Origin of the sequence: Paucibacter sp. B51 (genome assembly GCF_027863535.1) — a bacterium.
In the GTDB taxonomy this organism is placed as follows: Bacteria; Pseudomonadota; Gammaproteobacteria; order Burkholderiales; family Burkholderiaceae_C; genus Paucibacter_A; species Paucibacter_A aquatilis.
The window spans coordinates 4544166-4599941 of record NZ_JAPIVN010000001.1; the positions used below are offsets into that span (position 1 = coordinate 4544166).

Here is a 55776-nt window from a genome sequence, read left to right on the forward strand (position 1 = left end):
CTGGCCTACCAGTACGCACCGCAAGGCGTGCCGCGCCTGGCCCTGCGCCGCACGCCGCCCGAGGAGCTGGTGATCGCGCCCTACGCCACCGCCCTGGCCGCGCAGTTGGAGCCGCGACTGGCCTGCCGCAACTTCGCCCTGCTGGAGGAGCTGTCCGCGCGCGGCCGCTACGGCTTCATCGAAGCGCTGGATTTCAGCCCGGCACGCCAGGGCCAGGAGCAAGGCCCGGGCCTGCCCGAGCGCCGCCTGGCCGGCTGCGTGCCGGTGGTGACCTTCATGGCCCACCACCAGGGCATGAGCATCGCCGCCCTGGCCAATGTGCTGCTGGACGGCCAGGTGCAGCGCTGGGGCATGGCCTATGCGCCGCTGGAGGCGGTGGCCTCCCTGCTGCACGAGCGTGCGCCACGCGAGCTGCCGCGCCTGAGCCTGCCGGTGGCCCTGCTGCCGGCGCCGGTGTTTGAGCGCCGCGTCAGCGGCCTGCTGCGCGAGGTGGACCCGGGCGAGGCCGCCATCGAGCCCAGCCAGCTGCTCTCCAACGGCCGCTACCACCTGAGCCTGCGGCCCAATGGGGCCGGCGCTTCGCAGCTGGGCAGCAGCGGCTTGAGCCGCCAGCGCGACGATGCCTTGCGCGATGAGTACGGCAGCTTTCTCTTTCTGCGCGGCCTGGACCCGGCCGAGCCGCAGCGCCTGGTCTCGCTGACCCAGCATCCCGCGCCCGATGCTCGGGCCGATTACCGCTGCAGCTTCCACCCCGACCGCGTCTGCCTGAGCGCGCACTGGCCGGGCCTGAGCAGCCAGCTGACCGTCTGGGTCAGCCCCGAGGACGACATCGAGTTCCGCCAGGTCGAGCTGCACAACCTCGGTGATCGGCCGCTGGAGCTGGAGCTGATCTCGGCCTTCGAGCCCACCCTGGCCGAAGCCGGCGCCGACGAAGCGCACCCGGCCTTCAGCAACCTGTTCCTGCGCGCCCAGTGGCAGGCGGCGCAGCAGGCCCTGCTGCTGCAGCGCAAGCCGCGCCTGCCGGGCGAGCCCGAGCTGCTGCTGGCGCATTTCCTGACCGAGCTCTGCCCCGAGAGCCCCGCCGCCGAGAGCGGCCTGCACGGCCTGGCCCTGCAAACCGACCGCCAGCTCTGGCGCGGCCGCCTGCAGCCGGCCTGCCGCCCGCGCGGCCAGCTGCGCGCCGTGCCGGCCGGGCCAGATGCGGTGGTGCTGGACACCGGCCTGGACCCGGTCTGCGTGCTGGCCGCGCGCCTGCGCATCCCGGCCCAGGGCAAGCTGATGCTGACCTTTGCCACCGCGGCCAGCCGCGAGGCCGGCACGCTGCATGCGGTGATCGACAAGTACCGGCAGGCCGCCCATGTGCAACGCGCCTCGCTGATGTCGGCCACACTCTGCGGCATCCGCCTGCGCAGCCTGCGCATCAGCCCGGCCAATCTGGCGGCCGTGCAGACCCTGAGCAGCGCGCTGCTGCTGAGCCTGAGCCGCCCGCAGCTGCAAGAGGCGGCGGGCGTGCTGCTGGACGGCACGCCCGGCTGCGATCGCAGCCTGCTCTGGCGCTTCGGCATCTCGGGCGAGCGGCCGCTGATCGTCGTGCAAGCCGGGGTGATCGAAGGCCTGGGCCTGCTGCGCAGCCTGGCGCAGGCCCTGAGCCTCTGGGCCTGGGCTGGCGTGGCCTGCGATCTGGTGGTGATCAATGCCGAATCGGCCTCGTACCACATGGCCTTGCAGCGCGAGCTGGCGGCCCTGCGCGAACGCCATCTCGCCGAAGGCGCCGCCCAGGCGCAGATGCAGAACACGCACAACACCCAGGGCAAGGCCGCGGGCCCGAGCCGCACCCAGTTCCACCTGCTGCGCGCCGAGGATGTCAGCGCCGCCGAGCTGGACAGCATGCGCGCGCTGGCCAGCGTCTGCCTGGAGGCCGATGGCCGGCCCTTGCACCACCAGGTGCGGGTCTGGAGCGCCGCCTTCGAGGCCGCCTGCCAGCAGCGCCAGGACGGCGGCGCCGAGGTCGTGGCGCTGTGCCGCAGCGCGGCGCGGCAGCCGGCCGACCCGGGGCGCTTCAGCCCGGACGGCGCGCGCTTCGAGTTCGAGGTCAGCGCGCGCCAGCGGCCCGAGCGGCCCTGGATCAATGTGCTGGCCAACCCGGGCTTTGGCGCCCAGGTCTCGGACAGCGGCGCCGGCTACAGCTGGGCGCTGAACAGCCGCCTGCACCAGCTCAGCGCCTGGTCCAACGACCCCGTGGCCGACACCCCGGGCGAATGGTGGCTGCTGCAGGACGAGGCCAGCCAGGAGGTCTGGAGCCTGGCGCCCTCGGCCTGGGGCGAGGGCTCGCCGGCCCAGGTCTGTCACAGCCAGGGCTGGACCGAGATGCGCCAGCAGCGCGCAAGCCTGAGCTGGACCCTGCGCTGGTGTGTCGATGCCGAGCAGGCCATCAAGCAGGTGCAGCTGCGCCTGCACAACGCGGGTGAGCGCAGCCGGCGCCTGCGCCTGATCGGCCTGGTCGAATGGCTGATGGGCGCGCAGCGCAACGAGCGCATGAGCTGCGACAGCCGCATGCTGCAGCTGGATGGCGGCCTGGCCCTGCTGTGCACGCAGCGCGAGGGCTCGGCCGGCTTTGGCCAGAGCACCGCCTTCCTGACCCTGCTGCCTATGGCCCCCGGCACGGCCGGCCCCGAGGACAGCCTGGACTGGAGCTGCGACCGCCGCGAATGCTTCGACGCCCGCGGCCGCCTGCAGCTGCCGCAGCATGGCGGCGAGGCGCAGGGCGCCGGCCTGGACCCCTGCGCCCTGCTGAGCCGGCGCTGGACCCTGGCGGCCGGCGCGCGCTGCGAGCAGACCTTTCTGCTCGGCCATGCCGCCAGCCCGGCCGCGGCCCAGCGCCTGCTGACCCAGGCCGTGCGCCAGCCGCCGCTGCAGCGCCTGAGCCTGGTGCGGGCACGCTGGGACGCCCTGCTGGAGGCCAGCGAGGTGCAGACACCCGACCCGCTGTTCGACGCCCTGGTCAACCGCTGGCTGCTCTACCAGACCCTGGCCTGCCGCCTGTGGGCCAAGGCGGGCTTCTACCAGGCCGGGGGCGCCACCGGCTTTCGCGACCATCTGCAGGACGCCATGGCCCTGGCCTGGGTCGCGCCCGAGCTGCTGCGCGCGCAGATCCTGCTGCATGCCAGCCGCCAGTTCGCCGAGGGCGATGTGCAGCACTGGTGGCATGCGCCGCTGGGCGCGGGCGTGCGCACCCATTGCTCGGACGATCTGCTCTGGCTGCCCCTGGCCTGCCTGCAGCATCTGCGCATCAACGGCGATGCGGGCTTGCTGGACGAAAGCGTGCCCTTCCTGAACGGCGTGGAGCCGCCCGAGTTGGGCGAGGACCGCTACGCCCGACCCGGCATCAGCACCCAGCGGGCCAGCGTCTACGAGCACGCGGCGCTGAGCATCGACCGCAGCCTGCGCGTGGGCCGCCATGGCCTGCCCCTGATGGGCACGGGCGACTGGAACGATGGCATGAACCGCGTGGGCCAGGGCGGCCAGGGCGAATCGGTCTGGCTGGGCTGGCTGCTCTGGCGCCTGGTGATGGACTTTGCGCCGCTGGCACAGGCGCGCGGCCAGCATCTGCGGGCGCAGCGCTGGCTGGACGCGGCGCAGGGCTGGCAGCAGGCCTTGCTGGGCACGGCCTGGGGCGGGGCCTGGTTCACCCGCGCCTACTTCGACGACGGCCAGGCCCTGGGCGGCCAGGCACACAAGCCCGAGCCGGGCCCGGCCCGCATTGACCTGATTGCCCAGGCCTGGAGCGTGCTGTCCGGCGCTGCGCCGCTGGACCTGCAGGCACGCGCCCTGGCCTCGATGGATGGTTTGCTGGTGGACAGCAACGCCGGCCTGATCCGCCTGCTGGACCCGCCGCTGCAGGATGCTGCAGAAGCGGGGGCCGCCGGCACCGACCACGCCCACAACCCCGGCTACATCCAGGCCTACCCGCCCGGTGTGCGCGAGAACGGCGGCCAGTACACCCATGCCGGCGTGTGGGCGCTGATGGCCCAGGCCGGCCTGGCGCGCCAGCTGCTGGAGCTGGCCCAGGGCGAGCCCCAGCCTCTGGCGGCAGCAGCCCTGCAGGCCCAGGCCACACGCGCCAGCGAGAACGTCTACCGCTACTTCCGCTACCTGAGCCCGGCCCACCGCGCCAGCGACCCGCGCCAGAGCCGGGTCTACGGCGCCGAGCCCTATGCCGTGGCCGGCGACATCTACAGCGCCCCGCCCTACACCGGCCGCGGCGGCTGGAGCTGGTACACCGGCTCGGCCGCCTGGTTGCACCGGGCGGCGCTGGAATCCATCTTCGGCCTGGCGCTGGGCACAGACCACTTCAGCCTGCAACCCTGCCTGCCCCTGGCCTGGCCGCAAGCCCGCCTGATCCTGCGCCGCCAGGGCCGGCTGCTGCAGATCACCCTGCTGCGCGGCACGCCCGCGCAAGCCCAGGCCCTGGCGCAGGAACAAGCGGCGCAGCTGCTGCGACCAGGGCAGCGGCAGGCCCTCGCCGGGCTGCCACTCGAGGCGCGCTTTGTCTTGCAACTCTGAGGTCTGTCCGCCGGGGCATGCGCCCATGGAAAAGGGCGGCCGAGGCCGCCCTTCCCTTCTTCTTGACCGGCCGCGCGCTCAGCGCGAGGCCATCACCCCACTCTCATCCGAAAGCACGATCTCGACCCGTCGGTTCTGCTGGCGGCCGGCAGCGTTGTCATTGCTGGCGACCGGGTGGGTCTCACCCATGGCCTGGCTCACCACGCGGCCGGGTTCCACCCCCAGAGCCAGCAAGGCGCTGCGCACCGACTCGGCGCGGCGGCCGGACAGCGACTCGTTGCTGCTGGAACTGCCGACGCTGTCGGCATAACCTTCCACCCGCACGCGACGCTCGGGATAGGTCTTCAGAAAGACCGACAGACGCTCCAGGTCCCGCTGGGCACCGCTCTTGAGCTCGGCGCGGTTGTTGTCAAACAGCACATCACCGATGGTGATGACCAGACCGCGCTCGGTCTGCTTGGCATGCAACTCGCGGATCTGGGTCTCCAGCTGGTAGGTGCGAATGCGCGCCTGTTCGGCCTGGTTCTGCGCCTGCAGCTGGACGGCGGCCGTCTGCGCCTGGGCGTTCAGGCTGTCCTGCTGCGACTGCGCCGCCTGGGCCTGGGCGATGCCGGCGGCTTGACCCGCGCGATCGGCCTCTTGCGTGCGGGCCTGCAGGCGGATCTGGTCGCGCTGGGCATTGGCGCTGCTGACCGCCGCCTCGGCCAGCTTCTGGCGCGTGGTCTCCTGGGCGATGGCGACCTGCTGCTGGGCCAGGAAGGCCAGGTGATCGACCTTGGCGCTCGCGTCCTGCGCGGCCCAGGCGCTGTTGGCGCGGTCCAGGGCTTCGCGGGCCAGCTTCATCTCGCTGGCGGCATGGGCGGCCGTCTGCGGGTCGGCCTGGGCGCTGCGGTAATCGCTGCGCGCCCGGTCGAGCTGGAGGTTGTCGCTGGGCAGACTGCTGCAGCCCAGCAGGCTGGCCGAGACGGCCAGCAAGGCCGCACTGACCAGGGACAGGGAATGGATGCGACGGGGAGGCTTCATGGTGGGGGGTGTCCTTGTCGGAGAGATGGGTGGGATGCGCGGAACGGAATCGAGGCCGCTCAGGGCGTCTTGCGACGCAGCTCTTCGCTGAGCACACGGCTGGCCTCACGCAGCTCATCGGCGGCCTTGCCGGCCTTGCCGGCGCCGGCCTTCTTCTCGGCCAGCTGGGCCTGGACTTGTGCGTCCTGGGCCAGCCAGAGCGCCTGCTCGTAGTTCTTGTCGTTCATGGCCAGGCGGGCGCGGTCCAGCTTGTCCTGAGCGCTGCGCAGCTCCATCGGCGCCCACTGACCGGCGCCCGCAGCATTGGCGCTGGTCAAGGCCGCGGTGGACACCGCCATCTGCTCCGTAGGTGGCGGCATGCTGGCGCAGGCCGCCAACAGGCCGGCGCTGCAGAGGGTGGCGTAGGTCCACAGGCGTCGGGCGGTGCTCATGGGGATCGGGGGCGTGGTGGGGGTCGGGGGGGTCGGGGGGATGCTCATCAAGGGCTCCAAGGTGTTGACACGGATGAGCGAGCCTGAGGCGCGGGGCTGAGCGCGTCGGTTCGCTGGCGAACGCTGGCGGCCGATTCGGGCTCAAGGCCTCTTGTCCTACAGCGGATTGCGCTGTTGCCCTAGGCGGCCGCCCCCGGCGCCGCCGGATAGTGACGGTAGCCCGCTGCGGCGCATCCCGCGCCGGCGGCCTTTCAAGCAAGGAATCATCATGAATCAAGTCAGGCCACAGCTCACCCGCCCGCCACTCCGAACCCTGATCCTCGGCGGCATCTACACCGGGCTTTGCGCAAGCCTGCTGCTGATGGGCAGCGGCTGCGCCGTCACCCGCGGCCAGGAGACCGTCGGCGCCTATCTGGACGACAGCGCCATCACCACGGCCGTCAAGGGCCGCTTCATTGACAACAAAGATGTCGACGCCTCGGCCATCAGCGTCGAGACCCTGCAAGGCACGGTGATGCTCTCAGGCTTTGCCAAGAGCAGCCGCGAGAAGACCACGGCTGAAGCGCTGACCTGGAAGGTGGTGGGCGTGAAAGCGGTGAAGAACGAGATTGCCGTGCGGCCTTGAGCGGCCCGGCATCCCTCGCACTTTTTCAATCACAGACACTCACACTCGAAGGAAACCCACCATGAACTGGGATCGCATACAAGGCAATTGGAAGCAGGCGGCCGGCAAGGCCAAGGAGCAGTGGGGCAAGCTCAGCGACGACGATCTGGACGTGGTGGCCGGGCGCCGCGACCAGCTGGCCGGCCTGATCCAGGAACGCTATGGCCTGATCAAGGAAGAAGCAGAAAAGCAGCTGGCCGCCTGGGAACGCCGCGCCAGCGAAGGCTGGTTCAGCAGCCCGGCGCCCCCGCATGACGGCAAGGTTCCGAAAAAGTAAACGACCTCATCAGCCTGCGCATCACGAAGGACTGCCGCGGCGCCGGATCAGAGACCCTGGTCAGGCGCCGCTGTGCTTGATGCGGCCGTGGCGCCAGCGGCCGGGCGGGCTGTCCACATCTGCACCAGGTTCAAGCCCACGGCCAGCATGGGCGGGCCGATGAAGATGCCGATGAAACCGAAGGCCGCGATGCCACCGAACACGCCGAGCACGATCAGCAGCATGGGCAAGGCGCTGTGGCGGCTGATCAGCAAGGGCTTGACCACGTTGTCGATGCTGCTGATGGCCAGCAGGCCCCAGAGCAGCATGAACACCCCCCAGCCGGGCTGCTCCTGCTGGAACAGCCAGATGGTGGCGCCGCCCCAGATCAGCGGCGGGCCGACCGGAATCATGGACAGGAAAAATGTGGCCGCCGCCAGCACCAGGGCGCCGGGCACACCGGCCACCCAGAAGCCGGCCAGGGCCACCAGGCCCTGGGCCAAGGCAGTACCGAAGATGCCGTGCACCACGCCAGTGACGGTGTGGTGCACGGTGTCGAGAATCTCATCGCCATGCCCCCCGGCCAAGGTACCCAGCATGGCACGTGCGCTCGCGACCAGCTTCTCGCCATCGCGGTAGAAAAAGAACAGCACAAAGGCGGCGAACAGCATCTGGATCAAGCTGCCGGCCACGGCACGGCCGGCCACCAGCAACACGGTCTTGGTGGGCTCGATCAGGCTTTTGAGCAGGGCCACGAACTCCTCGCGGCTGTCGGCGATGCGGTGCCAGTAGTTGTCCAGCGGCACGCCAACAAGGGGCAGCTCGCGCAACCAGGCCGGTGGCGGCATGGGCCCGGCGTCCAGCAGCAAACGCACACGCTCGACGGCATGGGTCACATCATCAGCCAGACTCATGGCCAGCAAGCTGCTGGGACCGATGACCAGCACGACCAAGAGCAAGGTCATCACCGCGGCAGACACGGTGGCACGCCCGTTCAAGCGACTCCGCAGGCGCAGATGCAAGGGCCAGCTGGCCGAGCAGGCCACGGCGGCAAACAAAAGGGCCGGAATGAAGGGCTGCAGGATCTGGAAGCAGCCGATCACGACGACGGACAGGGCGGCGAGCTGGATGTAGTGCTGCAGCTTGGAATTCACGGGACACAAGACTCCATGCGGGGCCCGCACAGGCGGGCCGGGTGGCGAACCACGAGACCCGCCGAGCATAGCCGCTGCATTGCCCCGGTGCCGTCAGGCACGGGCTTCAGCGATTCATGCTGTCGGCATAGGGCTTGCTGCCATAGTAGGCATGGACACCCCGCGCCCACTCGGCATCGGCCATATCGGGCCACTGCGATTTGTCGAAACCGGGCGCGCCCTGCAGGCGCTCACGCTCGACATTGAGCACAAAGCGCTTGTGCAAGGTATCCAGGCGCAGGGCGCTGAAGGGCACGGCAAACAGCTTCTCACCCATGCCGAGAAAGCCGCCAAAGGCGAGCACGGCGTAGGCGACTTGGCCGGTCTTCATGTCCAGCATCAGCTCCTTGATGTCGCCCAGATCGTCCTCGCTGAGGCTGACCACATCGTTGCCGATCAAGGTGTCGGCGCCCATCAGCTGCGGGCCGGGGCCGGTGCCCGTGCTGTTGCTGCTCTTGCGCTGCGCATTGCTCTTGTAAATGCCGTAGGGATCGCGGTCTTCGTAGCTCATGGTGTGGGTCCTCCAGGGCCGCCGGGATGGCAGCTCAGAACTCCAGCCTAGGGCGGGTGCCTGGCCCCGGTCTGTGCCCTAGCGCACCAGGCAGGCGCGGCAGGGCGGCGCAGCAAGGCGGCACGGCAAGCGCGGTGCGCTGGCGAACCGACTCCGGGCCTCGGCGCCGCTACAACCGCGTCACCGGCTTCGCCTCCTCCACGACCAAGGACGTCATGAAAACACGCAGCACCCTGCACCTGCCCGTACGCCCCGGCACGGCCCCGACGCCGACGCCGGCTCGCGAGTTCATCTTCCCCCTGCCACAGCCGCGCGCACGTCGGCCGCGGCAGGCCGAGCTCGGTGTGGAAGACGAGCGGCAGCCCAGCCTTGAGCCAACTGGCACACCACCCACGACCTCGCTCCGGACGCCCGGATGAACGCGGGCCTGTACCTGCTGGCCCTCTTGCTCTTGCTGCCATCGGTGGCACTGGCTGGCTGGATGTGGTGGACGCTGGCGGCCTTCCATCTCGAGGATCTGCAACTCGCGGAAATCGGCACGGCCGACTGGGAGGCATGATCCATTCGGACCCAGGAGCGGGCCCGGGCTTGATATAAAGCGCAGCTTGATGATTCCCCACGCCTGTTTGCGCAGGCGCCGCTGCGATGTCTGGCTCCCACTCCGGCCCTTCGGGCTCCGCCCTCCTCCCTCACCCCCGCGCAGCGACGCGCCCCGCTCGCTTCAAGCAGCAGCTGCGCGCATGGCCTCTGGCCATCAGCCTGGCCAGTGCCGGCCTGGGGCTGCTGAGCCTCCCTCTGCATGCCGCCGAAACCGCGCCCGTGGGTGCGAGTGCGCCCGCGGCCAGCGCCAAGCGAGCCATCGACCACGCCGCGTACGCCGGCTGGCGCAGCATCCAGGGCACGGCCCTGAGCCGCGACGGCCAGTGGGCGGCTTACGCCCTGGTTGGCCAGGAAAGCGATGGTGAGCTGGTGCTGCGCCGCCTGGCCGATGGCCAGGAATGGCGCGTGCCGCGCGGCACGGCGCCGGTCTTCAGCGCCGACGGTCGCTTTGTCGCCTATGCCCTGCAGCCCAGCCGCGCCGAGCTGGACAAGGCCAAGAAAGACAAGAAAAAAGGCGATGACGCGCCCAAGCCCGGCGCCGGCTGGCTGGACCTGAGCAGCGGCAAGCCCGAGAGCCAGGAGCGCGTCAAGCGCTTCGCCTGGGCCGAGGACGGCGGCAGCCATCTGGCCCTCTTGCTGGAGCCGGTCAAGGAAGCCGCCAAGAAAGACGAGGCCGCCAAGGCCAAGACCGATGAGGGCAAGGAGGCCGAGCAGGCCGATGACCAGACCGCCGCCGCTTCGGCCACGAACAGCGCCGCCGGAAAAAAGAAAGACAGCGGCAGCGAGCTGCTGCTGATCAACGCTGCCACCGGCCAGCGGCAGAGCCTGGACAAAGAGGCCAGTGATTTCGTCTGGGCGCGCAACGGCCAGCGCATCGCCTATGCGGTCAGTGTGAAAGAACCGTCAGGCAAAGCCGATGCCGCCACCACCGCCAAGGCGCGAGCGCGCGAAGGCGTCTACCTGCTGGAGCTGGGCGCGGAGAACGCCACGCCGCAAGCGCTGCTGGCCGGTGCGGGCAGCTACAGGCAGCTGGCTTTTGACCGCAGCGGCCAGCAACTGGCCTGGCTGAGCAACCGTGACCATCTGGCAGCGCAGGCGGCTAAGACGGAAGACAAGTCCGAATCCAAAGCCGAGGACAAAAAAGACAAGGCCGAAGAGCCGACACCGTTCAAGCTCTTCTTCTGGCGCGCCGATCAGAAAACCGCACTGGCCGTGGTCAGCGCCGAAACCGCCGGCCTGCCCGCCGGTTGGGCCCCGAGCGAGCATGGGGCCTTGAGCTTCAGCAAGGACGGCCAGCGCCTGTTCCTGGGCACCGCGCCCCTGCCCAAGGCCGAGCCCAAGGACGCGCCCGAGCCGATCAAGGTGGACCTCTGGCACTGGAAAGACCCCGAGCTGCAATCGGTGCAGAAGGTCAAGGCCGACAAGGAACGCCAGCGCAACTACCGCGCCGTGCTGCATCTGCCCGCGACGGGCAGCGAAGCGGCGCCGCGCCTGGTGCAGCTGGCCCGCACCGAGCTGCCCACGGTGGTGATCAACGACAACGCCGAGATGGGCCTCGGTCTGTCCGAGCTGCCCTACCAGATCGAAGCCTCCTGGCAGGGGCAGAAGCAGGATGCCTACGCCGTCAACCTGCAAACCGGCGAGGCCAAGCTGCTGGCCCGCAAGCTCAAGTTCGCACCCAAGCTCTCGCCGACCGGCCGCTATGTGCTGGGCTATCAGGTCGAGGACCGCGGCTGGTGGGCCTGGGACACGCGCAGCGGCCAGGCGCAGGCACTGACCGCCAAGCTCAGCAAGCGCAGCGGCCTGCGCTTCGACAACGAGGAGCGCGACACGCCCGGACCGGCTGAACCCTATGGCTCGGCGGGCTGGACCGAGGGAGATGCCAGTGTTGTGCTCTACGACCGCTACGACCTTTGGGCCGTGCAGCTCAGTGACCTGAGCACCCGCAACCTCAGCCAGGGCTGGGGTCGCAAGAACGGCCTGCAGCTGCGCCAGATCGTGCTGGACATCGAAGAGCCCGAGCACAAACCCCTGCCTGCCGCGGGCCTGATGCTGGGCGCCACCCATCTGCTCAAGCGCGACACCGGCTTCTACCGGCTGCCCCTGTCCGGCGGCCAGCCGCAGCGTCTGCTGCATGCCGACAAGCTGCTGGGCACGGTGATCAAGGCCAAGCAGGCCGACACCCTGCTCTACACGCAGCAAAGCTTCAGCGAGTTCCCCGACCTCTGGGCCAGCAACACCGCCCTGGCCGCGCCGAAGAAGATCAGCCAGGCCAACCCACAGCAGGCTGGCTACCTCTGGGGCACCCAGGAGCTGATGGATTACACCAGCGCCGACGGCAAGAAGCTGCAAGCCCTGCTGACCAAGCCCGAGACCTTCGACCCGGCCAAGAAGTACCCGGTGATGGTCTACATCTACGAAAAGATGACGGACAAGCTGCACAACCATGTGGCGCCGGCGCCGGGCCAGAACATCAACCCGACGCGCTATGCCAGCCAGGGCTATCTGGTGCTGCGCCCCGACGTGGTGTTCAGCGTCGGCCACCCGGGCCAGAGCGCCATGAACACGGTGCTGCCGGCGGTGCGCGAGTTGCTCAAGAAAGGCTATGCCGATCCCAAGCGCGTGGGCATCCAGGGCCACAGCTGGGGCGCCTACCAGATCAATCACATGCTGACGCGCACGACGATGTTCCGCGCGGCGGAAGCTGGCGCCTCGATGGCCAATATGGTCAGCGGCTACGGCGGCATCCGCTGGGGCACCGGCATCAGCCGCGCGGTGCAGTACGAACAAGGCCAAAGCCGCATCGGCGCCACGCCCTGGGACAAGCCGCAGCTCTATCTGGAGAACTCGCCCATCTTCCAGATCCACAAGGTGCAAACGCCCTACCTCACCGTGCACAACGATGAGGACGATGCCGTGCCTTTCTACCAGGCCATCGAGTTCTTCACCGCCCTGCGCCGCCTGGGCAAGGAAGCCTACTGGTTCAACTACAACGGCGAGAAGCACGGCCTGCGCGAGCGCGACAACATCAAGCACTTCAGCCTGCATATGGCCGAGTTCTTCGACCACTACCTGCTGAACGCGCCACGCCCGGCTTGGATGGACCAGCCCGTGCCCTGGCTGGAACGCGGCAAGCGCGATGTGTCGGATGCCTACAAGCCAAAGGCTGCTGAAGCAGCGGGCAACAAAGCAGGCTCAGCAAGCGCTGCGGCCGCCACGTCTCCGTAAACCGTTAGCCCATCAGCACAGCCCGGCACCACAAGGTGACCGGGCTTTTCTTTTGCGCCCACTGCTCAGATGAATAAGAAAATCGAGCGCACAAAGCAAAAACCCCTGATCAGCTTTCGCTCATCAGGGGTTTCGCATTTTTGCAGCGTCTGTTTTCGACTTTGCAGTCTGCCAACTTCAGCTGGCGGAGTCGGAGAGATTCGAACTCTCGATGCAGGTTTTGCCCACATACTCCCTTAGCAGGGGAGCACCTTCGGCCACTCGGTCACGACTCCAGCGTAGCCTTGCATTCTATACGAAGAATTTCAGGCTTCGCAAGAACTTCTTCAAGATTTTTCGTCTTGGTCCAGATCGAAGGCCTTGTGCAGCGCGCGCACGGCCAGCTCCATGTACTTCTCGTCGATCACGACCGAGGTCTTGATCTCGCTGGTGGAGATCATCTGGATGTTGATGCCCTCTTCGCTCAGCGCGCGGAACATCTTGGAGGCCACGCCGACATGCGAGCGCATGCCGATGCCGACGATGCTGACCTTGCAAATGCGCGGATCACCGACCACCTTGGAGGCATTGGTGGCGGGGCCAACCTTGGTCTCCAGCAGCTCCAGCGTGCGGGCGTAATCGTTGCGCGGCACGGTGAAGCTGAAGTCGGTCTTGCCGTCATGCGAGACGTTCTGGATGATGACGTCGATGTCGATATTGGCATCGGCCACCGGGCCCAGGATCTGGAAGGCAATGCCCGGCTTGTCCGGCACGCCCAGCAGGGTCACCTTGGCTTCGTCACGGTTGAAGGCAATGCCCGACACGACGGCTTGTTCCATTTTCTCGTCCTCTTCAAAACTGATCAGGGTGCCGGACTTGGCTTCCTCGTTGATATCGATGTCCCAGGGCGTGAAGCTGGACAGCACGCGCAGCGGCACGCGGTACTTGCCCGCGAACTCGACCGAGCGGATCTGCAGGATCTTGGAGCCCAGCGAGGCCATCTCCAGCATCTCTTCGAAGCTAATAGTGTGCAGGCGGCGGGCCTCCGGCACGATGCGCGGGTCGGTGGTGTAGACGCCGTCCACATCGGTGTAGATCAGGCACTCATCGGCCTTCATGGCCGCAGCGATCGCCACGGCCGAAGTGTCCGAACCGCCACGGCCCAGGGTGGTGATGTTGTTCTCTTCGTCGATGCCCTGGAAGCCAGCGATCACGACCACCTTGCCGGCGGCCAGGTCGGCACGCACGCGGGTGTCGTCAATGCTTTCGATGCGGGCCTTGGTGTAGGACGAATCGGTGGCCACAGGCACTTGCCAGCCGGTGTAGCTGACCGACTCCAGGCCCTCGGACTGCAGGGCAATGGCCAGCAGGCCCACCGAGACCTGCTCGCCGGTCGAGGCAATCATGTCCAGTTCACGGTTCAGCGCGGCGCTGCTGCCGGCGGGCGCCAGCTCTTTGGCCAGGCCCAGAAGACGGTTGGTTTCACCGCTCATCGCCGAAGGCACGACCACCATCTGATGCCCGGCACGGGCCCATTTGGCGACACGTTTGGCGACATTGCGGATGCGCTCGGTCGACCCCATCGAGGTGCCGCCGTACTTGTGAACAATCAATGCCATAAGGGTCAGTTCGTCACGCGCGGAAAGGGTGGGAAACCCGGTCGGGTGGGGTGCGCCGCGGTCGCAGCCGAAGATTCTAGCTGCTGCATTGCAGCAATATGACGCCCTCCCCCGGGCCTGCGGGAGCCGGCTTACGCATCCGGCGCAGGCTCACTCTCACCCAGACGAAGCCAGCGAAGCTGCAGCTGCGGCACGCCCGGCGGGGCCCAGCTGCGGGCATCCAAACCCAGGCCTGGCGCGAACAGGACTTGCTGGGTATCGGCCTTCAGCAAGAGCGGCCCCTCGCGATGCCAGGCCGGCAGCGCCGCGCTCTGGTAGGCCTTCTTGAGACCGCGCGCCACCCCGCGCGGCTGGCGTTGAAACTGCTCGCCGCCCTGCCGGGCCCGCATGCAGACCTGGGCCAAGCTTTCGGCCAGCACCCCGCCATCACTCGCCGCCACGACCTCCCAGGCGCCGCCCCAATCGGGCTGCGGATAGACGCCCGGCCGGCTCAAATCGAGCAGCTTCGCCTCACCGACCAGCGCTCCCGCCTGCAGCGCAGGCTGCCAGCTCAGATGCTCACGGTAAAGGTGCAAGACACCGGGGCCGCAGGGCCAGCTGAGGGTCGATTCCACGTCTTCACGCGCCAGCAGCTCGGTGACCCGACGGGCCGACGCGACCTGCCCCGTTTGCTGATGCAGCCAGGCCCGCAAGGCATTGCTGGCACGCGCCGGGCTGAGCGTTCGCAAGGCCGGCAGATGCAGGCCTTGCGGACTCAGCAAAGCCGGCAGGTCCTGCTCGGCCATCTCGCGCTGCAAGGCCAGCGCCTGCTGGGCCCACTGCGCACCCAGGGCCAGGCTGCGTTCGGCCGCAGGAAAGGCCTGGGCCAGCGCCGGCCAGACCTGCAAGCGCAGGCGATTGCGGCTGTAACGTGGGTCGCTGTTGCTCTCGTCCTCGACAAAGCTCAGGCCCTGCACTTCGACGTAGGCCTCGATGGCTTCGCGGCCCTGTTGCAACCAGGGTCGGGCCCAAACCAGATCGGCGTTGCCGCCGCGCTGCTGCAAGCGGGGCATGCCCGCCAAGCCAGCCACACCGCCGCCGCGCAGGGCTTGCAGCAGCAGGGTTTCGGCCTGATCGCGCCGGTGGTGGGCCATGAGGATGAGCGTGGCGCCGGCCTCGATCGCCATCTCGGCCAAGGCCGCGTAGCGCCCCTCACGAGCCCAGGCCTCGATGCTCTGCCCCGCAGCGGGCTCGCCCGCCAAGCGCCGGTGACGAAACTCGACCGGCAGGCCTTGTGCCGCCCATTCCCGGCACAGCGTTTGCCCGTGCTGCAGCCAGACATCGGCTTGCGAGCTCAGGCCGTGGTGGACATGGAGGGCCAGCACCTGCACAGGCGCCTCCAGCGTGCGATTCAACGCCTGGGCCTGGCGCGCCACGCAGTAGAGCAAGGCCGTCGAATCCCGGCCGCCGCTGAAGGCCACGGCCACGAGCCGGGGCTGGGCCAGATCGACATTCAGCTTGAGATTCGGCACGGCAAGACATCGCCCATGAAAAACGGGCCCCTCGGGGCCCGGTGTTCGCGATCCGCGGAGGGATCAGCGGCTCTTGGTGTCGCCAAAGCGACCATAGGCCTGCAGACGCTCGTAACGGCGGTCCAGCAGCTCCTTGGGCTTGAGGTCGCTGACCTGGCGCAGGGCGTCGCTGAGAGCGCGCTTGAGGTTGGAGGCCATCTGCTTGTTGTCGCGATGGGCGCCACCGACCGGCTCGTTGACGATCTTGTCCACCAGGCCCATGGCCTTCAGGCGGTGGGCGGTGATGCCCAGGGCGCTGGCGGCTTCCGAGGCACGCTCGGCGGACTTCCACAGGATGGAGGCACAACCTTCCGGCGAGATCACCGAGTAGGCCGAGAACTGCAACATCAGCACCTGGTCGGCCACGCCGATGGCCAGGGCGCCGCCCGAACCACCTTCGCCGATCACGGTGGCGATGATGGGCACTTCCAGCTGGGCCATCTCGAAGATGTTGCGGCCGATCGCTTCCGACTGACCGCGCTCCTCAGCACCGATGCCAGGATAGGCGCCCATTGTGTCGATCATGGTGAAGACCGGCAGGCCGAACTTCTCGGCCAGCTTCATCAAACGCAGGGCCTTGCGATAGCCCTCGGGGCGCGGCATGCCGAAGTTGCGCAGTGCGCGCTCTTTCGAATCGGCGCCACGCTGGTGGCCGATCACCATGCAGGCCTGGCCATTGAAACGGGCCAAGCCGCCGACGATGGCCGCGTCATCGGCGAAATGACGATCGCCGTGCAGTTCCTGGAATTCGGTGAAGACCTCGGCGCAGTAGTCCAGGGTCTGGGGGCGCTGCGGGTGCCGGGCGATCTGGTAGACCTGCCAGGGCTCGACGTTGGCATAAACGTCCTTGGTCAGCTGCAGGCTCTTCTTGGAGAGCCGGTCGATCTCTTCGGAGATGTCCACCGCCGATTCGCTTTGCACATAGCGCAGCTCTTCGATCTTGGTTTCCAGCTCCGCAATGGGCTGCTCGAACTCGAGAAAATGTTTTTTGCTCATCCTGCGATTTCGTGTCAGTGAGGAGGGTCCGGAGACGACTCAAGCCGCCATTTTACGGGAGGCGGGAGACGGGCGAATCAGGGCTGCACCGGGGCCGGATCGAGGCTGCGCCAAATGTACCATGTGGCCACCGAGCGGTAAGGCGCCCAGGCGTCGCCCAGCTCGCGCGCCTCGGCCCGCGACACCGGCTCGCCGGAAAAGTACAGATCGCTGATGCCCTTGATCAAGCGCGGATCGTCCAGCGGCAGCACATTGGGCCGCGTCAGGTGGAAGATCAGGAACATCTCGGCCGTCCAGCGGCCGATGCCACGGATGGCCACCAGCTCGTCGATGATGGCTTCGTCGTCCATCTGCGTCCATTGCTTGACATGGACCTGGCCGTCTTCGAAATGCTGGGCCAGATCGCGCAGGTACTCGATCTTGCGGGCCGACAGACCCGCGCCGCGCAGCGACTCGGTGGGCTGCGCCAGCAAGGCAGCCGGCTGAATCTTGGCGGCATTGCCGGGCAGCAAGGCCACGAACTTCTCCCAGGACGCCTGGGCCGACTTGGCCGAAATTTGCTGGCCGATGATGGAGCGGGCCAGGGTGGTGAAGGCATCGGCCCGGCTTTGCAGGCGGGCCTCACCCCACTGAGGGATCAGCTTCTTCAGCACCCGATCGCGCTTGACGAGATGGCGGCAAGCCTCATCCCAGTAGTCCGGGGTCACCCCGGCTGCATTGGCGCGCACCACGCTCAGGCTCGCGACCAGGTGGTGCCAGCGGCGGAGTCCTGCAAGACGATGCCTGCGGCCAGGAGTTCGGCGCGGATGCGATCCGCACCGACGAAATCACGCGCGGCCTTGGCGGCGGCGCGGGCTTCGATCTGCGCCTGAATGGCGGCTTCGTCCAAGCTGGCGCCGGCCTGCAAGTACTGGCGAGGCGGTTGCTGCAACACACCGAGGGTGCCAGCCAGCTTCTTCAACAAGGCCGCATCCGCCAACGAACGCGTGCGGTTCACTTCGCTGGCCAGCTCGAACAACACAGCCAGGGCGCCCGGGGTGTTGAAGTCATCGTCCATGGCCGCACGGAACGCCGCGGCACGCGGCTCGCTCCAGTCCAGCTCAGCCAGCTCCGGCACCTCCAGCCCATCGAGCGCGGTGTAGAGACGGCGCAGCGCGGCGCGCGCGTCGTCCAAGTTGGCATCGCTGAAATTGAAGGGGCTGCGGTAATGGGTGCGCAGCATGAAGTAGCGCAGGGTTTCGCCGTCGTAGGTCTTCAGCACATCCTGGATGGTGAAGAAGTTGCCCAGGCTCTTGGACATCTTCTCGTTGTCCACATTCAGGAAGCCGTTGTGCATCCAGACGTTGACGAAAGAATGGCCCAGCGCGCCCTCGCTCTGAGCGATTTCATTCTCGTGGTGCGGGAACTGCAGATCCATGCCGCCGCCGTGGATGTCGAAACGCTCACCCAGCAAGGCGCAGGACATGGCCGAGCATTCGATGTGCCAGCCGGGGCGGCCCGGGCCGTAGGTGCTGGCCCATTTGGCGTCCTCGGGCTCGCTCTCCTTGGCGGATTTCCACAGCACGAAGTCCAGGGCGTCGAGCTTGCCGTCGTCTACGGCCACGCGCTCGCCGGCGCGCAGATCGTCCAACGACTTGCCGCTGAGCTTGCCGTAGCCGGGGAATTTGCGCACGGCGTAGTTCACATCGCCGTTGCTGGCCCGGTAGGCCAGGCCCTTGTTTTCGAGCGTGCCGATCAGGTCCAGCATTTGGCCCACGTAATCGGTGGCGCGCGGCTCATGGGTCGGGCGCTCGACGCCCAAGGCGCCGATGTCGCGGTGCATGGCGGCGATCATCTCGTCGGTCAGCTCGCGGATGCTGATGCCGCGCTCGACCGCGCGCTTGATGATCTTGTCCTCGATGTCGGTGATGTTGCGCACATAGGTCACGCGGTAGCCCGAGGCCTTGAGCCAGCGCTGCACCACATCGAAGGCCATCATCATGCGGGCATGGCCCACATGGCAGAGGTCGTAAATCGTCATGCCGCAGACGTACATGCGCACATGGCCGGGTTCGATGGGAGCGAAAGGCTGGACCGAGCGGGTCAGCGTGTTGTAAATGCGAAGAGACGACATGGGTGCTTGAGCCAGGATTTACGCGCCGAGCCGACAAAAGACGTCAAAGTGGCTGGCGAGCCTGCGAAGCGCGCGGAGGCATGGGCTGCGGCCGGTTCGGCTTCAAGCGATGCTCACACTGCTTCGAAGGCCGGCCGGACGACTGTGGGCGGGCGCCGTAGAATGAGCCTCAGTATACCGGCAGGGTTCTGCAGCCAAGTCCTGGCACTTACCCGCCAAGCTGCCCCACTTGCGCCCCATGCCCGACCAAACTCTGCCCTCCCCCCTGCTTCCAACACCCCGCCGGCAGCCTCGGCTGCGGGCACGGCGGCCGTTCCTCACCGCACTGCTGACCCTCGGCCTGCTGGCACCGGCTTGGAGCCAGGCCAGCGAGCTGGACATCGCCCAGCGCCAGTGGCTGGCCGGCCAGCGCCAGCAGGCCGTAGGCACGCTGGAAGCGGCCCTGAAGCAAACCCCTGACGAGCTGAAGCTGCGCTTCGCCCTGGGCGTGATGCGCATGGAGATGGGTCAGCTGTCCAGCGCCCAGCAGATCTTCATCCAGCTGACGGAAGACTTTCCCGACCTGGCCGACCCCTACAACAATCTGGCCGTCATCCATGCCGGCCAAGGCGACCTGGACCGGGCCCGCAACGAGCTGGAACAGGCCCTGCGCCTGCAACCCAGCCACGCCCAGGCCCAGGAAAACCTCGGCGATGTGCTGTTGCGCCAGGCACTGCGGGCCTACCAACGCGCGCAAGAGGCCATGGCCGCCCCGTCGACCAGCCTGGCGCTCAAACTCAAGCGCACCCACGATCTCTTGCAGGAAGCGTCAAGCCGCAGCCGCTGAGCGGCCAGAGAGACAAGACCTTTCACGAGCGAAGGCGTTGCCGGCCTGAAGCCGGCGGCGCACCGACAATCGCGCCGCTTCAATCCAATTCACAGACCCCAAGATCCCCGGAGGAATGCGTCCCATGCCAAGGAATTTCGTGCAGTCCCTGAGCCGCCGCCTGGCCCTGTTCTCGCTGGCCGCCCTGGCCGTCTGCAGCGCCGAGGCCCAAGCCCCGCTGGCCACGCCAGCCTCGGCCGCGGCCGTGCCGCAAATCAACCCGACCGTGTTCGTGCGCCTGAGCACCAGCGAAGGCGAGATCCGCATCGGCCTGGATGCCGACAAGGCACCCAAGACCGTGGCCAATTTCCTGCAGTACGTGAAGGCCGGCCACTACAACGGCCTGATCTTCCACCGCGTGATCGAGAATTTCATGATCCAGGGCGGCGGCTTCACCAAAGACCTGCAGCAGCGCCCGACCAAGCCGCCGATTCCGCTGGAATCGCGCAACGGCCTGAAGAACCTGCGCGGCACCCTGGCCATGGCCCGCACCAGCGATCCGAACTCGGCCACCTCGCAGTTCTTCATCAACACGGTGGACAACGCCTTCCTGGACGCTGACAACTCGCGCGACGGCAATGGCTACGCCGTCTTCGGCCAGGTGCTCGAAGGCATGGACGTGGTCGACAAGATCCGCGCCACGCCCACCACGGCCCAAGGCCCGCACCAGAACCTGCCGCAAACCCCCATCACCATCACCAAAGCCCTTGTGGAGCCCAAGAAATGAGCAAGATTGTTGAACTGCACACCAACCACGGCCTGATCCGCGTCGAACTCGACGACGTCAAGGCCCCGATCTCGGTCGCCAACTTCCTGTCCTATGTGAACAACGGCCATTACAACGGCACCGTGTTCCACCGCGTGATCAAGGGTTTCATGATCCAGGGCGGCGGCTTTGAAGTCGGCATGAAGCAAAAGCCGACGGCGGGCGAGATCCAGAACGAAGCCAACAACGGCCTGAAGAACGACCACTACACCCTGGCCATGGCCCGCACCAACGCGCCGCACTCGGCCACCGCCCAGTTCTTCATCAACACCACCAACAACGGCTTCCTGAACTTCAAGTCCGAGTCTTCGCAAGGCTGGGGTTATGCCGTGTTCGGCCGCGTGATCGAAGGCAAGGAAGTCGTTGACGCCATCGAGAAAGTCAAGACCGGCCGCTCGGGCTTCCATGACGATGTGCCGCTGGAAAACGTGGTCATCGAGCGCGCGGTCGAAGTTGCGGCCTGAGACGCCTTCTGCGGCGTCAGCGCCGGCCGTAGCAGCAGCGGAGGCTGAACCCCGCCCTGCCCTGCCGGCTTTTGCCGAGCTGAACGTGCCCGCCGAGTGGCGCCGGCTGGACTTTCTGTCCGACCTGCACCTCTCGCCGGACACGCCAGCCACCCTGGCCGCCCTGGCCGCCCATCTGCAGGACAGCAGCGCCGAGGCGATCTTCCTGCTGGGCGATATCTTCGAAGTCTGGATCGGTGACGACGCCCGGCACCAGGACTTCGAAGCCTCGTGTGTGGAACTGTTGCACGCCGCCAGCCAGCGCCACACCCTGTTCTTCATGGCCGGCAACCGCGACTTCCTCGTCGGCCCAGACATGCTGGTCGCTTGCGGCATGCAAGCCCTGGCCGACCCCACGGTGCTGAATGCCTTCGACCAACGCTGGCTGCTCAGCCATGGCGATGCCTTGTGCCTGGACGACAAGCCCTACCAGGCCTTCCGCGCCCAGGTGCGCAGCGCCGCCTGGCAGGCGCAGTTCCTGGCTCGCCCCCTTGAAGAACGCCGCGCCCTGGCCCGCCAGATGCGCGAGGCCAGCCAGGCCGGCCAAGCCGAGATGAGCGTGTACGCCGATCTGGACAGCGCCGCCTGCGTGCAATGGCTGCAAGCCTCCGGCTGTGGCGACCTGATCCACGGCCACACCCACCGGCCAGCCCGGCATGAGCTGGCGCCGGGTCTGCGCCGCCATGTGCTGTCGGACTGGGATTTCGAAGGCGCACAGCCGCGCGGCGACCTGCTGCGTTTGCGGCACGCCGGCCTGCGCCGCATCGACCTGGCCTGATGGGCTGGCTGGGCCACGTTCTCTCGCGTTTGCAAGCGCTGCCCGGCGCCTGGCGCCGGCAGCGCGAGCAACGCACCGTGGAGCGCCTGGCGATCCCCGAGCCGCTGTGGCAGCTGACCCTGCTGCGCTACCCCTTTCTCGCCCAGCGCTCCGCCGAAGACCTGAAGGAGTTGCGCCGCCTGTGCTCGCTGTTTCTCGACAGCAAGGAGTTCCACGGCACGGCCGGCTTTGAAGTCAGTGATGAAGTCGCCCTGGCCGTCGCGGCCCAGGCCTGCCTGCCGGTGCTGCACCTGGGGCTTGCCTGGTACGACGGCTTCGTCGGCATCGTCATGCATGAGAGCGAAGTGCTGGCACGCCGCGAGATGATGGACGAAGACGGCATCGTCCACGCTTTTGACGAAGAGCTGGCCGGCGAAGCCATGGAAGGCGGGCCCTTGATGCTGAGCTGGCAAGCCATGGCAGCACACCCCGATCCCGCCCTGGACCCCGGCGACAGCATCTTCAACGTCGTCATCCACGAGTTCGCCCATGTGATCGACATGCGCGACGGCTGGGCCGATGGCGTGCCACCCCTGCCCAGCCTGGCTGAGCGCGAGCGCTGGCTGGATGTGATCGAGCCCGAGTGGCAAGCCTTCTGCGCCCGCGTGGACGCAGGTGAAGCCACCTTGATCGACCCCTACGGCGCCGAGAGCCTGGAAGAGTTCTTCGCCGTGGCGGTGGAGGCCTTTTTTGTGGCGCCCACCGAGCTGCGCCAGGAGCAGCCTTCGCTGTACCGGCTGCTGGCCGGCTTCTTCCGGCAAGACCCGGCGGCCTGACGCTTCGAAACAGCGGCACCCCCAATAAAAAGAAAAAGCCCCGAGACAGGCTCGGGGCTTGGGTGATTCGGGCGCCCGGCTCAGGGCGCCTCATCATCAAGCTCAGCTGGCCGTGGCCGGCTCCGCCTTGGGCTTGTTGTCCTTGGGCTTGCTCAGAGGCTGGATGTCCAGCTGGACCTCGCCAGCGCCATCGACATCCACACCCAGGCGACCGCCATCGACCAGGCGACCGAACAACAACTCGTCGGCCAAAGCGCGACGGATGGTGTCCTGGATCAGGCGCTGCATGGGGCGGGCACCCATCAGCGGATCGAAGCCCTTCTTGGCCAGCTGCTTGCGCAGCGCGTCGCTGAAGGTGACCTCGACCTTCTTCTCCTGCAGCTGGCTTTCCAGCTGCAACAGGAACTTGTCGACCACGCGCATGATGATTTCCTCATCAAGCGCACGGAAGGACACGATGGCGTCCAGGCGGTTGCGGAACTCCGGCGTGAACAGGCGCTTGATGTCGGCCATTTCATCGCCCTGCTGGCGCGAGTTCATGAAGCCGATGCTGCTCTTGTTCATCACTTCGGCGCCGGCATTGGTCGTCATGATGATGATGATGTTGCGGAAATCGGCCTTGCGCCCGTTGTTGTCGGTCAGCGAGCCATGGTCCATGACCTGAAGCAGAACATTGAAGACATCCGGGTGCGCCTTCTCGATTTCATCGAGCAGCAGCACCGCATGCGGCTTCTTGGTCACGGCCTCGGTCAGCAGACCGCCTTGGTCGAAACCGACATAACCCGGAGGCGCGCCGATCAGGCGGCTGACCGCATGGCGCTCCATGTACTCGGACATGTCGAAGCGAATCAGTTCGATGCCCAGGATGTAGGCGAGCTGCTTGGCCACCTCGGTCTTACCCACGCCGGTCGGGCCGCTGAACAGGAAAGAACCAATCGGCTTGTCCGGCTTGCCCAAGCCGGAGCGCGCCATCTTGATGGCAGCGGCCAAGGCATCGATGGCCGGCTCCTGGCCGAACACCACGCTGTTCAGATCACGATCCAGGCTCTTGAGCTTGCTGCGGTCATCGCTGGACACGGAGGCGGGCGGGATGCGCGCGATCTTGGCCACGATGTCTTCCACCTCGCTGCGCGTGATGGTTTTCTTCTGCTTGCTCTTGGGCAGGATGCGCTGGGCAGCGCCGGCCTCATCGATCACATCGATGGCCTTGTCCGGCAGATGGCGGTCGTTGATGTACTTGGCCGAGAGCTCGGCCGCCGCCTGCAGCGCACCCAGGGCGTACTTGACGTTGTGGTGCTCTTCGAAGCGCGACTTCAGACCCTTGAGGATCTCGATGGTCTGCTCGACGGAAGGCTCAGCCACATCGACCTTCTGGAAGCGACGGCTCAGGGCCGCGTCCTTCTCGAAGATGCCCCGGTACTCGCTGAAGGTGGTGGCGCCGATGCACTTCATCGCGCCGGAGCTCAGCGCCGGCTTGAGCAGATTGCTGGCGTCCAGCGTGCCACCCGAAGCCGCACCGGCACCGATCAGGGTGTGGATCTCGTCGATGAACAACACGGCATGCGGCTGGTCCTTCAGCTGCTTGAGCACGGCCTTCAGACGCTGCTCGAAGTCACCGCGGTACTTGGTGCCGGCCAGCAAAGCGCCCATGTCCAGCGAATACACCACGGCTTCAGACAGCACCTCGGGCACATCGCCCTCGGTGATGCGCCAGGCCAGGCCCTCGGCGATGGCCGTCTTGCCCACGCCGGCTTCGCCCACCAGCAGCGGGTTGTTCTTGCGGCGGCGGCAGAGCACCTGAACCACACGCTCGACCTCATGCTCGCGGCCGATCAGCGGATCGATCTTGCCGTCCTTGGCCAGCTGGTTCAGGTTCTGGGTGAACTGCTCCAGCGGAGAGCCCTTGCCCTGACCTTCGCCCTCTTCGCGTTCGGTCTCGGCGCCAGCACTGCCCTCCTGCCCCTTGGGCGGCTCGGGCGGATCGGACTTCTTGATGCCGTGGGCGATGAAATTCACCACATCCAGACGCGTCACGCCCTGCTGGTGCAGGTAGTAGACGGCGTGCGAATCCTTTTCGCCAAAGATGGCGACCAGCACATTGGCGCCGGTCACTTCCTTCTTGCCGCTGCCCGTGGACTGCACATGCATGATGGCGCGCTGGATCACGCGCTGGAAGCCCAGCGTCGGCTGGGTGTCCACCTCATCGGCGCCACCCACGGTCGGGGTGTTTTCCTTGATGAACTGCGTCAGGCTCTTGCGCAGATCGTCCAGGTTGGCCGAGCAGGCGCGCAGCACTTCGGCAGCGGAAGGGTTGTCCAACAGGGCCATCAGCAAGTGCTCGACGGTGATGAACTCATGGCGCTGCTGGCGTGCTTCCACGAACGCCATATGCAGGCTAACTTCAAGCTCTTGCGCAATCATGCGGCCTCCATAATGCACTGCAAAGGATGGCCGGCGCGCCTTGCGGCCGCCAGCACCAATTCGACCTTGGTCGCCGCAACGTCCTTGCTGAAGACGCCGCAGACCCCACGCCCATCGTGGTGGATTTTGAGCATGATCTGGGTGGCCGTATCCAGGTCATGTCGGAAATATTCCTGCAAAACCATGACCACGAACTCCATGGGTGTGAAGTCGTCGTTGAGCAGCAGCACTTGGTAGAGGCGCGGCGGCTCGGTTTTTTGCGTCAGACGCTCAACAGTGGTCGTACCGTCGGCATCTTCACGCCCGGGCGGCAATCCGGGTGGCATTGGCGGTTGACTGGGGAAATCTGGCATGGATTGATTCTATCGAGAGCCACCGATACCCGCTGGCCCTCCGAAATCCATCTTGCGCCGACTGGGGAGAAAACAAGAGTGAAATTAGACCCGCGCCCCGGGCTTTTTCATCAAACGCAGGCACCCAAGGGTCTCCCCCATCCGGGCAGGCCCTGAATTGACAGCGCACAGGCCGCCGCCAAAAATCCGCCGCGGTGCAATAGACACCGGGACGGAGGCGTTATGACGATAGGAACGGTGAAGTGGTTCAACGATGCCAAGGGCTTTGGCTTTATTGAACCCGAAGCGGGCGGCGAAGATGTGTTCGCGCATTTTTCAGCCATCCAGATGGAGGGTTTTCGAACCCTGCAACAAGGCGGCAAGGTGAGTTACGAGCTGGTGCAAGGCCCCAAAGGCCAGCTGGCCCAGAACATCACCCCGCTGTATTCCACGGCCGCGCAAGCGCAGGAAGAACTCAGCGAAGCCGCCTGAGACTGGCGCTCGCTGGTGGCAACACTGGCGAAACGCTGAACACTCGGTCAGCCCGCTGACCCCAGGCGAAGAGGACCCACCGCCCGGCCATGTGCCACGGCTCAGTCCCCCAAGCAAAAAGGCCCGCAGATGCGGGCCTTTTTTTGTGCGCTGCAGGTCTCCGGCGCCAGGGCCGGAACGCCAGCTCACATGTGGTCGATCATGACCTGACCGAAGCCAGAGCAGGACACTTGCACCGCGCCGTCCATCAGGCGTGCGAAGTCGTAGGTGACCCGCTTGCTGGCGATGGCGGCTTCCAGCGAAGCGATGATCAGGTCGGCTGCTTCCGTCCAGCCCAGGTGGCGCAGCATCATCTCGGCCGAGAGGATCTCGCTGCCCGGGTTCACATAGTCCTTGCCGGCGTACTTGGGCGCGGTGCCATGGGTGGCTTCGAAGCAGGCGACCGAATCGGACATATTGGCGCCCGGGGCGATGCCGATGCCGCCCACTTGCGCGGCCAAGGCGTCGGAGATGTAGTCGCCATTCAGGTTCAGCGTGGCCACCACCGAGTACTCGGCCGGGCGCAGCAGGATCTGCTGCAGGAAAGCATCCGCGATCGAGTCCTTGATGGTGATGGGCTTGCCATTCTTGGGGCTGATGAAACGGCACCAGGGGCCGCCATCGATCAGTTCGGCACCGAATTCCTTCTGCGCCAGGGCGTAGGCCCAGTCACGGAAGCCACCCTCGGTGTACTTCATGATGTTGCCCTTGTGCACGATGGTCACGCTGGGCTTGTCGTTGTCGATGGCGTACTGGATGGCTTTGCGCACCAGACGCTCGGTGCCTTCACGCGAGACCGGCTTGATGCCGATGCCCGAAGTCTCCGGGAAGCGGATCTTCTTGACGCCCATTTCCTCTTGCAGGAACTTGATCAGCTTTTTGGCCTTTTCGCTTTCGGCCTCGTACTCGATGCCGGCGTAGATGTCTTCCGAGTTCTCGCGGAAGATCACCATATTGGTCTTCTCGGGCTCCTTCAGCGGCGAGGGCACGCCCTTGAAATACTGCACCGGGCGCAAGCAGACGTAGAGATCCAGCTCCTGGCGCAGCGCCACATTCAGCGAGCGGATGCCGCCACCGACCGGGGTGGTCAGCGGGCCCTTGATGGAGACCACATAGTCGCGCAGCACTTCCAGGGTCTCGGCCGGCAGCCAGACATCGGGGCCGTAGACACGGGTGGCTTTCTCACCGGCGAACACTTCCATCCACTGGATCTGGCGCTGGCCACCGTAAGCTTTGGCCACCGCGGCATCGACCACCTTGATCATCACCGGCGTGATGTCCGCGCCCGTGCCGTCACCCTCGATGAAGGGAATGATGGGCTGATCCGGCACATTCAGCGAATGGTCGGCATTGACGGTGATTTTGGCGCCCTGGGCAGGGACCTGGATATGCTGGAACATGTAGGAGGTACTCCGAAGGGGACGGGATGCCCTCTCGTAGAGGGCAGCCAAAAATTCTAGCGGCATTCAATGACGAAGCCGGGATATGAAAAAGCCGATGCAGGGCACCGGCTTTCTCTCGGGGCCGCTGCCGTTTGCAGGGTGCAAACGACAGCGGTTCAGGCGCTCAAGACGCCGCGGCTGATCAGCCCAGCACCGTGGCCAGGGCGGCATTGAAGCTGGCGCTCGGGCGCATCACTTCGGCCAGCTTGGCCATATCCGGCTTGTAGTAACCGCCGATGTCGGCCGGCTTGCCTTGCACCGCAGCCAGCTCGGCGACGATGGCCGATTCCTTCTCGGCCAGCACCTTGGCCAGGGGCGCGAACTTGGCGGCCAGTTCGGCATCCTCGTTCTGCGCCGCCAGGGCCTGGGCCCAGTACAGGGCCAGGTAGAACTGGCTGCCGCGGTTGTCCAGCTGGCCGGTCTTGGGGCTGGGGTTCTTGTTGTTGTCCAACAGCTGGCCCGTGGCGGCATCCAGCGTCTTGGCCAGCAACTTGGCCTTGGGGTTGTTGTTCTTCAGGCCCAGGTCTTCCAGGCTGACCGCCAGAGCCAGGAACTCACCCAGCGAATCCCAGCGCAGGTGGTTCTCTTCCACCAGCTGTTGCACATGCTTGGGGGCCGATCCGCCGGCGCCGGTTTCGTACATGCCACCACCGGCCATCAGCGGCACGATGGACAGCATCTTGGCCGAGGTGCCCAGTTCCATGATGGGGAACAGGTCGGTCAGGTAATCGCGCAGGATGTTGCCGGTCGCGCTGATGGTGTCCAGGCCGCGGATCACGCGCTCCAGGGTGTAACGCATGGCGCGAACCTGGCTCATGATCTGGATGTCCAGGCCGGCCGTGTTGTGCTCGTGCAGGTACATCTTGACCTTGGTGATCAGCTGCGCCTCGTGCGGACGGTAAGCGTCCAGCCAGAACACCACCGGCATGCCGGAGTTGCGAGCGCGAGTCACAGCCAGCTTGACCCAGTCGCGGATGGCGGCGTCCTTGCACTGGCACATGCGCCAGATGTCGCCCTGCTCCACGTTCTGGCTCATCAGCACTTCGCCGGTGTCCAGATCGGTGATGTTGGCCACGCCGTCTTCGGGGATCTCGAAGGTCTTGTCGTGCGAGCCGTACTCCTCGGCCTGCTGAGCCATCAGGCCGACATTGGGCACCGTGCCCATGGTCTTGGGGTCGAAAGCGCCGTGCCACTTGCAGAAGTTGATCATCTCCTGATAGATGCGGGCAAAGGTCGACTCCGGCATCACGGCCTTGACATCCTTCAGGCGGCCGTCGGCGCCCCACATCTTGCCGCCGTTGCGGATCATGGCCGGCATGGACGCGTCGACGATGATGTCGTTGGGCGAATGGAAATTGGTGATGCCCTTGGCCGAGTCGACCATGGCCAGCTCGGGGCGGTGCTCGTGGCAGGCGTGCAGATCGCGCTTGATCTCGTCTTGCTTGCTCTGCGGCAGGGTGGCGATCTTGTTGTAGAGATCGACCATGCCGTTGTTGACGTTGATGCCCAGCTCGTCGAACAGCTTGCCGTGCTTCTCGAAAGCCTCACGGTAGAAGATGCGCACGCAGTGACCAAACACGATGGGGTGCGAGACCTTCATCATGGTGGCCTTGACGTGAAGCGAGAACATCACGCCAGTCTGGCGCGCATCTTCGATTTCCTTCTCGTAGAACTCCAGCAGCGCCTTCTTGCTCATGAACATGCTGTCGATGACCTCACGGTCCAGCAAGGCCACCTTGGGCTTGAGCACGATGGTCTGACCGCTCTTGGTGATCAGCTCCATCTTGACGTTGCGCGCGCGGTCCAGGGTCATGGACTTTTCGCCATGGTAGAAATCGCCGCCGTGCATGTGCGAGACATGCGAGCGCGAAGCCTGGCTCCAGTCGGCCATGCTGTGCGGGTTCTTGCGGGCGTATTCCTTGACGGCCTTGGGGGCGCGGCGGTCGGAATTGCCTTCACGCAGCACCGGGTTCACCGCGCTGCCGATGCACTTGCCGTAGCGGGCGCGGATGTCTTTTTCTTCGTCGGTCTTGGGGCTTTCCGGGTAATCCGGGATCGGGTAGCCCTTGCCCTGCAACTCCTTGATCGCCGCCTTCAGCTGCGCCACCGACGCGCTGATATTGGGCAGCTTGATGATGTTGGCTTCCGGCTTCAGAGTCAGCTTGCCCAGCTCCGACAGGCGGTCGGGCACGCGCTGCTCTTCGCTCAGGAATTCCGGGAACTGGCCCAGAATGCGACCGGCCACGGAGATGTCGCTGGTCTCGACGCGAACGCCGGCCGGCGCCGTGAAGGCCTGCACGATGGGCAGGAACGAGGCCGTCGCCAGCAGCGGGGCTTCGTCGGTCAGGGTGTAGATGATGGTCGGCTGCGTTGCTGTCATGTGATTTCCAGATCGGCCATCTTCAGGCCCAAGGAGTGGAACGATTAGGGCGCCGATTCTAAGTCAGCGGCGCCGGCTGCGGACTCAAGTCTTATATAAGTCTTGGCATTTCGGCGCCTGGATCAGGCCCACTGGCTGCACACGGCGGCAATCTGCGCCCACACCCCATGGCCCAAGGCCCAGGCCGAGGCGGAGGCCAGGCCCAGGCCGCCCAGACGCACGGACCAGCGCAGGCCCTCGGCGCCGCCGTCCTTGGACTGGCGCAGGCGACGCAGCAGCCAGGGCCCGAGCGCCAGACCGGCACCCGAGCTCAGGGCAAAACTGGCCATCACCGCCCCACCCTGCGCCGGCCCCGAGGCCAGGGCCGAGAGCAGCAGTGCCGACTGCAAAAGACCACAAGGCCAGGCCACCCAGGCCAAGCCGGCCAGGCCTGCCCGGGCCGCGCGCTTGGGGCCAGCCAAAGCCAAGCCACCTTGCCGCAAACCGGCCACAGGCACTTCGACCTGGCGCGCCACATCCTGACCCAAGCGCTCCATCCAGGCCGGCTGGCGCCCCCGCCATAGCAAGGACATGCCGAGCAGAAAAGCCGCCACGTGAATGAGCACCCAGAAAGGCCGCAGCAGGGCCGTGGCCTGGCCCATCTGGCTGAGCAGCTGCATGCTGGCGGCCGCCACGGCCCCGGCCAGGCTATAGCCCAGCAGGCGGCCGAACTGGAACGCGAGCGGCGAGCGCGCCCCCGCCGCGGCACAGGTGGCGCCGCACATGGCCAGGCAGTGCGGCGTGCCCGCCAGCCCCATCAAGGCGGCGGACGCGGCCAGGCTGGCGTCAAGCATGGGGATCAGATGATGCGGGAGAAGCGCTCACGGCTGCGATCGGCTTGCAGGTATCGGTCAAACACCATAGCAACTGCGCGCACGAAATACCAGCCCATGGGCGTGACCTGGATGGCCCCCGGCTCCAACACGACCAGGCCTTGCTCGGCCAGCTCGCGGATGCGCTCCATCTCGGGCTTGAAGTACTGCTCAAAGCTGAGCAGATGCGCCAACTCGATGGACTCGAACTCCAGCCGCCCCTGGCACATCAAGGCCATGATGACGGCACGCCGGGCGATGTCGTCCCGCGTGAGGGCCAGGCCGCGCTGGATGGGCAACTGGCCCTGATTCAGCGCGTCGTAGTACTCGTCCAGGGTCTTGGCGTTCTGGCTGTAGCTGGCGCCCACCCGGCCGATGGCCGAGACGCCGAGCGCAATCAGGTCGCAGTCCGGCTGGGTGCTGTAACCCTGGAAATTGCGATGCAGCCGCCCCTGGCGCTTGGCCACGGCCAGGGAGTCACTGGCCAAGGCAAAGTGGTCCATGCCGATATAGCTGTAGCCATGGCGCTCAAAGCCGCTGATGGCCGCGGCCAGCATGGTGATCTTGTCGCCCGCCACCGGCAGCTCAGCCTCATTGATGCGGCGCTGCGGCTTGAAACGCTGCGGCAGATGGGCATAGCCGTAAAGCGCGATGCGGTCGGGCTTGAGCGCCCCCACCTGCTCGATGGTGCGAGCAAAGGACTCGGGTGTTTGCAGCGGCAGACCGTAGATCAGGTCCACATTGGTGGATTCAAATCCCAGCGAGCGGGCAGAGACCATCAAGGCCTCAACACTTTCGTAGCTCTGCTGGCGATGCACGGCCTTCTGTACCTCGGGGTCAAAGTCCTGCACGCCAAAGCTCAGACGGTTAAAGCCCAGCTGACGCAGATGAGCCAGGCGCTCGACGCTGACCGTGCGCGGATCCACTTCAATCGACACCTCGGCGCCCGGCGCCAGGCGGAAGCGCTCCAGCATGGCCTGCATCAGCTGGCTCAGCTCCGCGTCGCTCAGGAAGGTCGGAGAACCGCCACCCAAATGCAGCTGCGAGACCGCCGCGCCCCGGCCCAGGTGCTCCAGGGTCAGGTCCATCTCGGTCACCAAGGCCTGCAGGTACTCGGTGGCACGATCATGGTGCTTGGTGATGACCTTGTTGCAGGCGCAGTAATAGCAGACCGATTCGCAGAACGGAATGTGGACATAGAGCGACAGCGGCGTGTTGCCGCCCACCTGCGAACCGCCCGCGCGTTGCGCCAGCGCCTGCTGGTATTGCTCGATGGTGAAGGCTTCGACGAAGCGATCGGCCGTGGGGTACGAGGTGTAGCGAGGCCCGGATACATCGAAGCGTCGCAAGAGCGCTTCGTTGATTTGTGCGGCTGCGGGCGCACCCGCCGCAGCGCCGCTAGCAGGCTTTGTCTCAGGTTGCCGAGGGCCTCGGTCTTGAATGTTCTGTACCATGGGCCGCACTTTGCCAAGGCTTTGGCGAGCCGACTTGACAAGGATCAAGCTCGGCGCGCATTGTCGACCCAACAATGCACCCATGTTTGAGGTGCATCATGCTCATGTCCGTGAAAAATCTGGAAGTCCCGCAGCCCCAGTCTGCTCCGCCTGCTGCCTGCGAATCCCTTAAAAAGCACACGATGAATGCCACCGTCCCTATCAAGTTTGAGCCGCTGAAGGTCGCCTGCTCCAGTTGCAATTTGCGCGAGCTGTGCCTGCCGGTGGGCTTATCCTCCGGCGACCTGGATCAGCTGGACCAGCTGGTGGCCACCCGCCGCAGCGTGGCTCGAGGTGACACCCTGTTTCGCAGCGGCGACGAGTTCCAGTCGCTCTACGCCGTGCGCACGGGCTTCTTCAAAACCTGCGTGTCCTCGGAAGATGGTCGCGACCAGGTCACCGGCTTCCAGATGGCCGGCGAATTGCTGGGCCTCGACGGCATCAGCACCGACCGCCACAGCTGTGACGCTGTCGCACTGGAAGACTCCCAGGTCTGCGTGATCCCCTTCGAACAGCTCGAAGAGTTGTCGCGCGAGTTCACCGATCTGCAGCGCCAGTTCCACAAGATCATGAGCCGCGAGATCGTGCGCGACCACGGTGTGATGCTGCTGCTAGGCAGCATGCGGGCCGAAGAACGCCTGGCCGCCTTCCTGCTCAACCTTACTCAGCGTCTGCAAGCCCGCGGCTTCTCCGCCGCCGCCCTGGTGCTGCGCATGACGCGCGAGGAAATTGGCAGCTATCTGGGCCTGAAGCTGGAGACCGTCAGCCGCACCTTCTCCAAATTCCAGGAAGAAGGCCTGCTGGAGGTGAAGCAACGGCACCTGCGCATCCTCGACCAGGCCGGCCTGCAAAAGCTGGTCAACAACAGCAACTGCTGAGATCAACGCGCCCGCGGCACGGGCGGCGCAGTCAAACAAAAAGGCCTTCGTGTGAACGAAGGCCTTTTTGTTTGGCGCCACCACGCCGGGCGGGCGAATCGCATTGCGGGATCAACGCGGCCAGCCGCGCGGGTGGGCGTCCTCGGGCAAATCAGGCAAGGTGGCCAGCATGACGCTGACACTGGCTGCCAGGCTGATGACCAACCAAAAGATCATGAAGCTGACGGTATAGACCGCCTGACGCGACCAATCCAGGCGCTCGGCGCCAAACCAGCTCAGATCACTGGGGTCGACGACCGCAAACACCAGAGCCTCCATCACCCCGGCCATGAAAAAGGATGGCCAAGCCACTGCCATGGCCCAGCGGCTGCTTTGCTTGGGAACTGCCGATGCGGACGGATCAGCCGCGTCCATGATCACTGCCCGCCAGTGGCTGCATGGTTGCGCGCTTCACGCGCAGGAACCAGGGCCTTGCTACCGCTGGCCTTGTTGGCCACCACCTTGTCCTCCAGCACGGGGTCGGGATTGTTGATGGCCAAGCTCAGAGTGATGAAGCTGGCCACAATCACCAGCGCCGGGCCGCCAACCACCAGCCACATCATCGGCGTGCGCCACCAGCCAGCGGCCTTGGGGGCCGCCGTGCCATTTTCAGGCTTGAAATTCTGGCTCATGCGTCTCGTCTCCTGTGTGTGTGGGCCAAGCTTGGTTCAGCGCGGCACGATGAAGGTTGATTTTTCATGCACGACGGTCGCACCGCTGCTGGCGCCGTCGAGGCTGCGCAGCTGGAACTCGATCGCGTGCGAGCCCTTGCGATCCTGCGCCGCGCGGGCCGCTGTCTCGGGCGGCACCCGCACCGACAGCGTCAGCCAGCGCGCCTCGGCCGGTGCAACACTGAGCTCAGCCACCTGCTCCAGTTTGATGCCCTCCATGCCGATGACCGTCACCTGATAACGGTGATTCTGTTCGGTGGCGTTCATGACCTGCAATCGGTAGAGGTTCTCGACATAGCCATCCTCCACCACGCGGGCAAGCACACCACGGTCACGCACCACATCGAGCTTGACGGGGCTGCGCAGGAACAAGAGGCTGGCCAGCAAGGCGGTGCACAACACGAACAAAACCACGGTGTAGATCACCACACGCGGGCGGAACAAGCGGCGCAGCTTTTGCGCCGGGCTCAGGTGTTGCTGCAAGCCGTTTTGAGTGTCGTAGCGGATCAGGCCACGCGGGTAGTTCATCTTGTCCATGACGCCATCACAGACGTCGATGCAGGCGGCACAGCCGATGCACTCATACTGCAAGCCCTTGCGGATGTCGATGCCTGTGGGGCAAACCTGGACACACAGGGTGCAGTCGATGCACGACCCCAGTCCCGCGGCCTTGACTTCGTCCACGCTGGCCTTCTTGCTGCGGGAGCCGCGCGGTTCGCCGCGCTCGGCGTCGTAGCTGATGATCAATGTGTCCTTGTCGAACATGGCGCTCTGGAAGCGCGCGTAGGGGCACATGTATTTGCAGACCTGCTCACGCATGAAGCCCGCGAAGCCGTAGGTCGCAAAGGCGTAGAACAGCACCCAGAACCATTCCCAAGGGCCAAAGCTGAGAGTGAACGCCTCAGCCCACAAGGACTTGATCGGGGTGAAATAGCCGACAAAAGTGAAGCCAGTCCAGAGCGCGACGGCGATCCACACCAGTTGCTTGCCGCCCTTGCGCCACAGCTTGTTGAAACCCCAAGGCGAGGCATCCAGCTTCATGCGCGCCTGGCGGTCACCCTCGAACTGCCGCTCGATCCACAAGAAAATTTCGGTGTAGACCGTCTGCGGGCAGGCATAGCCGCACCACAGCCGCCCGGCCACGGCGGTGAACAGGAACAGGGCATAAGCCGAGATCAGCAGCAGCCCGGTCAGGTAAATGAAATCCTGCGGGTAAAGGACCAGGCCAAAAATGTAAAAACGCCGGCTGGCGAGCTCGAAGAGCACCGCCTGCCGGTCGTTCCAAAGCAGCCAGGGCAGACCGTAAAACAGGATCTGCGTGAACCAGACCAGCGCCCAACGCCAGGAGGCGAAGAGGCCGGACACGGCACGGGGGTAGATCTTCTTCTGCGCTGCGTAGAGCGAGACGATTTCTACCACCGCATCCTCGCCATCCGCCGGCTTGGCGGCTGGCGCAGGAGCGATGGCCGGTCCGACGCGGGGCGCCGGCGGTACTGCCCGGGCTTCAGTCATGGTCGATCACTCAAGGGGCCGTGGCCACAGTTTTGTTGTTGGACAGGCTCCAGACATAGGCACCAAGCACCTGGATCTGTTCGGCACTCAGACGGGTCGACTGGGCTGGCATCAGATTGTTTTTGCCATTGTTGATCATGGCCATGACCGCATCTTCACCCCAGCCATGCAGCCAGATCTTGTCGGTCAGGTTGGGCGCACCCAGGGCTTGGTTGCCTTTGCCATCGGCGCCGTGGCAGGCAGCGCAGGCACCGAACTTCTCCTTGCCCTTTTGCGCGGCGATCGAGTTGTGGGCGCTGCCCGAGAGGCTCAGCACATAATTGGCCAGATTGCGCACGTCCTCGGCCGCGCCAACGGCGGCAGCCATGGGCGGCATGACGCCGTTGCGGCCGTTGCTGATGGTTTGCACGATGGTCTCGTGCGAACCGCCGTAGAGCCAGTCGCTGTCGGTCAGGTTGGGGAAGCCCTTGCTGCCCTTGGCGTCCGAGCCGTGGCAACCGGCGCAGTTGTTGGCGAACAGGCGCTCACCGATGGCCATGGCTTCCGGGTTCTGGGCCAGCTGCTCCACCGGCTTGCCGTTGAACTTGGCGTACAGCGCGCTCATGGCCTTGTGGGCATCGGCCTGCTCTTTCTCGTACTGACCCGCGCTGCTCCAGCCCAACGAGCCCTTGTTCGCGCCGAGGCCGGGGTAGGCCGCCAGATAGATGCCGGCGAACACCACCGTCAGCACGAACAGAATCGCCCACCAACGAGGCAAGGGGTTGTTCATCTCGCGCAGGTCTTCGTCCCACACATGACCCGTGCTGTTGTCACTGGCCATGACGCGGTGGCGAGCGGCGACCAGCAGCAAGACGATGCAGAACACCAGGCCAGCCACCGTCACGCCGGCCACGAACATGGACCAACCGTCAGAGAAAAAATCACTCATTGAGGCCTCCCATCGGCTTCGTCTTGCAAGGCCATGCCGGCCAATTCGTCAAAGTGCGCCTTGTTGCGGCTGGAGTAGGTCCAGACCACGATCACCAGGAACACCAGCAGTGACAGCAGGGTCACCGCCGTTCTCAAGCTATTGATATCCATTGCGGACTCCTTCTTGCTTACTACTTCAGCGAGGTGCCAAGCACCTGCAGATAAGCAATCACAGCTTCCATTTCGGTCTTGCCCTTGACTTCGTCGGCCGCGCCGGCGATCTCGGCGTCGGTGTAGGGCACGCCCACGGTGCGCAGGGCCTTCATCTTGGGTGCCAGCTCAGCCGGGTTCAGCTGAGCGCCGGCCAACCAGGGATAGGCTGGCATGTTCGACTCCGGCACCAGATCTCGCGGATTGATCAGGTGAATGCGGTGCCATTCATCGCTGTACTTGCCGCCAACACGGTGCAGGTCGGGACCGGTGCGCTTGCTGCCCCATTGGAAGGGGTGGTCGTAGACAAACTCACCGGCGGTCGAGTAATGACCGTAACGCAGGGTCTCTGACCGGAAAGGTCGAACCATCTGCGAGTGGCAGTTGTAGCAACCTTCGCGGATGTAGACGTCCCGACCGGCCAGCTGCAGCGGCGTGTAGGGCTTGAGGCCAGGCGCAGCCTCGGTGGTGGAGCGCTGGAAGAACAGCGGCACGATTTCAACCGCGCCACCTGCCAGCACCGTCACCAGGGTCAGCACAATCATCAAGAAATTGCTGGTCTCGATGCGCTGATGGCCACTGGACTTGTGTTCTATGGATGCCATTTTGTATTTCTCCTTGGATCTCGCGTTCAGCGCTTCAGGCGGCCACCAGAGTGGGGATCGGTGCCTTGACGGCACGGCCCACTTGCACCGTCTTCACCACGTTCCAGGCCATCACCAACATGCCGCCCAGGTAGAGCACGCCACCCAGCAGACGGATCACGTAGAAGGGATAGGTGGCCTTGACGCTCTCCACGAAGGTGTAGACCAGGCTGCCGTCCGGGTTGACCGCACGCCACATCAGGCCCTGCATCACACCGGCAATCCACATCGCGGCGATGTAGAGCACGATGCCCAGGGTCGCGACCCAGAAGTGCAGCTCAATGGCCTTCTTCGAGTACATCTCGGTGCGACCGAACATGCGGGGAATCAGGTGGTAGAGCGAACCCATGGAGATCAGCCCCACCCAGCCCAAGGCACCCGAATGCACGTGGCCCACGGTCCAGTCGGTGTAGTGGCTCAGCGCATTGACGGTCTTGATGGACATCATCGGACCTTCGAAGGTCGACATGCCGTAGAAGGACAGGGACACGATCAGGAACTTCAGGATCGGGTCGTCACGCAGCTTGTGCCATGCACCGCTCAGGGTCATGATGCCGTTGATCATGCCGCCCCAGCTGGGCGCCAGCAGCACCAGAGAGAACACCATGCCCACCGATTGCGCCCAGTCCGGCAGCGCGGTGTAGTGCAGATGGTGCGGACCCGCCCACATATAGGTGAAGATCAGCGCCCAGAAGTGGACGATGGACAGGCGGTAGCTGTAGACCGGGCGGCCGGCTTGCTTGGGGATGTAGTAGTACATCATGCCCAGGAAACCTGCTGTCAGGAAGAAGCCCACGGCATTGTGGCCGTACCACCATTGCACCATGGCATCCTGCACACCAGCGTAGGCCGAGTAGCTCTTGAACAAGCTCACCGGGATGGCGGCACTGTTGACCAAATGCAGCAGGGCGACGGCGATGATGAAGGCGCCGAAGAACCAGTTGGCCACATAGATGTGCTTGACCTTGCGGGTGCCGACGGTGCCGAAGAACACCACGGCGTAAGAGACCCAGACCAGGGTGATCAGGATGTCGATCGGCCATTCCAGTTCAGCGTATTCCTTGCCGCTGGTGATGCCCAGCGGCAGGGTCAGCGCGGCCGAGAGGATGACCAGCTGCCAGCCCCAGAACGTGAACCAGGCCAAGCCGGGCGCGAACAGCCGCGTCTGGCCGGTGCGCTGCACCACGTGATAAGCCGTGGCGAACAGGGTGCAACCACCGAACGCGAAGATCACCGCATTGGTATGCAGCGGTCGCAAGCGGCCATAGCTCAGCCATGGAATGCCCAGATTGAGTTCCGGCCAGGTCAGCTGGGCAGCAATGATCACCCCCACCAACATGCCCACAACACCCCAGAGAACAGCGGCCAGTGCGAATGCACGTACCACACCATCCTCGTATACGCCTCCGGATGCAATGTCCGGCGCAGCAGTCTTTGCCATTTGTTTTGGCTCCTTGCAGCTTTTAGTTTGACGAGGGCGATTCTTTGCCAGCGCCCGGAGCGGAGGATTGACCTTCATCAACCCCCGCAGCTTCTTCAAGAATACGAACGCCTTCGCGCTCCAAATCTTCGAGTTGGCCGTTGTTAATTGCCCACCCAAACACACCCACGATCACCAGCACCAAGAGCACCGACACCGGGATCAAGAGATACAGAACTTCCATGCTCAGCGTCCGTTCAGATTGCGCGCCAGACGCTGCGCGTTCAAGACCACCCAGACCGAGCTGCAGGCCATGCCCAGGCCGGCAGCCCAAGGCGGCAGATAGCCGGCCAGCGCCAGGGGAATGCAGGCCGCGTTGTAGCCGGCCGCCCAAGCCAGGTTCTGGCGGATGATGCGGCGCGTGCGCAAGGCCAATTCACGCAGCTGCGCCAGATCGGTCAAACGGCCGGACAGCAAGAGCGCATCGGCACTGGCCCGCGCCAGCATGGCGCCCTGCCCCATCACCACGCTGGCATCGGCCCGCGCCAGCACCGGCGCATCGTTGATGCCGTCGCCCACCATCAAGACACAGTGCCCCGCCTCTTGCAGGCGCTGCACCTCGGCCAGCTTGCGCTCCGGACTGGCGCCGCCGATGGCGCGCTGCACGCCCGCCTGCCGGGACAAGGCCTCGGCCCGCGCCGGCGCATCGCCGGACAACAAGACCGTATCCAGTCCGAGAGCATGCAGGCGCTGCAAAGCCTCGAGCGCATCGGCGCGCAAGCACTCGCCAAACTGCATCAGCAAGACCTGACCCTCTGCCTGCTGGCCCTGATCCTGGCCTTGGCAGGCAAAAGCCAGCTGCGCGTCGCGGCGCAAATCGGCAGGCAGGGTTTCCGGCAGGCCCGCCGTGGCCACCCAGGCCGGCGCGCCAAGGCGCCAGACCCGGCCCTGCGCATCGCGGGCCTGCAGGCCTTGCCCGGGATGCTCCTGCACCTCGGACCACAGCTTGCCCGCGGCTGTCTCGCTGTCTTGAGTCGGCGCGCTCTGCAATCCTGCGCTCTGCACCAGGGCGCGCGAAAACGGATGCTGCGACTGCTGCGCCAGGCTGCGCGCCGCCGCCAGCAACTCGGCCGCTTGCGCGGGATCAGCCGCTGCGTGGGCCAGCAAGCTCATGCGGTCCTCGGTCAGGGTGCCGGTTTTGTCGAGCACCACGGTGTCGACCTTGCACATGGTCTCCAGCAGATCCATATGCACCAGCAACAAGCCGCGGCGAGCCAGGGCACCGGTCGCGGCCAAACGCGCGGCCGGCGCCGCCAGAGACAAAGCGCAGGGGCAGGTGACGATCAGCACGGACACCGCCACCCAGACGGCTCGACCGGGCTCGATCTGGCTCCACGCTGCAGCGGCCAGGCCAGCCAGCAGCAACACGGCCCACAGAAAATAGCCCGCCACCCGGTCCGCCAGCTCGACCATGGCCGGGCGCTGGCTCATGGCCTCGCGCATCAGGCGCTGGATGGCCTCGTGGCGGGTGTCGGCGCCAACGCGGCTGACGCGCACCCACAGCGGTGCCTGCACATTGATGCTGGCCGCCACCACCTCGTCACCCACGGTCTTAGCCACCGGCTGCGACTCACCGCTGAGCAGAGCCTCGTTGGCCGAACTGCTGCCGCGCTCCACACGACCATCGGCCGGAAAAGCCTGACCCGCCGCGATGCGCACCAGGTCCCCCACGCGCAGGCGGATGGGCGCCACGCGGCTGACCGAACCATCGGCTTCGATGCGCTCCACGGCATCCGGCAGCGCCGAGTTGGCCGCCTCCAGCGTACCCGCCGCCCGATGGCGCGCCCGCAGTTCCAGCCAGCGCCCGGCCAGCAGGAAGGTGACGAACATGGTCAGCGAGTCGAAATACACCTCGCGGCCGAACAGGCCACCCGGCTCAAACAAAGCCCCGCTGCTGGCGACAAAGGTGACCGCCAGCCCCAGAGCCACCGGCACATCCATGCCCAGGCGGCGCGCACGCAGCTGCTGCCAGGCCGCGCGGAAAAACGGGCCGGCCGAGAACAAAAGCACCGGCAGGCTCATCACCCAGCTGGCCCATTGCAACAGGCGCTCCAGATCGGGGCTCAGGTCACCGGGCTCGGCAAAATAGGCCGGCGCCGCCATCATCATCACCTGCATCATCAGGAAGGCGGCGACAAACAGGCGCCAGACAGCCTGGCGTTGTTCGCGCTCACGCAACTGGCGGGCTGGCGCAGCCACATCGGGCGCAGCGCCGTAACCAGCTCGCTCGATACGCGCCAGCACTGCAGCCAGTCGAGTCTGCGTGGGCAGCCAGCGCAGGCTCAGGCGCGCGCTGGCCGCATTGACCACGGCGCCATTCACCCCCGGCAGCTCCAACAAAGCCCGTTCGATGATGCCAGCACAGGCCGCGCAATGCAGGCCGGAGAGCTGGAACTGAGATTCCGCCACCGACTCACCACCCGACCAACGCGTGAAGGGCGCCAACAAATCGGGGTCATCCAGGGGCGCAATCGCCGCAGGCGCGGGGCCTGCGACAGGCTGACCCGCCCTGGCCTCGCCGGCAAGCTCTGAAGGAGAAATAACTGGAGCGGTAATGGGGATCATGGTTCGGCAGCCGTAGCCGTAATCTAGGCCCGAACCCCTCGCCTCGTCATGACATTTATCAAGGCCGTGTCGCAAAGCTGCTTCATTCCACGCAGCAGTCGACCCCAGAAAAAAAGAGGCCGGCTAACGCCGGCCCCTTTCGAAATCAAGGCGACTCGCGATTTCAGGCGAAATTCGCCGCAGCAAAGTCCCAGTTGACCAGATGGTTCAGGAAAGTCTCCACGAACTTGGGACGCAGATTGCGGTAGTCGATGTAGTAGGCATGCTCCCACACGTCAATGGTCAGCAGCGCGGTGTCGGTGGTGGTCAGCGGCGTGCCGGCGGCGCCGGTGTTGACGATGTCCAGGCTACCGTCGGCCTTCTTCACCAACCAGGTCCAGCCGGAACCGAAGTTACCCACGGCGCTCTTGGTGAAGGCTTCCTTGAAGGCATCCAGGCTGCCCCACTTGGCGTTGATGGCCTCGGCCAGAGCGCCGGTCGGTGCGCCGCCGCCGTTGGGCTTCATGCAGTTCCAGAAGAAGGTGTGGTTCCAGATTTGGGCGGCGTTGTTGTAGATCGGGCCACTGGACTTCTTGACGATCTCTTCCAGGCTCAGGGCTTCGAACTCGGTGCCCTTTTGCAGATTGTTCAGGTTGACCACGTAGGCGTTGTGGTGCTTGCCGTGGTGGAACTCCAGCGTCTCGGCGCTGTAGTGAGGGGCCAGGGCGTCCTTGGCATAGGGCAGTGCGGGCAACAGATGTTCCATATCAACTCCTCAGGGCTGTATTGAGAGAAAGAAAGCTGGGCTCGGGCAGCCAGGGCCAAAGCGTTGCGGGCGATTGTAGGCAGCTTGGCTGGCTTTGACGGGGCGGCGGTGATAACCCTTCAGTCGGCGGGCTTGGCAGACTTGGTGGATTTGGGCCGGGGCGCCAGCACCTGCATCTGCGCCTCACCGTCGGCCAGCACGGCATGGACCTGTTGGCCCGGCTGCAGCTGCCGCACTGAGATCAGAGCCCGGCCTTCGCCATCGTCCAACCAGGCGAAGCCGCGGGCCAGCACCTGCTGCGGGTCCAGGGCCGACAGCCGCGCCTGCAAGGCATCGAGCCGCAGCACCTGCGCCCGCAGCAGCTGCGGCGCCGCACGGCGGTGGCGCTGGCTCAGGTTTTCCAGGCGCTGCGCCTCGGCCGCCTGCACCCGAGGCAAGACCTGACCCCAGCGCTGGGCCAGCAAGGCCAGGCGGCGGCGCTGACGGGTCAGCACCTCGGTCGGCCGGGCCAGGCGCAGGGCCGCGCGGTCCAGGCGCTGGGCCAGGCCGTCCAGGCGCTGCTCCAGGCGGCGGCTCAGGGCATCGGAGATCGCAGCCAGGCGCTCCAGATGCGCCTCGCGCGAGGGCGCGGCCAGCTCGGCCGCGGCGGTCGGCGTGGGTGCACGCAAGTCCGCGGCCAGATCGGCCAGGGTGACATCGGTTTCATGGCCGACGCCGCAAATCACCGGCAAGGCACTGAGCGCCAGGGCCTGCACCACCCGCTCGTCGTTGAAAGCCCACAAGTCCTCCAGCGAGCCGCCGCCCCGCACCAGCAGCAGGGCATCCACCTCGTGCCGCTCATTGGCCAGCTCCAGGGCCCGCACGATCTGCGGCGGCGCCTGCTCACCCTGCACCAGGCAGGGATAGATCACCACCTCGACATGGGGCGCGCGGCGCGCCAGCGCGGTCAGCACATCGTGCAAGGCCGCCCCCGCGCGCGAGGTGACCACGCCCAAACGGCGCGGGAACACAGGCAGCGGCCGTTTGCGGTCGGCATCGAAATAGCCCTGCGCCTCCAGCCGCGCTTTCAGACGCAGGAATTGCTCATACAGCGCGCCCGCGCCGGCGCGGCGCATGCTCTCGACGATGAACTGCAGCTCACCGCGCGGCTCGTAGAGCGTGACCTTGCCGCGCAGCTCGACCAACATGCCCTCCCCCGGCGAAAAGTCGAGCAGACCCGCGGCGCGGCGGAACATGGCACAGCGCAGCACCGCACCCGCACCGTTGGAGTCCTTGAGGCTGAAATAGCAGTGGCCGCTGCCCGCGCGCATGAAGCCGGAGATTTCGCCGCCGACCACGCAGACCGAAAAGCGCGCGGCCAGGCTGTCGCTGACAGCCGTCAGCAAGGCCTGCACACCCCAGACCATGCGCTGCGGCGGGCCGCCAGAGCGGTCAAACATGCGGCGCCCTTTCGCTCTGAGCGGCCGAGAACTCCACAGCGAGCGCGATCATGGACCGGCCGGAAGTCGAGCCCGTCACGCCGCCGTCATACGCACACAAGCGCTTGTTTTTCAAGTGTTTTTTCTGCTTAAGAATGAGGCAACTTAGCCCAGAGCCTGGATTTTCGGGCCCTGGCCGCATGAAAACTCAGCTTGCCCACAAAGTTATCCACAGCGAAAGTGGATGAGTGTTCGGCGCCGATTTTCACCGCCCGCCACGCAGCGCGCACGGCAACTGATGGTCAACCCCAGGCTCGCTTGAAAGGCCCGCGCTTCGGGCCATAATCGCCCGCAATCGCGAGGCGCCCAACAGGGGCCCCGCCCCGCGGCAGGTTTTTCAGCAATCGCAGCATTCAACGACAGGGGTTGTCTTTGTTTTCGATCATACAAGCCGCCGGATGGCCGATTTGGCCCCTGCTGATCTGTTCCGTTATTGCCCTGGCCCTGATCATCGAGCGCTTCTCCAGCCTGCGCCGCAGCCGCATCGTGCCGCCCCGCCTGCTCGATGAAGTGCTGGGCATCAGCAGCCAGTCCCTGCCCACACCCGATATGGTCAACCGCCTGGCCGAGCATTCCCTGCTGGGCGAGTTGCTGGCCTCGGGCCTGCGCGCCGTCACGCTGGAGCCGCAGCTGCCAGAGGCCAAGCTGCGCCAGGTCTTCGAGCTGGCCGGTCGCCGCGCCATCCACCAGCTGGAGCGCTACCTCAACACCCTGGGCACCATCGCCACGGCCGCCCCCCTGCTGGGCCTGCTGGGCACGGTGGTCGGCATGATCGAGATCTTCGGCAGCCAGACGCCTGGCGGCGGCAACCCGGCGCAGATGGCGCACGGCATCTCCATCGCCCTCTACAACACCGCCTTCGGCCTGATGGTGGCGATTCCCTCGCTGATGTTCTACCGCTACTTCCGTGGCCGCGTGGAAGAGTATGTGCTGGAGCTGGAGCAAAGCAGCGAGCGCCTGCTGAGCCAGCTGCAGCGCTATACGGCCTGAGTCCGCGCCGGAGTTGCCACGATGAAATTCAGACAGCGCCGCAGCGAAGAGCCGGAGATCAATCTGATCCCCTTCATCGACGTGCTGCTGGTGGTCCTCATCTTCCTGATGCTGTCCACCACCTACTCGAAGTTCACCGAGCTGCAGATCGCGCTGCCGGTGGCCAATTCCGAGCAGCTCAAGGAGCGGCCGCAGGAAATCATCATCGCCGTCTCGGCCGATGGCCGCTACGTGATCAACGGCCAGGCGGTGGAAGGCCGCACGGTGGAGCTGCTGACCGCCTCGCTGACCCAGGCCAGCCAGGGCCGGCCGGAGACCATGGTGATCGTGTCCGCCGATGCCTCGGCCGCCCACCAGTCGGTGGTGAATGTGATGGACGCGGCGCGCCGCGCTGGCTTATCCCGCCTGACCTTCGCCGCGCAAACCAGCGGCCAGTGATGGCCGCTGAGCAAGAACCGTCCGCGCCGCCCGCCGGCGTGCCGCGCCCGCCGGCGCCCCTGCCCCGGCCCCTGCCCCAGCCTTTGTCTCCGTCCTTGGCGCAGACCCTGCAAGCGCAGTGGCTCACGGGTGGCGCCCTCTCCGCCAGCCTGCTGCCCCTCTCGGGCCTCTACCGCCTGCTCTGGGCTGGCCGCAGCCTGCTCTACCGGCTGGGTCTCCAGAAACCCGAAACCCTGCCCGTGCCGGTGATCGTGGTGGGCAATTGGATTGTCGGCGGCGCCGGCAAAACGCCCACCACCCTGGCCCTGCTGCAGCTCTTGCAGGGCTGGGGCATCCGGGCCGGCGTGGTCTCTCGCGGCTATGGGCGCGAGGATGATGCGGTGGCTCTGGTGCAACATGACAGTGCCGCCCGCCAGGTCGGCGATGAGCCTTTGTTGATCCATTTGCGCAGCGGCGTGCCCGTGGCCGTGGGCCGCGACCGGGTGGCCGCCGCACGCTCGCTGCTGCAGGCCCATCCAGAACTGCAGTTGCTGATCAGCGATGACGGCCTGCAGCATGGCCGCCTGCCGCGCGCACTCTCGGTCCTGGTCTTCGACAGCCGTGGTATTGGCAATGGCCATGTCTTGCCGGCCGGCCCGCTGCGTCAGCCCTTTCAGGCACAGCTGCCGCCGGACCACCTGGTGCTGTACAACGCCGATCGGCCGAGCACCGCCCTGCCCGGTTTTCTGGCTCAGCGCATGCTCGCGGGCGCGGTGTCTCTGCAGGACTGGTGGGCCGGCAAGCCAGCGCAGCTCGAGCACCTGCAAGCCTTGCGCGGGCGCCCCCTGGCCGCTGCGGCCGGCATGGCTCAGCCAGCGCGCTTTTTTGACATGCTCGAGGCCTGCGGCTTGACGCTGCAAGCGCGCCACGCCCTGCCCGACCACTACGATTTCGCCGAGCGCCCTTGGGGCGCCGAACTGGGTGATCTGTTGGTGACGGAAAAGGACGCAGTCAAACTGCGCCCCACCGAGGCGAGCACCGCAAGCGGCCCGCGCATCTGGGTGGTGGCGCTAGACTTCCGCCCCGAAGCCGCCTTTGCGCAAGCCTTGCAAGAGCGATTGAGCACCCTGGGCCTGGCCACCGCCGCAGCCTAGTTGGCGCGGCGGAACGAATCATTGATGAACGATGCACTGCAGTTGAAGATGGGGATGACGATGGATAACCGCTTGTTGGAAATGTTGGTCTGCCCCTTGTGCAAAGGTCCGCTGGAGCATCTGCGCAGCCCCGATGGCGGCCGCGAGCTGATTTGCCATGCCGACCGCCTGGCCTTCCCGGTGCGCGATGGCATCCCCGTGATGCTGGAAAACGAGGCGCGCGCCTACGACCCGGATGCCGAGAGCCACAAGCCTGTCGCCCTATGAGTTTCACCGTCATCGTGCCGGCTCGGCTGGCCTCCACCCGCCTGCCCAACAAGCCGCTGGCCGATATCGAGGGCCTGCCCATGATCGTGCGCGTGGCCCAGCGCGCCGCCCAGTCGCGCGCCAGCCGTGTGGTGGTGGCCAGTGACGCGCCCGAGGTGCTGCACGCCTGTGCCGCCCATGGCATTGAGGCGGTGCTGACCCGTGCGGACCATGTCTCGGGCAGCGACCGCCTGGCCGAAGCCTGCGAGCTGCTGGGCCTGGACGGGCAGGACTTGGTCGTCAATGTACAGGGCGACGAGCCCCTGATCGAGCCGGCCATGATCGACGCCTGCGCAGAGTTGCTGCGCCAGCGACCCGAATGCGTGATGAGCACGGTGGCCCATGGGCTGGACGACTCGCCCGAAGGCCAGGCCGAGTTCGCCAACCCGAATGTGGTCAAGGTGGTGACCGACAAGAACGGCCTGGCGCTGTACTTCTCGCGCGCCCACATCCCCTTCTGGCGCGATGGTCAGGCCACAGGTGCAACGCGCGCGCGGCCCGGCTCGGCCTTGCGCCATGTCGGGCTCTACGGCTATCTGGCCGGTTTTCTGCGCCGCTTCCCGCAGCTGGAGGTCAGCCCGCTGGAACAGATCGAATCGCTGGAACAGCTGCGCGTGCTCTGGCACGGCGAGCGCATCGCGGTGCACCTGAGCGCCGAGCGCCCCGGCCCCGGCGTCGACACACCCGAAGACCTGGAGCGCGTGCGCGCCGTGTTTCGCGCCCAGGCCGCCAAGTGAAGCGCGGGCACGGAGGCACGGCTCCTGCGAAGCCCGGGGTTACGTGAAGACAACAAGCGGGGTTTGCGTCAGTCTGGCGTAGGTCAGCGCATGCTATCCTCGCCCGCTGTTGAAGAGGGCCTTGCGTGCCTTCCATGCTGCATCAAGGAGACCCATGCGACTGATTCTTCTGGGCGCCCCCGGCGCCGGCAAAGGCACCCAAGCTGCCTTCATCTGCCAAAAATTTGGTATCCCGCAAATTTCCACCGGCGACATGCTGCGTGCCGCCGTCAAGGCCGGCACCGAAATGGGCCTGGCCGCCAAGAAGGTCATGGATGCCGGCGGCCTGGTCAGCGATGACATCATCATCGGCTTGGTCAAGGAACGCATCACCCAGCCCGATTGCGCCCAAGGTTTCCTGTTCGACGGCTTCCCCCGCACCATCCCGCAAGCCGATGCCATGAAGGCCGCCGGCGTGAAGCTGGACTATGTGCTGGAAATCGACGTGCCCGACAGCGCCATCATCGAGCGCATGAGCGGCCGCCGCGTGCATGTGGCCTCGGGCCGCACCTACCACGTCAAGTTCAACCCGCCCAAGGTGGAAGGCAAGGACGATGCCACCGGTGAAGACCTGATCCAGCGCGACGACGACAAGGAAGAAACCGTCAAGAAGCGCCTGGAGGTCTACCAGTCGCAAACCCGCCCCCTGGTCGCCTACTACTCGCAATGGGCCGCCAGCGGCGAGGCCGGCGCACCGCAGTACCGCTGCATCGAAGGCATCGGCTCGGTCGACGACATCACCCAACGAGCCCTGGCCGCCCTGAGCTGAGCATTTTTCCTTCTCGAACAAAGCCGCTTCAATGCGGCTTTCTTTTGACCAATAATTGACGTTTACGTCAACGTCAACCAACCCTTCTTTCAAAGGATTGAACATGGACATCGCAGGCAAGGTTTTCATCGTCACCGGCGGCGCTTCGGGCCTCGGTGAAGGCACGGCACGCATGCTGACGGCGCACGGCGCCAAGGTCGTGATTGCCGACCTGCAGATCGAGCGTGGCGAGGCCGTCGCGGCCGAATTGGGCGGCGCCTTCGTCAAGGCCGACGTCAGCCAGGAAGCCGACGGCCAGGCCGTGGTCGCCAAGGCCCTGAGCCTGGGCAAGCTCTTCGGCCTGGTCAACTGCGCCGGCATCGCCCCGGCCGCCAAGACCGTCGGCAAGGACGGCGCCCACGCCCTGGCTCTGTTCAGCAAGACCATCACCGTCAATCTGATCGGCAGCTTCAACATGATCCGCCTGGCCGCCGAGGCCATGAGCAAGAATGACCCCGAGCCCACAGGCGAACGCGGCGTGCTGATCTCGACCGCCTCGGTCGCGGCCTACGACGGCCAGATCGGCCAAGCCGCCTACGCGGCATCCAAGGGCGGCGTGGTCGGCATGACCCTGCCCATCGCCCGCGACCTGGCCCGCAACGGCATCCGCAACATGACCATTGCTCCCGGCATCTTTGGCACGCCCATGCTCTTCGGCATGCCGCAAGAGGTGCAGGACGCACTGGCCGCTGGCGTGCCCTTCCCTTCGCGCCTGGGCACCCCCGCCGACTATGCCAAGCTGGTGCACCAGATCATCACCAACGAGATGCTGAACGGCGAAGTGATTCGCCTGGACGGTGCCATCCGTCTGGCACCGAAGTAATTCGTTCATTCGACGGCATCGCGCTGCAACCGTCCGGCGCGCCTCAAACAAAAAAGGGCCCTGGCGCAAAGCCAGGGCCCTTTTTCTGGTCTCTGCTCTCGCTCAAGCAACCGAAGTCTGACCTGAGCGAAAGCGAGTCAACACATGCTCAATCAGCGCTTGGCGCTGCGGCTGTGGATGCCCCACAGACGAGCCAGATCGGCCGAGCCGTCCGTGCCCTTGACCGAGCGCCAGGTGGACTGCGCCTTGGATGCATCACCGGCCATGGACTGGGCCAGGCCCAGGTAGAGCTTGGCATCATCCGGACGAGCCAGATTGCCCTTCTCGATGCCTTGCTCGATGTACTTGACGCCCTTGGCCGCATCGCCGCGGAAAGCCGTGGCCAGACCCAGGGATACCAGGGCGTTGCCGTCCTTGGCAGCCTGAGCGGTCTTTTCGACCTCGGGCAGAGCAGCCTTGGCTTCGCCGATGCGCTTGACCATCAGGTCGTTCAGGCGCTTGTGCCGCTCACCTTCTTTGCCCTGGCCCAGGACATTGGCCGCAAAGCCCTTGTCCACGACCGCCTTACCTTCCTCGGGATAGCCAGCCTGAGCCGCCAACTGAGCCATTTCCATGTAGTCGTTGGCATCCTTCAGGTTGCCGGTGGCCAGCTTGAGGCGGTAAACATCCAGGGTGAAGCGATCCGAGAAACCCTTCTTGCTCTGAAGCGCGCCCAATACCTGCGTCCACAGCTCCTTGCGCGGGTAGTAGTTCAGCAATTTGGCGATGGCCAATTGCTCGGCGTTGCCATCCTTCTGACGGATGGCAGCACTCAGCAAGAGGTTCAGCTTGTCCTGCGAAGGCGTACGACCCGCCTTCTCATCGGCAGCAATCTCGGCCTCGGTGTCCTTGATGATGGAACCCATGTCGCCGGAATTGAACTGCGCCGAGGTCAGGACCTGCTTCATGGTGGGGCTGTTGCCGCCTTCCTTGAAGTAGCGCTGCGCCCAGGTCAGAGCGCGGGCGTTGTCCTTGTTGCGCAGGTAGGTGCCCGCGATCGATTCGATGTAGCGCAGCTGCTCGGCGCCCGACAGCTTGCCGCTGGCCTTCAAGGCTTCAAAAGCCTTGACCATGGAATCGGTGTCGCCAGCGCCCGAAGCAGCAGCCATGCGCATCGCTTCGATGTTGTAGTTCTCGGTGGCGTTGCGGCCACTGACAGCTTCAGCCTCGTGCACCTTGGCCAGGGCGTCCTTGTACTTGCCGGACTTGATCAAGGCGACGGCATCTTTCAGCGCCTTGCCCACCTGAGGACGCACACCCTCAGCCTGAGCATGGGCTTGCACCAAGCCCAGTTCGCCTTGGGGGGCGTTGCCCAACACAAACGCCATGGCGCCAATAGCGACCGAGGCCAATGTCCTGATCTTCATCGTCTTCTACCCTCTTTGCGAAAAAAAACGCGCCGCCCTTGACGGACGGCGCGCTGTTCTTTTGTCGTCTCAGTTCACGGCTTGCGCCGTCTCACTTGACGTACTGTTCGTTGCCGACCATGCCCATCTTCTTGACACCCAGTCGCTGAGCGGAAGCCATGACTGCTGCGACAGCGCCGTACTCGGCCAGCTTGTTGGGCTTGATGTGCACTTCGGCTTGGTCTGCCTCAGCAGCAACTTCAGCCAGCTTCGCTTCTACGGCCTGGTGATTGGGCATTTCGTTTTCATCCCAATACACCTTGCCATCAAAGTCAATCAACACCGTGTGAATCACCGGCTCTTTCGGATTCTCGATCGGCGGAGCAGGCGGAGGCATATCCAGATTCACCGAATGCAATTGGATCGGGATCGTGATGATCAGCATCACGATCAACACCAACATCACGTCGATCAAGGGCGTGGTGTTGACGTCCATCATGACTTCGGGCTCGTCGCCACCGGAGGAGCTACCTACATTCATTCCCATGCTATTCGCTCCTCGCTTCAACCACCGCGCGCAGGCGGCTCGGTGACGAAGCTGACTTTCATGATGCCGGCACGCTGGCAGGCATAAACCACACGGCCCACGGACTCGTAGCGCGACTTGTCATCGCCACGGACATGCACCTCAGGCTGCGGATTCAGAACCGCCACCTTGCCCAGACGCTGCACCAAGGCATCGACATCAGGCACCAGAGTCGTGTTCCAGTAGATCTCGCCGTTCTTGGTGACCGAGATATCAATGTTCTCCGGCTTGGTCACGCGGACGACGTTGGTTTCCTTAGGAAGCTCAACCTTGACCGTGCTGACCACCGCCGGGATGGTGATGAGGAAGATGATCAACAGCACCAACATCACGTCCACGAGGGGCGTGGTGTTGATGGTTGAGACCACTTCATCATCGCCGGAAGAAGATCCGACGTTCATTCCCATGATGGGTTCTCCGGGTCAGCGCTGATTAGCGCTTGGCAACTTGACGGTTGCCCATCAGGACGCCGTGCAGGTCACCTGCGAAGGCACGAACTTGGCCCATCACCGACTTGTTGCGGTTCACCAGCCAGTTGTAACCCAGCACGGCCGGCACAGCGACGCCCAGACCGATGGCAGTCATGATCAGCGCTTCACCCACAGGACCGGCCACCTTGTCGATGGATGCTTGGCCAGCAACGCCGATGGCGGTCAGGGCTTGCAGAATACCCCACACGGTACCGAACAGACCGATGAAGGGAGAGGTCGAACCCACGGTCGCCAGGAAGCCCAGACCGGTTTGCACGCGGCTTTGCACTTCAGCCACCGAGCGCTCGATGTTGGTCGAGACCCAGGTGTTGTGGTCGATGTTCTCGGTCAGGGCGCCTTCATGGTGCTCCGAAGCCTCGATCGCGTTGGCGGCGATGTAGCGGAAAGCGCTGGCTTCCTTCAGGCTCTTGACGCCTTCGGCCAGGCTGGCCTTCTTGAAGAAGGTGGCGCGCACGTCCTTGGCTTCGTTGGCCAGCTTTTGGGTGTCCCACAGCTTGGTGATCAGGATGTACCAGCTGCCCATGGACATGATCAGCAGCAGGGCCAGAACGCCCTTGGACACCATGTCGCCGTGAGCCAGCATGGCTTGCAGGCCGTAGGGGTTGTCTGCAGGCTTGGCAGCGGCTTGCGCCACGGGGGCAGCTTCAGCAGCAGGAGCGACAGCCTCAGTGGGAGCAGCAGCGGAAGCAGCCGCTTCTTGAGCTTGCACAGGCGAAACAGCCATTGCCGCAGCAAAGGCGATGGCGGCGAACAGGCCGGAAATACGAGAAATCATGGAGTCAACTCCTGCGAATGAAATCGAAATCGGTTTGAGAGAAATGGAGCCGGGCACTACCCTGCCCCAGTGTTGGGTCTTGCAGAACTCTAGCCTGTCGCGGCTTTATTCGATGCGGAACTGGAATTCCTGCTCGAACACGTGGTCGCCGGGGCACTCGTAAGTGTCGCGCAGCGTTTCCTCGATGGCCGCAATGATGGCGCGCTGAGCCTTGCGATCCACGCCCGGGCGCAGGCTTTGCACTTCGATGCTGGCCACACGACCCGACTTGACCGTAGCGGTGACCTTGTACAAAGCCTCACCGCTCCAGTTCACCGACGGCACTTCCGGCTTGCCCATCTTGGTGCAAACCATGCCAGCAGTCTTGGGGCCCGTGCGAACCGGGGCCGGGGCCGGGGCAGCAGCCGGAGCCGGCGGCGGCGCTGGGCGAACCGGCTGAGCTGCCGGAGGCGCCACCTGAGTCGACGCAATGGCCGGTGCCGGCGGAGCGGGCGCGGTCACCTGGAATTCCGGCGGCGGGATGAAGGGCGGCGGAGGCGCCTTCAGGTCCGGCGGCGGCGGAACAACCTTTTCAGGCTCCGGCGGCGGCTTGACCTTCTCTTCAATCACCTTGGTCTCGATGGGACCCTTGACCGCCTCAATGGCTTTCCGGGCCAGTCCACTTGCCAACGCCCACGCGATCAACACGTGGATCAAGACCACGATGCCAATACCCGTGAAGCGTGACGAGCCTTGCTTATCCTGCGCAAAGTTCATGCGCGCTCCTTCTTAAGACTGCGAATTTCTTTCATCAAGACACGTGGGTTCATCACCCCTGCGCAGCGCCCGTCTCGAACGTTCGGGTCCCACAGTCTGCCAATTTCTGAACCGTCACCACCCGACAAAGGCAGATCGATTCTCTCTATCGGCACTTGCGGCACCACCTACAACAAAAATGCCCGTCAGCTTGCGACCGCGGGCTTGAGCTCGGCATCTACCCGAAGCCGCGTCAGGCGGAGTCGGACATCTACACAAGCGCCCGCGATCATAAACGAGTTCCAAAGCCCCGAAGCCGTGGGGATTACCCCAGGAGCTGACAAGAGCATGACACCCGAAGCCCGCGCCAGGCTTTGATCTTCGACGAGCCGCAGGCCTTACTGGTATTTTAGTGGTATCGAGTCAAATCCCATCACCCATCGAATCAGGGTTTACGCTGATTCGATCGTGAGGAAAGGCAAAGTTGTGAAACAAGTACACATCCCGCAGGAATAGCGGTTTGCGCTCGCGACACCGTCTGTCGATTCGCACCACGGCCCTCATCTGGCCCGGGCACAGAGACACGGAACACAGAGACCTAACGGCGAGAGCACAAGGACACGCACCGAGGCCATCACTCTCACTCGAAATGGCTCCGTTTCAGGGGTGCCACTTCATGTCTCGCGCCAGCCGGCACGGACGGCTCTTCCGACGCTGGATGGCTGCTGCTTGGTAACTCAATGCGCATGCGCATGATCCTCATCCGCATGGCGGTGTTTGGGGTCCCCTTGCCAGCCCATCATCACATCGCGGCCTTCCACCACCAGTTCCACCTTGGCGCCAACCGGCAGGCAGACCTTGGTGTCGACATGACCGAAAGGCAGGCCCGTGAGGATCGGCGTCTTGGTGCGCGAACGCACCGCTTCAATCGCATGCTTGAGCGTGTAGCCGCGGTCCAGCGGCGACTTCTTCCAGGCGCTGAATTCACCCAGCAGCACGGCCTTCTGCGCGTCCAGCACACCCGCCTGCTGCAGCTGCAGCAGCATGCGCTCGACGCGATAGGGATGCTCGCCCACATCCTCCAGGAAGAGCACGCCGCCCTTGATGCGCGGGAAATGCGGCGTGCCCAGCAGCGAGCTCAGCACACAGAGATTGCCACCCCAGAGCTGGCCCTTGAGGCCCAGGCCGTCAAAGCCCTTCTCGGTGCGAAAGCCCACGGCTTCGAGCAGGCCGTCCATGGCCTCGACGAAGCAGTCCTGGGTCACATCGTCCACGCCGCCCTCGTCCTTGCTGCGGCCGAAATCACCGCAGGCCAAGGGGCCGGCCCAGCTCTGTGCCTTGGCATGGGCCAGCAAACCCATCTGCAGCGCGGTGACGTCGCTGTAACCCACCCAGCGCGTTCCCTGCTCCACGCTGCGCGCCAGCAGCTTCCAATCGATCTGATCGAGCAAACGGGTCAGGCCGTAACCGCCGCGGGTGGCCAAGGCCACGCTGGGCGCCGCGCTGGCCACGCGATGCAGGGCCGCCAGGCGGGTGGCGTCATCGCCGCCAAATCGCTGATGGCGGGCCAGGGCGTCTTCGTCAACGCTGACCGCAAAGCCCAGCTTCTCCAGGCGCTTGGCCGCGCGCTTGAGTGCTGCGGCATGGGCCAGCACGCCGGCGGGGGTGTAGAGGATCAGACTCGGGCTTGCGCTCATGGCTGGGATTCCGGTGAGGGTTCAGAAGACGAAGAAAAATCGAGATGGGTCACGTCGCCGGTCGGGATGGCATCGGGCAAATCGCTGTCGCCGGCCGCAGCACGCGCGGCGGCGCGGCGCTGCCGGGCGGCGTCGCGACGCTGGGCAAAAAACTCGCGCAGCAGCTTGGACGAGGCCTCGGCCAGCACCCCGCCCTGGATGCAGGTGTGGTGGTTCAGCTGGGGCTGGGCAAACAAGTCCAGCACCGAACCGGCCACGCCGGTCTTGGGATCATGGGCGGCGAACACCACCCGCTTGAGCCGGGCATGCATCATGGCCATGGCACACATGGCGCAAGGCTCCAGTGTCACGAACAGCTCGCACTCGGGCAGGCGGTAGTTGCCCAGCAAGTTGGCGGCGTGGCGCAAGGCCACGATCTCGGCATGGGCCGTGGGGTCGTGGGTGGTGATGGGGCGGTTGTAGCCGGTGGCGATCACCTGGCCGGCGCGCATCAGCACCGCGCCGACCGGCACCTCCCCTGCAAGCCAGGCGTTATGGGCCTGATCCAGCGCAATGCGCATGGCGTATTCATCGGCGGCGGAAACCGCAGCGGCTGGCGAGGAAGATGAGAGGAGGATTTCAGTCATGGTCGGCCCGGCGCAGTGTAACAAGCGCCCTGCCCCGCTCCGGGAAATCCCTTGCTCGCCTTGCCAGAGCCGGTGCCACTCAGGGTTGAGCCTCGGAGGCGCGCGCTGCGGCCTGGTCCACCAACTGTTGCAGCTCCTGGCGCACCGCCTCCGGGCGCACGGCGCCGGCCTGCACAGCGCCAGGGGCCGATGACTCGAGCCCGGCAGCGGACGCCGCCCGGCTGCCCGATGCCGCCGGAGGCTGCAAGGAACGCGCCTGCTGCTTGACCATGAACAAGACCACCGCCAAGGTGATCACCAAACCCAAAATGCTGAACGCTGCGCGCATCGAAACACCGCCTCCTGCGGAAAACAAAAGCTCCAGAAGCCACCAGCCTAATCGAGCGCCCCATCCAGCCGCGCATCCAGTCCCGCCTCGCGCATCTTGCGGTACAGCGTGTTGCGGCTGACGCCCAGCCGGCGCGCCGCTTCGCTGCGGTTGCCCTGGGCCAAGGCCAGGGCCTGCTGAACGCAGCGGCTGGAGGCCAGGCGCAGGTCCAGCTCCAGCGGCGCCGCCTCCTCCTCCTTCTCCTGCTCCGACTGAACAGGCTCAGCCCGCGCCAGGGCTTGCAACTCTTCGGCCATGTCGTCGGGCAGGTGGCTCCAGCCAATCTGCGCCTCGTCGGCATCGAGCAGCGCGCAGCAGGTGCGCAGCACATTGGCCAGCTGGCGCAGATTGCCAGGCCAGCGATGGCGGGCGAGCAGCGCCAACACATCGGGCTCTACGCTCACACTGCGGCTCGGCTCCGCCTCGGCCAGCAGGCGCTGCACCAGGGCCGCGAAATCGCTGCGCTCGCGCAGCGGCGGCAGTTGCAGGCTGAGCCCGTTGATGCGGTAGTACAAATCCTCGCGGAAGCGCTGCACGTCCACCTCCTCGCGCAGGCGCCGATGGCTGGCGCAGATCAGCGCAAAGTCCACCGCCACCGGCTGCCCACCGCCCAGCGGAGAGACCTGGCGCTCCTGCAAGACCCGCAGCAGCCGCGCCTGCAGCGCCAGCGGCATGTCACCGATCTCATCGAGGAAGAGCGTGCCGCCATGCGCCTGGCGAAGCAGCCCTGGCGCCCCATCCTTGAGCGCCCCGGTGAAGGCGCCCGGCTGGTGGCCGAACAGCTCCGCCTCGATCAGATGCTCGGG

General features: G+C 65.6%; 54 protein-coding genes and 1 tRNA gene (2 of these 55 running past the window's edge). 19 read left to right on the forward strand and 36 right to left on the reverse strand.

The genetic code is table 11. The features are described from left to right. A protein-coding gene (locus tag OOB33_RS19140; protein ID WP_271009816.1) for a GH36-type glycosyl hydrolase domain-containing protein crosses the window boundary here: on the forward strand, nucleotides 1–4563 show its 3' portion. The gene continues 4290 nt to the left of window position 1, outside the view; only the last 4563 of its 8853 coding nucleotides appear in the window; its start codon lies beyond the left edge, outside the window; it ends in the stop codon at nucleotides 4561–4563. Between the two features lie 78 nt (nucleotides 4564–4641). Here OOB33_RS19140 and OOB33_RS19145 read toward each other — a convergent pair whose 3' ends face one another. Both OOB33_RS19145 and OOB33_RS19150 read right to left on the reverse strand, forming a co-directional pair. Continuing rightward, on the reverse strand, nucleotides 4642–5586 hold the full coding sequence (locus tag OOB33_RS19145; RefSeq protein ID WP_271009817.1) for an OmpA family protein: 945 nt from the start codon (nucleotides 5584–5586) through the stop codon (nucleotides 4642–4644). Nucleotides 5587–5645: 59 nt separating this feature from the next. Further along, nucleotides 5646–6065, reverse strand: coding sequence for a DUF4398 domain-containing protein (locus tag OOB33_RS19150; protein WP_271009818.1), 420 nt, complete (start codon nucleotides 6063–6065; stop codon nucleotides 5646–5648). Nucleotides 6066–6378: 313 nt separating this feature from the next. Between OOB33_RS19150 and OOB33_RS19155 the strand changes: the two genes are divergently transcribed. Together OOB33_RS19155 and OOB33_RS19160 are read left to right on the forward strand one after the other, a co-directional pair. Continuing rightward, nucleotides 6379–6642 (forward strand): BON domain-containing protein, encoded by a 264-nt coding sequence (locus OOB33_RS19155; RefSeq protein WP_223696594.1) that lies wholly within the window; start codon nucleotides 6379–6381, stop codon nucleotides 6640–6642. A 61-nt stretch (nucleotides 6643–6703) separates the two neighbouring features. Beyond that, nucleotides 6704–6958, forward strand: a complete 255-nt coding sequence (locus tag OOB33_RS19160; protein WP_271009819.1) for a CsbD family protein — start codon at nucleotides 6704–6706, stop codon at nucleotides 6956–6958. Nucleotides 6959–7005: 47 nt separating this feature from the next. Here the strand turns inward: OOB33_RS19160 and OOB33_RS19165 are convergent, their stop codons facing one another. Continuing rightward, nucleotides 7006–8091 (reverse strand): AI-2E family transporter, encoded by a 1086-nt coding sequence (locus tag OOB33_RS19165; protein WP_271009820.1) that lies wholly within the window; start codon nucleotides 8089–8091, stop codon nucleotides 7006–7008. Nucleotides 8092–8197: 106 nt separating this feature from the next. Then, nucleotides 8198–8641, reverse strand: a complete 444-nt coding sequence (locus OOB33_RS19170) for a PRC-barrel domain-containing protein (RefSeq protein WP_102767156.1) — start codon at nucleotides 8639–8641, stop codon at nucleotides 8198–8200. Nucleotides 8642–9056: 415 nt separating this feature from the next. On the opposite strand from OOB33_RS19170, the gene OOB33_RS19175 reads away from it, so the two are divergent. Both OOB33_RS19175 and OOB33_RS19180 read left to right on the forward strand, forming a co-directional pair. Continuing rightward, nucleotides 9057–9200 (forward strand): hypothetical protein, encoded by a 144-nt coding sequence (locus tag OOB33_RS19175; RefSeq protein WP_165794512.1) that lies wholly within the window; start codon nucleotides 9057–9059, stop codon nucleotides 9198–9200. Nucleotides 9201–9286: 86 nt separating this feature from the next. Beyond that, nucleotides 9287–12469, forward strand: a complete 3183-nt coding sequence (locus OOB33_RS19180) for a prolyl oligopeptidase family serine peptidase (protein ID WP_271009821.1) — start codon at nucleotides 9287–9289, stop codon at nucleotides 12467–12469. Nucleotides 12470–12651: 182 nt separating this feature from the next. Here OOB33_RS19180 and OOB33_RS19185 read toward each other — a convergent pair. From OOB33_RS19185 to cysS, 6 genes are all read right to left on the reverse strand, one after another. Beyond that, nucleotides 12652–12744: transfer RNA gene (locus tag OOB33_RS19185), tRNA-Ser, on the reverse strand. A 51-nt stretch (nucleotides 12745–12795) separates the two neighbouring features. After that, complete coding sequence (locus OOB33_RS19190; RefSeq protein WP_271009822.1) at nucleotides 12796–14067, reverse strand: aspartate kinase; 1272 nt, start codon at nucleotides 14065–14067, stop codon at nucleotides 12796–12798. Nucleotides 14068–14198: 131 nt separating this feature from the next. Further along, complete coding sequence (gene tilS / locus OOB33_RS19195) at nucleotides 14199–15578, reverse strand: tRNA lysidine(34) synthetase TilS (RefSeq protein ID WP_271009823.1); 1380 nt, start codon at nucleotides 15576–15578, stop codon at nucleotides 14199–14201. 63 nt (nucleotides 15579–15641) lie between these two features. Then, nucleotides 15642–16613: an acetyl-CoA carboxylase carboxyltransferase subunit alpha gene (locus OOB33_RS19200; protein WP_102767159.1), complete on the reverse strand. Its 972-nt coding sequence runs from the start codon at nucleotides 16611–16613 to the stop codon at nucleotides 15642–15644. A 77-nt stretch (nucleotides 16614–16690) separates the two neighbouring features. Then, nucleotides 16691–17344, reverse strand: coding sequence for a DNA-3-methyladenine glycosylase family protein (locus tag OOB33_RS19205; RefSeq protein ID WP_102767160.1), 654 nt, complete (start codon nucleotides 17342–17344; stop codon nucleotides 16691–16693). Between the two features lie 2 nt (nucleotides 17345–17346). Beyond that, nucleotides 17347–18726 carry a cysteine--tRNA ligase gene (gene cysS, locus OOB33_RS19210; RefSeq protein ID WP_271009824.1) on the reverse strand — a complete coding sequence of 460 codons (1380 nt, stop codon included), beginning with the start codon at nucleotides 18724–18726 and terminating at the stop codon, nucleotides 17347–17349. 238 nt (nucleotides 18727–18964) lie between these two features. Between cysS and OOB33_RS19215 the strand changes: the two genes are divergently transcribed. From OOB33_RS19215 to OOB33_RS19235, 5 genes are all read left to right on the forward strand, one after another. Then, nucleotides 18965–19552, forward strand: a complete 588-nt coding sequence (locus tag OOB33_RS19215; protein ID WP_271009825.1) for a tetratricopeptide repeat protein — start codon at nucleotides 18965–18967, stop codon at nucleotides 19550–19552. A gap of 124 nt (nucleotides 19553–19676) precedes the next feature. Further along, entirely contained in the window at nucleotides 19677–20318 is a 642-nt protein-coding gene (locus OOB33_RS19220) for a peptidylprolyl isomerase (protein ID WP_102767163.1), read from the forward strand. Then, nucleotides 20315–20821, forward strand: coding sequence for a peptidylprolyl isomerase (locus tag OOB33_RS19225; protein ID WP_271009826.1), 507 nt, complete (start codon nucleotides 20315–20317; stop codon nucleotides 20819–20821). Before OOB33_RS19220 ends, OOB33_RS19225 begins: the two co-directional genes overlap by 4 nt. 85 nt (nucleotides 20822–20906) lie before the next feature. Next, nucleotides 20907–21638 carry a UDP-2,3-diacylglucosamine diphosphatase gene (locus tag OOB33_RS19230; RefSeq protein ID WP_271009827.1) on the forward strand — a complete coding sequence of 244 codons (732 nt, stop codon included), beginning with the start codon at nucleotides 20907–20909 and terminating at the stop codon, nucleotides 21636–21638. Next, complete coding sequence (locus OOB33_RS19235) at nucleotides 21638–22453, forward strand: zinc-dependent peptidase (RefSeq protein WP_271009828.1); 816 nt, start codon at nucleotides 21638–21640, stop codon at nucleotides 22451–22453. The genes OOB33_RS19230 and OOB33_RS19235 overlap by 1 nt, the downstream gene beginning before the upstream one ends. A 102-nt stretch (nucleotides 22454–22555) precedes the next feature. Here the strand turns inward: OOB33_RS19235 and clpA are convergent, their stop codons facing one another. Both clpA and clpS read right to left on the reverse strand, forming a co-directional pair. Beyond that, nucleotides 22556–24874, reverse strand: a complete 2319-nt coding sequence (clpA, locus tag OOB33_RS19240; RefSeq protein WP_102767167.1) for an ATP-dependent Clp protease ATP-binding subunit ClpA — start codon at nucleotides 24872–24874, stop codon at nucleotides 22556–22558. Continuing rightward, entirely contained in the window at nucleotides 24871–25227 is a 357-nt protein-coding gene (gene clpS / locus OOB33_RS19245; protein ID WP_171825978.1) for an ATP-dependent Clp protease adapter ClpS, read from the reverse strand. Before clpS ends, clpA begins: the two co-directional genes overlap by 4 nt. A 222-nt stretch (nucleotides 25228–25449) precedes the next feature. On the opposite strand from clpS, the gene OOB33_RS19250 reads away from it, so the two are divergent. After that, nucleotides 25450–25698, forward strand: coding sequence for a cold-shock protein (locus OOB33_RS19250; RefSeq protein ID WP_102767169.1), 249 nt, complete (start codon nucleotides 25450–25452; stop codon nucleotides 25696–25698). Nucleotides 25699–25883: 185 nt separating this feature from the next. Here the strand turns inward: OOB33_RS19250 and icd are convergent, their stop codons facing one another. The 4 genes from icd to hemN form a co-directional block, all read right to left on the reverse strand. After that, nucleotides 25884–27137 carry an NADP-dependent isocitrate dehydrogenase gene (gene icd, locus OOB33_RS19255; RefSeq protein WP_102767170.1) on the reverse strand — a complete coding sequence of 418 codons (1254 nt, stop codon included), beginning with the start codon at nucleotides 27135–27137 and terminating at the stop codon, nucleotides 25884–25886. Nucleotides 27138–27321: 184 nt separating this feature from the next. Next, complete coding sequence (locus tag OOB33_RS19260; protein WP_171825977.1) at nucleotides 27322–29559, reverse strand: NADP-dependent isocitrate dehydrogenase; 2238 nt, start codon at nucleotides 29557–29559, stop codon at nucleotides 27322–27324. A gap of 122 nt (nucleotides 29560–29681) precedes the next feature. Next, nucleotides 29682–30392, reverse strand: coding sequence for a sulfite exporter TauE/SafE family protein (locus tag OOB33_RS19265; RefSeq protein WP_102767172.1), 711 nt, complete (start codon nucleotides 30390–30392; stop codon nucleotides 29682–29684). 5 nt (nucleotides 30393–30397) lie between these two features. Then, nucleotides 30398–31864, reverse strand: a complete 1467-nt coding sequence (hemN, locus tag OOB33_RS19270; protein ID WP_102769508.1) for an oxygen-independent coproporphyrinogen III oxidase — start codon at nucleotides 31862–31864, stop codon at nucleotides 30398–30400. Between the two features lie 182 nt (nucleotides 31865–32046). Here hemN and fnr point away from each other — a divergent pair, with 182 nt between their 5' ends. After that, nucleotides 32047–32781 carry a fumarate/nitrate reduction transcriptional regulator Fnr gene (gene fnr / locus OOB33_RS19275; RefSeq protein ID WP_102767173.1) on the forward strand — a complete coding sequence of 245 codons (735 nt, stop codon included), beginning with the start codon at nucleotides 32047–32049 and terminating at the stop codon, nucleotides 32779–32781. 111 nt (nucleotides 32782–32892) lie between these two features. Here the strand turns inward: fnr and OOB33_RS19280 are convergent, their stop codons facing one another. The 11 genes from OOB33_RS19280 to xseA all read right to left on the reverse strand — a co-directional run bounded on the left by OOB33_RS19280 (nucleotide 32893) and on the right by xseA (nucleotide 42995). Continuing rightward, nucleotides 32893–33138, reverse strand: a complete 246-nt coding sequence (locus OOB33_RS19280) for a hypothetical protein (protein ID WP_243392728.1) — start codon at nucleotides 33136–33138, stop codon at nucleotides 32893–32895. A 59-nt stretch (nucleotides 33139–33197) separates the two neighbouring features. Beyond that, nucleotides 33198–33452, reverse strand: coding sequence for a hypothetical protein (locus OOB33_RS19285; protein WP_102767175.1), 255 nt, complete (start codon nucleotides 33450–33452; stop codon nucleotides 33198–33200). Between the two features lie 36 nt (nucleotides 33453–33488). After that, nucleotides 33489–35003 carry a cytochrome c oxidase accessory protein CcoG gene (ccoG, locus tag OOB33_RS19290; protein ID WP_271009829.1) on the reverse strand — a complete coding sequence of 505 codons (1515 nt, stop codon included), beginning with the start codon at nucleotides 35001–35003 and terminating at the stop codon, nucleotides 33489–33491. 10 nt (nucleotides 35004–35013) lie between these two features. Further along, the gene (ccoP, locus tag OOB33_RS19295) at nucleotides 35014–35931 is read right to left on the reverse strand and encodes a cytochrome-c oxidase, cbb3-type subunit III (protein WP_102767177.1); all 918 of its coding nucleotides are present in this window, start codon (nucleotides 35929–35931) and stop codon (nucleotides 35014–35016) included. After that, entirely contained in the window at nucleotides 35928–36083 is a 156-nt protein-coding gene (locus OOB33_RS19300; protein ID WP_102767178.1) for a cbb3-type cytochrome oxidase subunit 3, read from the reverse strand. Before OOB33_RS19300 ends, ccoP begins: the two co-directional genes overlap by 4 nt. Before the next feature lie 20 nt (nucleotides 36084–36103). After that, nucleotides 36104–36727, reverse strand: coding sequence for a cytochrome-c oxidase, cbb3-type subunit II (gene ccoO / locus OOB33_RS19305; protein WP_271009830.1), 624 nt, complete (start codon nucleotides 36725–36727; stop codon nucleotides 36104–36106). Between the two features lie 34 nt (nucleotides 36728–36761). Further along, nucleotides 36762–38207, reverse strand: coding sequence for a cytochrome-c oxidase, cbb3-type subunit I (ccoN, locus tag OOB33_RS19310; protein WP_102767180.1), 1446 nt, complete (start codon nucleotides 38205–38207; stop codon nucleotides 36762–36764). 22 nt (nucleotides 38208–38229) lie between these two features. Then, nucleotides 38230–38430 carry a cbb3-type cytochrome oxidase assembly protein CcoS gene (ccoS, locus tag OOB33_RS19315; RefSeq protein ID WP_102767181.1) on the reverse strand — a complete coding sequence of 67 codons (201 nt, stop codon included), beginning with the start codon at nucleotides 38428–38430 and terminating at the stop codon, nucleotides 38230–38232. A 2-nt stretch (nucleotides 38431–38432) separates the two neighbouring features. After that, nucleotides 38433–40694 (reverse strand): heavy metal translocating P-type ATPase, encoded by a 2262-nt coding sequence (locus tag OOB33_RS19320; RefSeq protein ID WP_271009831.1) that lies wholly within the window; start codon nucleotides 40692–40694, stop codon nucleotides 38433–38435. A 280-nt stretch (nucleotides 40695–40974) separates the two neighbouring features. Further along, entirely contained in the window at nucleotides 40975–41556 is a 582-nt protein-coding gene (locus OOB33_RS19325) for a superoxide dismutase (protein WP_271009832.1), read from the reverse strand. 119 nt (nucleotides 41557–41675) lie between these two features. After that, the gene (gene xseA, locus OOB33_RS19330) at nucleotides 41676–42995 is read right to left on the reverse strand and encodes an exodeoxyribonuclease VII large subunit (RefSeq protein ID WP_271009833.1); all 1320 of its coding nucleotides are present in this window, start codon (nucleotides 42993–42995) and stop codon (nucleotides 41676–41678) included. 411 nt (nucleotides 42996–43406) lie between these two features. On the opposite strand from xseA, the gene OOB33_RS19335 reads away from it, so the two are divergent. From OOB33_RS19335 to OOB33_RS19365, 7 genes are all read left to right on the forward strand, one after another. Then, nucleotides 43407–44024, forward strand: coding sequence for a MotA/TolQ/ExbB proton channel family protein (locus tag OOB33_RS19335; RefSeq protein ID WP_102767185.1), 618 nt, complete (start codon nucleotides 43407–43409; stop codon nucleotides 44022–44024). A gap of 21 nt (nucleotides 44025–44045) precedes the next feature. Beyond that, the gene (locus OOB33_RS19340) at nucleotides 44046–44462 is read left to right on the forward strand and encodes an ExbD/TolR family protein (protein ID WP_102767186.1); all 417 of its coding nucleotides are present in this window, start codon (nucleotides 44046–44048) and stop codon (nucleotides 44460–44462) included. Next, complete coding sequence (gene lpxK / locus OOB33_RS19345; RefSeq protein ID WP_271009834.1) at nucleotides 44462–45595, forward strand: tetraacyldisaccharide 4'-kinase; 1134 nt, start codon at nucleotides 44462–44464, stop codon at nucleotides 45593–45595. Before OOB33_RS19340 ends, lpxK begins: the two co-directional genes overlap by 1 nt. Nucleotides 45596–45655: 60 nt before the next feature. Beyond that, entirely contained in the window at nucleotides 45656–45862 is a 207-nt protein-coding gene (locus tag OOB33_RS19350) for a Trm112 family protein (RefSeq protein ID WP_102769509.1), read from the forward strand. Beyond that, nucleotides 45859–46638, forward strand: a complete 780-nt coding sequence (gene kdsB, locus OOB33_RS19355; protein WP_271009835.1) for a 3-deoxy-manno-octulosonate cytidylyltransferase — start codon at nucleotides 45859–45861, stop codon at nucleotides 46636–46638. The genes OOB33_RS19350 and kdsB overlap by 4 nt, the downstream gene beginning before the upstream one ends. A 154-nt stretch (nucleotides 46639–46792) precedes the next feature. Continuing rightward, on the forward strand, nucleotides 46793–47446 hold the full coding sequence (gene adk / locus OOB33_RS19360) for an adenylate kinase (RefSeq protein ID WP_102767189.1): 654 nt from the start codon (nucleotides 46793–46795) through the stop codon (nucleotides 47444–47446). 103 nt (nucleotides 47447–47549) lie between these two features. Then, entirely contained in the window at nucleotides 47550–48308 is a 759-nt protein-coding gene (locus OOB33_RS19365; RefSeq protein WP_271009836.1) for a 3-hydroxyacyl-CoA dehydrogenase, read from the forward strand. A gap of 152 nt (nucleotides 48309–48460) precedes the next feature. Here OOB33_RS19365 and OOB33_RS19370 read toward each other — a convergent pair whose 3' ends face one another. From OOB33_RS19370 to OOB33_RS19410, 9 genes are all read right to left on the reverse strand, one after another. Next, a complete protein-coding gene (locus tag OOB33_RS19370; protein ID WP_271009837.1) occupies nucleotides 48461–49714 on the reverse strand; it encodes a hypothetical protein in 1254 nt (417 codons plus the stop codon). Between the two features lie 91 nt (nucleotides 49715–49805). Beyond that, nucleotides 49806–50240: an ExbD/TolR family protein gene (locus tag OOB33_RS19375; RefSeq protein WP_207795912.1), complete on the reverse strand. Its 435-nt coding sequence runs from the start codon at nucleotides 50238–50240 to the stop codon at nucleotides 49806–49808. Between the two features lie 17 nt (nucleotides 50241–50257). Next, nucleotides 50258–50686, reverse strand: a complete 429-nt coding sequence (locus OOB33_RS19380) for an ExbD/TolR family protein (RefSeq protein WP_102767193.1) — start codon at nucleotides 50684–50686, stop codon at nucleotides 50258–50260. 25 nt (nucleotides 50687–50711) lie between these two features. Further along, a complete protein-coding gene (locus tag OOB33_RS19385; RefSeq protein ID WP_409994048.1) occupies nucleotides 50712–51590 on the reverse strand; it encodes a MotA/TolQ/ExbB proton channel family protein in 879 nt (292 codons plus the stop codon). A gap of 60 nt (nucleotides 51591–51650) precedes the next feature. Then, a complete protein-coding gene (locus tag OOB33_RS19390; protein ID WP_102767195.1) occupies nucleotides 51651–52301 on the reverse strand; it encodes a hypothetical protein in 651 nt (216 codons plus the stop codon). A 716-nt stretch (nucleotides 52302–53017) separates the two neighbouring features. Further along, on the reverse strand, nucleotides 53018–53977 hold the full coding sequence (locus OOB33_RS19395; protein WP_271009838.1) for an LD-carboxypeptidase: 960 nt from the start codon (nucleotides 53975–53977) through the stop codon (nucleotides 53018–53020). Continuing rightward, nucleotides 53974–54603 (reverse strand): tRNA adenosine(34) deaminase TadA, encoded by a 630-nt coding sequence (gene tadA, locus OOB33_RS19400; RefSeq protein WP_271009839.1) that lies wholly within the window; start codon nucleotides 54601–54603, stop codon nucleotides 53974–53976. Before tadA ends, OOB33_RS19395 begins: the two co-directional genes overlap by 4 nt. 79 nt (nucleotides 54604–54682) lie before the next feature. Next, entirely contained in the window at nucleotides 54683–54931 is a 249-nt protein-coding gene (locus OOB33_RS19405) for a hypothetical protein (RefSeq protein WP_271009840.1), read from the reverse strand. Between the two features lie 47 nt (nucleotides 54932–54978). Beyond that, nucleotides 54979–55776: the final stretch of a sigma-54-dependent Fis family transcriptional regulator gene (locus OOB33_RS19410; protein ID WP_271009841.1), read on the reverse strand. Its footprint extends 1224 nt past the window's final position; 798 of the gene's 2022 nt are visible here — the last part of the coding sequence; its start codon lies beyond the right edge, outside the window; the stop codon is at nucleotides 54979–54981.

Bases quoted from the DNA above. Each gene is read 5' to 3' on its own strand.
- OOB33_RS19265 (WP_102767172.1), bottom strand. From the start codon at position 30,392: ATGCTTGACGCCAGCCTGGCCGCGTCCGCCGCCTTGATGGGGCTGGCG.
- ccoG (WP_271009829.1), bottom strand. From the start codon at position 35,003: ATGACTGAAGCCCGGGCAGTACCGCCGGCGCCCCGCGTCGGACCGGCC.
- OOB33_RS19220 (WP_102767163.1), top strand. From the start codon at position 19,677: ATGCCAAGGAATTTCGTGCAGTCCCTGAGCCGCCGCCTGGCCCTGTTC.
- OOB33_RS19285 (WP_102767175.1), bottom strand. From the start codon at position 33,452: ATGAGCCAGAATTTCAAGCCTGAAAATGGCACGGCGGCCCCCAAGGCC.
- OOB33_RS19150 (WP_271009818.1), bottom strand. From the start codon at position 6,065: ATGAGCATCCCCCCGACCCCCCCGACCCCCACCACGCCCCCGATCCCC.
- clpA (WP_102767167.1), bottom strand. From the start codon at position 24,874: ATGATTGCGCAAGAGCTTGAAGTTAGCCTGCATATGGCGTTCGTGGAA.
- hemN (WP_102769508.1), bottom strand. From the start codon at position 31,864: ATGGTACAGAACATTCAAGACCGAGGCCCTCGGCAACCTGAGACAAAG.
- OOB33_RS19235 (WP_271009828.1), top strand. From the start codon at position 21,638: ATGGGCTGGCTGGGCCACGTTCTCTCGCGTTTGCAAGCGCTGCCCGGC.
- OOB33_RS19405 (WP_271009840.1), bottom strand. From the start codon at position 54,931: ATGCGCGCAGCGTTCAGCATTTTGGGTTTGGTGATCACCTTGGCGGTG.
- OOB33_RS19250 (WP_102767169.1), top strand. From the start codon at position 25,450: ATGACGATAGGAACGGTGAAGTGGTTCAACGATGCCAAGGGCTTTGGC.
- OOB33_RS19395 (WP_271009838.1), bottom strand. From the start codon at position 53,977: ATGAGCGCAAGCCCGAGTCTGATCCTCTACACCCCCGCCGGCGTGCTG.
- OOB33_RS19300 (WP_102767178.1), bottom strand. From the start codon at position 36,083: ATGGATATCAATAGCTTGAGAACGGCGGTGACCCTGCTGTCACTGCTG.
- OOB33_RS19260 (WP_171825977.1), bottom strand. From the start codon at position 29,559: ATGACAGCAACGCAGCCGACCATCATCTACACCCTGACCGACGAAGCC.
- cysS (WP_271009824.1), bottom strand. From the start codon at position 18,726: ATGTCGTCTCTTCGCATTTACAACACGCTGACCCGCTCGGTCCAGCCT.
- OOB33_RS19375 (WP_207795912.1), bottom strand. From the start codon at position 50,240: ATGGGAATGAATGTAGGTAGCTCCTCCGGTGGCGACGAGCCCGAAGTC.
- OOB33_RS19200 (WP_102767159.1), bottom strand. From the start codon at position 16,613: ATGAGCAAAAAACATTTTCTCGAGTTCGAGCAGCCCATTGCGGAGCTG.
- OOB33_RS19175 (WP_165794512.1), top strand. From the start codon at position 9,057: ATGAACGCGGGCCTGTACCTGCTGGCCCTCTTGCTCTTGCTGCCATCG.
- OOB33_RS19225 (WP_271009826.1), top strand. From the start codon at position 20,315: ATGAGCAAGATTGTTGAACTGCACACCAACCACGGCCTGATCCGCGTC.
- OOB33_RS19380 (WP_102767193.1), bottom strand. From the start codon at position 50,686: ATGGGAATGAACGTCGGATCTTCTTCCGGCGATGATGAAGTGGTCTCA.
- fnr (WP_102767173.1), top strand. From the start codon at position 32,047: ATGAATGCCACCGTCCCTATCAAGTTTGAGCCGCTGAAGGTCGCCTGC.
- xseA (WP_271009833.1), bottom strand. From the start codon at position 42,995: ATGTTTGACCGCTCTGGCGGCCCGCCGCAGCGCATGGTCTGGGGTGTG.
- OOB33_RS19215 (WP_271009825.1), top strand. From the start codon at position 18,965: ATGCCCGACCAAACTCTGCCCTCCCCCCTGCTTCCAACACCCCGCCGG.
- ccoP (WP_102767177.1), bottom strand. From the start codon at position 35,931: ATGAGTGATTTTTTCTCTGACGGTTGGTCCATGTTCGTGGCCGGCGTG.
- kdsB (WP_271009835.1), top strand. From the start codon at position 45,859: ATGAGTTTCACCGTCATCGTGCCGGCTCGGCTGGCCTCCACCCGCCTG.
- OOB33_RS19350 (WP_102769509.1), top strand. From the start codon at position 45,656: ATGGATAACCGCTTGTTGGAAATGTTGGTCTGCCCCTTGTGCAAAGGT.
- OOB33_RS19155 (WP_223696594.1), top strand. From the start codon at position 6,379: ATGGGCAGCGGCTGCGCCGTCACCCGCGGCCAGGAGACCGTCGGCGCC.
- OOB33_RS19180 (WP_271009821.1), top strand. From the start codon at position 9,287: ATGTCTGGCTCCCACTCCGGCCCTTCGGGCTCCGCCCTCCTCCCTCAC.
- OOB33_RS19170 (WP_102767156.1), bottom strand. From the start codon at position 8,641: ATGAGCTACGAAGACCGCGATCCCTACGGCATTTACAAGAGCAATGCG.
- lpxK (WP_271009834.1), top strand. From the start codon at position 44,462: ATGGCCGCTGAGCAAGAACCGTCCGCGCCGCCCGCCGGCGTGCCGCGC.
- OOB33_RS19190 (WP_271009822.1), bottom strand. From the start codon at position 14,067: ATGGCATTGATTGTTCACAAGTACGGCGGCACCTCGATGGGGTCGACC.
- OOB33_RS19280 (WP_243392728.1), bottom strand. From the start codon at position 33,138: ATGGCAGTGGCTTGGCCATCCTTTTTCATGGCCGGGGTGATGGAGGCT.
- ccoN (WP_102767180.1), bottom strand. From the start codon at position 38,207: ATGGCAAAGACTGCTGCGCCGGACATTGCATCCGGAGGCGTATACGAG.
- icd (WP_102767170.1), bottom strand. From the start codon at position 27,137: ATGTTCCAGCATATCCAGGTCCCTGCCCAGGGCGCCAAAATCACCGTC.
- tadA (WP_271009839.1), bottom strand. From the start codon at position 54,603: ATGACTGAAATCCTCCTCTCATCTTCCTCGCCAGCCGCTGCGGTTTCC.
- OOB33_RS19390 (WP_102767195.1), bottom strand. From the start codon at position 52,301: ATGAACTTTGCGCAGGATAAGCAAGGCTCGTCACGCTTCACGGGTATT.
- OOB33_RS19370 (WP_271009837.1), bottom strand. From the start codon at position 49,714: ATGAAGATCAGGACATTGGCCTCGGTCGCTATTGGCGCCATGGCGTTT.
- clpS (WP_171825978.1), bottom strand. From the start codon at position 25,227: ATGCCAGATTTCCCCAGTCAACCGCCAATGCCACCCGGATTGCCGCCC.
- OOB33_RS19365 (WP_271009836.1), top strand. From the start codon at position 47,550: ATGGACATCGCAGGCAAGGTTTTCATCGTCACCGGCGGCGCTTCGGGC.
- adk (WP_102767189.1), top strand. From the start codon at position 46,793: ATGCGACTGATTCTTCTGGGCGCCCCCGGCGCCGGCAAAGGCACCCAA.
- ccoS (WP_102767181.1), bottom strand. From the start codon at position 38,430: ATGGAAGTTCTGTATCTCTTGATCCCGGTGTCGGTGCTCTTGGTGCTG.
- OOB33_RS19160 (WP_271009819.1), top strand. From the start codon at position 6,704: ATGAACTGGGATCGCATACAAGGCAATTGGAAGCAGGCGGCCGGCAAG.
- OOB33_RS19340 (WP_102767186.1), top strand. From the start codon at position 44,046: ATGAAATTCAGACAGCGCCGCAGCGAAGAGCCGGAGATCAATCTGATC.
- OOB33_RS19325 (WP_271009832.1), bottom strand. From the start codon at position 41,556: ATGGAACATCTGTTGCCCGCACTGCCCTATGCCAAGGACGCCCTGGCC.
- OOB33_RS19145 (WP_271009817.1), bottom strand. From the start codon at position 5,586: ATGAAGCCTCCCCGTCGCATCCATTCCCTGTCCCTGGTCAGTGCGGCC.
- ccoO (WP_271009830.1), bottom strand. From the start codon at position 36,727: ATGGCATCCATAGAACACAAGTCCAGTGGCCATCAGCGCATCGAGACC.